48 protein-coding genes, 1 tRNA gene, 1 pseudogene and 1 riboswitch (2 of these 51 running past the window's edge) are annotated in these 57671 nt (G+C 70.6%); of the genes and pseudogenes, 24 read left to right on the forward strand and 26 right to left on the reverse strand.

Annotation, left to right across the window (positions count from 1 at the left end):
* The 3 genes from ABZ079_RS06380 to ABZ079_RS06390 all read left to right on the forward strand — a co-directional run.
* Positions 1-1146 carry the 3' portion of an aminopeptidase P family protein gene (locus ABZ079_RS06380; RefSeq protein ID WP_356938256.1) on the forward strand. The gene continues 339 nt to the left of window position 1, outside the view, so 1146 of the gene's 1485 nt are visible here — the last part of the coding sequence; the start codon falls outside the window, past its left edge; it ends in the stop codon at positions 1144-1146.
* A 92-nt stretch (positions 1147-1238) separates the two neighbouring features.
* Positions 1239-2609 carry a PLP-dependent aminotransferase family protein gene (locus tag ABZ079_RS06385; protein WP_356938257.1) on the forward strand — a complete coding sequence of 457 codons (1371 nt, stop codon included), beginning with the start codon at positions 1239-1241 and terminating at the stop codon, positions 2607-2609.
* Positions 2610-2823: 214 nt separating this feature from the next.
* Positions 2824-3372: a hypothetical protein gene (locus ABZ079_RS06390; protein ID WP_356938258.1), complete on the forward strand. Its 549-nt coding sequence runs from the start codon at positions 2824-2826 to the stop codon at positions 3370-3372.
* A gap of 92 nt (positions 3373-3464) precedes the next feature.
* Here ABZ079_RS06390 and ABZ079_RS06395 read toward each other — a convergent pair whose 3' ends face one another.
* Positions 3465-4028, reverse strand: a complete 564-nt coding sequence (locus ABZ079_RS06395; RefSeq protein ID WP_356938259.1) for a GNAT family protein — start codon at positions 4026-4028, stop codon at positions 3465-3467.
* 118 nt (positions 4029-4146) lie between these two features.
* Positions 4147-4839 carry a LuxR C-terminal-related transcriptional regulator gene (locus ABZ079_RS06400; protein ID WP_356938260.1) on the reverse strand — a complete coding sequence of 231 codons (693 nt, stop codon included), beginning with the start codon at positions 4837-4839 and terminating at the stop codon, positions 4147-4149.
* Positions 4840-5616: 777 nt separating this feature from the next.
* Between ABZ079_RS06400 and ABZ079_RS06405 the strand changes: the two genes are divergently transcribed.
* On the forward strand, positions 5617-6153 hold the full coding sequence (locus tag ABZ079_RS06405; protein ID WP_356938261.1) for a DUF6817 domain-containing protein: 537 nt from the start codon (positions 5617-5619) through the stop codon (positions 6151-6153).
* Positions 6154-6215: 62 nt separating this feature from the next.
* On the opposite strand, the gene asnB is transcribed toward ABZ079_RS06405, so the two are convergent.
* The 11 genes from asnB to ABZ079_RS06460 all read right to left on the reverse strand — a co-directional run bounded on the left by asnB (position 6216) and on the right by ABZ079_RS06460 (position 19302).
* On the reverse strand, positions 6216-8054 hold the full coding sequence (gene asnB / locus ABZ079_RS06410) for an asparagine synthase (glutamine-hydrolyzing) (protein WP_356938262.1): 1839 nt from the start codon (positions 8052-8054) through the stop codon (positions 6216-6218).
* 10 nt (positions 8055-8064) lie between these two features.
* Positions 8065-8991, reverse strand: a complete 927-nt coding sequence (locus ABZ079_RS06415; RefSeq protein WP_356938263.1) for an LLM class flavin-dependent oxidoreductase — start codon at positions 8989-8991, stop codon at positions 8065-8067.
* Positions 8988-10244 carry an MFS transporter gene (locus tag ABZ079_RS06420; protein WP_356938264.1) on the reverse strand — a complete coding sequence of 419 codons (1257 nt, stop codon included), beginning with the start codon at positions 10242-10244 and terminating at the stop codon, positions 8988-8990. Before ABZ079_RS06420 ends, ABZ079_RS06415 begins: the two co-directional genes overlap by 4 nt.
* Complete coding sequence (locus ABZ079_RS06425) at positions 10241-11284, reverse strand: GNAT family N-acetyltransferase (protein ID WP_356938265.1); 1044 nt, start codon at positions 11282-11284, stop codon at positions 10241-10243. Before ABZ079_RS06425 ends, ABZ079_RS06420 begins: the two co-directional genes overlap by 4 nt.
* 116 nt (positions 11285-11400) lie before the next feature.
* Positions 11401-12765 (reverse strand): DUF6002 family protein, encoded by a 1365-nt coding sequence (locus tag ABZ079_RS06430; protein WP_356938266.1) that lies wholly within the window; start codon positions 12763-12765, stop codon positions 11401-11403.
* A gap of 40 nt (positions 12766-12805) precedes the next feature.
* A complete protein-coding gene (locus tag ABZ079_RS06435) occupies positions 12806-14044 on the reverse strand; it encodes a cytochrome P450 (RefSeq protein WP_356938267.1) in 1239 nt (412 codons plus the stop codon).
* Positions 14041-15306: an MFS transporter gene (locus tag ABZ079_RS06440; RefSeq protein WP_356938268.1), complete on the reverse strand. Its 1266-nt coding sequence runs from the start codon at positions 15304-15306 to the stop codon at positions 14041-14043. Before ABZ079_RS06440 ends, ABZ079_RS06435 begins: the two co-directional genes overlap by 4 nt.
* Positions 15303-16307: an aspartyl/asparaginyl beta-hydroxylase domain-containing protein gene (locus ABZ079_RS06445; RefSeq protein ID WP_356938269.1), complete on the reverse strand. Its 1005-nt coding sequence runs from the start codon at positions 16305-16307 to the stop codon at positions 15303-15305. Before ABZ079_RS06445 ends, ABZ079_RS06440 begins: the two co-directional genes overlap by 4 nt.
* A complete protein-coding gene (locus ABZ079_RS06450) occupies positions 16300-17478 on the reverse strand; it encodes a cytochrome P450 (protein ID WP_356938270.1) in 1179 nt (392 codons plus the stop codon). The genes ABZ079_RS06445 and ABZ079_RS06450 overlap by 8 nt, the downstream gene beginning before the upstream one ends.
* Before the next feature lie 330 nt (positions 17479-17808).
* On the reverse strand, positions 17809-18654 hold the full coding sequence (locus ABZ079_RS06455) for a siderophore-interacting protein (protein WP_356938271.1): 846 nt from the start codon (positions 18652-18654) through the stop codon (positions 17809-17811).
* Between the two features lie 201 nt (positions 18655-18855).
* Positions 18856-19302, reverse strand: a complete 447-nt coding sequence (locus ABZ079_RS06460; protein ID WP_356938272.1) for an ATP-binding protein — start codon at positions 19300-19302, stop codon at positions 18856-18858.
* A 186-nt stretch (positions 19303-19488) separates the two neighbouring features.
* Between ABZ079_RS06460 and ABZ079_RS06465 the strand changes: the two genes are divergently transcribed.
* From ABZ079_RS06465 to ABZ079_RS06505, 9 genes are all read left to right on the forward strand, one after another.
* Positions 19489-20325 carry a hypothetical protein gene (locus ABZ079_RS06465; RefSeq protein ID WP_356938273.1) on the forward strand — a complete coding sequence of 279 codons (837 nt, stop codon included), beginning with the start codon at positions 19489-19491 and terminating at the stop codon, positions 20323-20325.
* Between the two features lie 159 nt (positions 20326-20484).
* Positions 20485-21231 carry a YcnI family protein gene (locus tag ABZ079_RS06470; protein ID WP_356938274.1) on the forward strand — a complete coding sequence of 249 codons (747 nt, stop codon included), beginning with the start codon at positions 20485-20487 and terminating at the stop codon, positions 21229-21231.
* A 90-nt stretch (positions 21232-21321) separates the two neighbouring features.
* The gene (locus ABZ079_RS06475) at positions 21322-21975 is read left to right on the forward strand and encodes an SCO family protein (protein WP_356938275.1); all 654 of its coding nucleotides are present in this window, start codon (positions 21322-21324) and stop codon (positions 21973-21975) included.
* Entirely contained in the window at positions 21972-22430 is a 459-nt protein-coding gene (locus ABZ079_RS06480) for a copper chaperone PCu(A)C (protein WP_356938276.1), read from the forward strand. The genes ABZ079_RS06475 and ABZ079_RS06480 overlap by 4 nt, the downstream gene beginning before the upstream one ends.
* Before the next feature lie 13 nt (positions 22431-22443).
* Positions 22444-24390, forward strand: a complete 1947-nt coding sequence (locus ABZ079_RS06485; protein WP_356938277.1) for a copper resistance protein CopC — start codon at positions 22444-22446, stop codon at positions 24388-24390.
* Between the two features lie 8 nt (positions 24391-24398).
* Entirely contained in the window at positions 24399-25682 is a 1284-nt protein-coding gene (efeB, locus tag ABZ079_RS06490; protein WP_356938278.1) for an iron uptake transporter deferrochelatase/peroxidase subunit, read from the forward strand.
* A 79-nt stretch (positions 25683-25761) separates the two neighbouring features.
* Positions 25762-26694 (forward strand): prephenate dehydratase, encoded by a 933-nt coding sequence (pheA, locus tag ABZ079_RS06495; protein WP_356938279.1) that lies wholly within the window; start codon positions 25762-25764, stop codon positions 26692-26694.
* A 528-nt stretch (positions 26695-27222) separates the two neighbouring features.
* The gene (gene serS / locus ABZ079_RS06500; RefSeq protein ID WP_356938280.1) at positions 27223-28500 is read left to right on the forward strand and encodes a serine--tRNA ligase; all 1278 of its coding nucleotides are present in this window, start codon (positions 27223-27225) and stop codon (positions 28498-28500) included.
* Entirely contained in the window at positions 28497-29294 is a 798-nt protein-coding gene (locus tag ABZ079_RS06505; protein WP_356938281.1) for an HAD-IIB family hydrolase, read from the forward strand. Before serS ends, ABZ079_RS06505 begins: the two co-directional genes overlap by 4 nt.
* Positions 29295-29307: 13 nt before the next feature.
* On the opposite strand, the gene ABZ079_RS06510 is transcribed toward ABZ079_RS06505, so the two are convergent.
* The 5 genes from ABZ079_RS06510 to ABZ079_RS06530 all read right to left on the reverse strand — a co-directional run bounded on the left by ABZ079_RS06510 (position 29308) and on the right by ABZ079_RS06530 (position 33174).
* A tRNA-OTHER gene (locus ABZ079_RS06510) sits at positions 29308-29411 on the reverse strand.
* Between the two features lie 264 nt (positions 29412-29675).
* Entirely contained in the window at positions 29676-30395 is a 720-nt protein-coding gene (locus ABZ079_RS06515) for an ABC transporter permease (protein ID WP_356938282.1), read from the reverse strand.
* A gap of 10 nt (positions 30396-30405) precedes the next feature.
* On the reverse strand, positions 30406-31317 hold the full coding sequence (locus ABZ079_RS06520; RefSeq protein WP_356938283.1) for an ABC transporter ATP-binding protein: 912 nt from the start codon (positions 31315-31317) through the stop codon (positions 30406-30408).
* Positions 31314-32219, reverse strand: coding sequence for an ABC transporter permease (locus ABZ079_RS06525; RefSeq protein ID WP_356938284.1), 906 nt, complete (start codon positions 32217-32219; stop codon positions 31314-31316). Before ABZ079_RS06525 ends, ABZ079_RS06520 begins: the two co-directional genes overlap by 4 nt.
* The gene (locus tag ABZ079_RS06530; RefSeq protein WP_356938582.1) at positions 32209-33174 is read right to left on the reverse strand and encodes an ABC transporter ATP-binding protein; all 966 of its coding nucleotides are present in this window, start codon (positions 33172-33174) and stop codon (positions 32209-32211) included. Before ABZ079_RS06530 ends, ABZ079_RS06525 begins: the two co-directional genes overlap by 11 nt.
* A gap of 238 nt (positions 33175-33412) precedes the next feature.
* Here ABZ079_RS06530 and ABZ079_RS06535 point away from each other — a divergent pair, with 238 nt between their 5' ends.
* From ABZ079_RS06535 to ABZ079_RS06560, 6 genes are all read left to right on the forward strand, one after another.
* Entirely contained in the window at positions 33413-34255 is an 843-nt protein-coding gene (locus ABZ079_RS06535; protein WP_356938285.1) for a M24 family metallopeptidase, read from the forward strand.
* Positions 34252-36006, forward strand: coding sequence for an SDR family oxidoreductase (locus ABZ079_RS06540; protein ID WP_356938286.1), 1755 nt, complete (start codon positions 34252-34254; stop codon positions 36004-36006). The genes ABZ079_RS06535 and ABZ079_RS06540 overlap by 4 nt, the downstream gene beginning before the upstream one ends.
* Before the next feature lie 239 nt (positions 36007-36245).
* Complete coding sequence (locus ABZ079_RS06545) at positions 36246-37193, forward strand: MerR family transcriptional regulator (RefSeq protein WP_356938287.1); 948 nt, start codon at positions 36246-36248, stop codon at positions 37191-37193.
* Positions 37194-37314: 121 nt separating this feature from the next.
* The gene (locus ABZ079_RS06550; protein ID WP_356938288.1) at positions 37315-37863 is read left to right on the forward strand and encodes an RNA 2'-phosphotransferase; all 549 of its coding nucleotides are present in this window, start codon (positions 37315-37317) and stop codon (positions 37861-37863) included.
* Between the two features lie 349 nt (positions 37864-38212).
* Positions 38213-39115 (forward strand): LLM class flavin-dependent oxidoreductase, encoded by a 903-nt coding sequence (locus ABZ079_RS06555; RefSeq protein ID WP_356938289.1) that lies wholly within the window; start codon positions 38213-38215, stop codon positions 39113-39115.
* A gap of 85 nt (positions 39116-39200) precedes the next feature.
* The gene (locus ABZ079_RS06560) at positions 39201-40088 is read left to right on the forward strand and encodes a Cof-type HAD-IIB family hydrolase (protein WP_356938290.1); all 888 of its coding nucleotides are present in this window, start codon (positions 39201-39203) and stop codon (positions 40086-40088) included.
* A 116-nt stretch (positions 40089-40204) separates the two neighbouring features.
* Here the strand turns inward: ABZ079_RS06560 and cydD are convergent, their stop codons facing one another.
* From cydD to ABZ079_RS06575, 3 genes are read right to left on the reverse strand one after another with little or no spacing between them, the layout of a single operon-like run.
* Positions 40205-43801, reverse strand: a complete 3597-nt coding sequence (cydD, locus tag ABZ079_RS06565) for a thiol reductant ABC exporter subunit CydD (protein WP_356938291.1) — start codon at positions 43799-43801, stop codon at positions 40205-40207.
* A gap of 59 nt (positions 43802-43860) precedes the next feature.
* The gene (gene cydB / locus ABZ079_RS06570) at positions 43861-44880 is read right to left on the reverse strand and encodes a cytochrome d ubiquinol oxidase subunit II (protein ID WP_356938292.1); all 1020 of its coding nucleotides are present in this window, start codon (positions 44878-44880) and stop codon (positions 43861-43863) included.
* 15 nt (positions 44881-44895) lie between these two features.
* A complete protein-coding gene (locus ABZ079_RS06575; protein WP_356938293.1) occupies positions 44896-46404 on the reverse strand; it encodes a cytochrome ubiquinol oxidase subunit I in 1509 nt (502 codons plus the stop codon).
* Positions 46405-46614: 210 nt separating this feature from the next.
* Here ABZ079_RS06575 and ABZ079_RS06580 point away from each other — a divergent pair.
* Positions 46615-47030: pseudogene (locus ABZ079_RS06580) on the forward strand (cyclophilin-like family protein).
* Positions 47031-47043: 13 nt separating this feature from the next.
* Here ABZ079_RS06580 and hisC read toward each other — a convergent pair.
* The gene (gene hisC / locus ABZ079_RS06585) at positions 47044-48123 is read right to left on the reverse strand and encodes a histidinol-phosphate transaminase (RefSeq protein ID WP_356938294.1); all 1080 of its coding nucleotides are present in this window, start codon (positions 48121-48123) and stop codon (positions 47044-47046) included.
* A 424-nt stretch (positions 48124-48547) separates the two neighbouring features.
* Between hisC and ABZ079_RS06590 the strand changes: the two genes are divergently transcribed.
* From ABZ079_RS06590 to ABZ079_RS06600, 3 genes are all read left to right on the forward strand, one after another.
* Entirely contained in the window at positions 48548-49660 is a 1113-nt protein-coding gene (locus tag ABZ079_RS06590) for a LacI family DNA-binding transcriptional regulator (RefSeq protein ID WP_356938295.1), read from the forward strand.
* A gap of 287 nt (positions 49661-49947) precedes the next feature.
* Entirely contained in the window at positions 49948-51027 is a 1080-nt protein-coding gene (locus tag ABZ079_RS06595; protein ID WP_356938296.1) for a metallophosphoesterase, read from the forward strand.
* A 181-nt stretch (positions 51028-51208) separates the two neighbouring features.
* A complete protein-coding gene (locus tag ABZ079_RS06600; RefSeq protein WP_356938297.1) occupies positions 51209-52072 on the forward strand; it encodes a hypothetical protein in 864 nt (287 codons plus the stop codon).
* A 62-nt stretch (positions 52073-52134) separates the two neighbouring features.
* Here the strand turns inward: ABZ079_RS06600 and ABZ079_RS06605 are convergent, their stop codons facing one another.
* Together ABZ079_RS06605 and thiC are read right to left on the reverse strand one after the other, a co-directional pair.
* A complete protein-coding gene (locus ABZ079_RS06605) occupies positions 52135-53238 on the reverse strand; it encodes a hypothetical protein (protein ID WP_356938298.1) in 1104 nt (367 codons plus the stop codon).
* Between the two features lie 113 nt (positions 53239-53351).
* Entirely contained in the window at positions 53352-55136 is a 1785-nt protein-coding gene (gene thiC, locus ABZ079_RS06610; RefSeq protein WP_356938299.1) for a phosphomethylpyrimidine synthase ThiC, read from the reverse strand.
* Positions 55129-55306, reverse strand: a riboswitch (TPP riboswitch). (Overlaps the previous gene by 8 nt.)
* An 80-nt stretch (positions 55307-55386) precedes the next feature.
* Between thiC and ABZ079_RS06615 the strand changes: the two genes are divergently transcribed.
* Positions 55387-56889: a YibE/F family protein gene (locus ABZ079_RS06615; RefSeq protein ID WP_356938583.1), complete on the forward strand. Its 1503-nt coding sequence runs from the start codon at positions 55387-55389 to the stop codon at positions 56887-56889.
* Positions 56890-57029: 140 nt separating this feature from the next.
* Here the strand turns inward: ABZ079_RS06615 and ABZ079_RS06620 are convergent, their stop codons facing one another.
* Together ABZ079_RS06620 and ABZ079_RS06625 are read right to left on the reverse strand one after the other, a co-directional pair.
* Entirely contained in the window at positions 57030-57467 is a 438-nt protein-coding gene (locus tag ABZ079_RS06620) for an SsgA family sporulation/cell division regulator (protein WP_356938300.1), read from the reverse strand.
* 99 nt (positions 57468-57566) lie between these two features.
* On the reverse strand, positions 57567-57671 hold the final stretch of the coding sequence (locus ABZ079_RS06625; protein WP_356938301.1) for a helix-turn-helix domain-containing protein. Its footprint extends 834 nt past the window's final position; 105 of the gene's 939 nt are visible here — the last part of the coding sequence; its start codon lies off the right edge, out of view; its stop codon occupies positions 57567-57569.

Below are 57671 nucleotides of genomic sequence, written 5' to 3' on the forward strand. Positions count from 1 at the left end.
ACCGAGGACGGCGTCCTCGTGCTGGAGCCCAAGGGCGACGGCCACCAGGCGACGATCTACCTGCTGCCCCGCTCCGACCGTGAGAACGGCGAGTTCTGGCTCTCCGGCCAGGGCGAGCTGTGGGTCGGCCGCCGGCACTCCCTCGCCGAGTCCGAGGCCCTGTACGGCATCCCGGCCGCCGACGTGCGCGAGCTGCCCGAGAAACTGCGCGAGGCCACCGGCCCGGTGCGGGTCGTGCGCGGCTACGACGCCGGCATCGAGACGGCCCTGACCGACAAGGTCACCGCGGAACGCGACGAGGAGCTGCGCGTCTTCCTCTCCGAGGCCCGGCTGATCAAGGACGAGTTCGAGGTCGGCGAGCTGCAGAAGGCCGTCGACTCGACCGTGCGCGGCTTCGAGGACGTCGTGAAGGTCCTCGACAAGGCCGAGGCGACGAGCGAGCGCTACATCGAGGGCACCTTCTTCCTCCGCGCGCGCGTGGAGGGCAACGACATCGGCTACGGCTCCATCTGCGCGGCCGGCCCGCACGCCTGCACCCTGCACTGGGTCCGCAACGACGGCCCCGTCCGCTCCGGCGACCTGCTCCTGCTCGACGCGGGCGTGGAGACGCACACGCTGTACACGGCCGACGTCACGCGGACGCTGCCGATCAACGGCACGTACAGCGAGATCCAGAAGAAGATCTACGACGCCGTGTACGAGGCCCAGGAGGCCGGTATCGCGGCCGTCAAGCCGGGCGCCAAGTACCGCGACTTCCACGACGCCGCCCAGCGCGTGCTCGCCGAGCGGCTCGTCGAGTGGGGCCTGGTCGAGGGCCCGGTCGGGCGCGTCCTGGCGCTGGGCCTGCAGCGCCGCTGGACCCTGCACGGCACCGGCCACATGCTCGGCATGGACGTCCACGACTGCGCGGCCGCGCGCGTGGAGACCTACGTCGACGGCACGCTGGAGCCGGGCATGGTGCTCACCGTCGAGCCGGGCCTGTACTTCCAGGCCGACGACCTGACGGTCCCGGAGGAGTACCGGGGCATCGGCGTCCGCATCGAGGACGACATCCTCGTCACGGAGGACGGCAACCGGAATCTCTCCGCGGGGCTGCCGCGCCGCTCCGACGAGGTCGAGGCGTGGATGGCGTCGCTGAAGGGTTGATGGACACTGATGGCCGGGCATCCGAGCGGTGTCCGGCCATCGGCGTGTCCATACGCGTGTGAAGGCTTCACGTGCCTAGGGGGAGGGTGTTCGTGGACGACTTCTGGTCCGGTGTGGGTGTGGACCTGCATCTCGAACCCGACGCGGCGGACGGCCGCCGGGTCGGGCTGGAGCGGGCTCTCAGGGACGCCGTGCGCGACGGGCGGCTGACGCCCGGCACCCGGCTGCCCGCGACCCGGCGGCTCGCGACCGAACTCGGCATCTCGCGCGGTACCGCGAAGGCGGCCTACGACCAGTTGGTCGCCGAGGGTTATCTGACGGCCCGGCAGGGTTCGGGCACCCGCGTCGCCTCGCTGCCCTCCGTCGACGCCGAGGCGCCACGGGCACACGCACACGCGCGTGCCCCGCGTTTCGATCTGCGCCCCGGCAGCCCGGACGTGGGCGCGTTCCCGGCCGCGGCCTGGCTGCGCGCACTGCGCCGCGCCATAGCGACGGCGCCCTCACTGGCGTACGACTACGGCGACCCGCGCGGCCGGCTCGAACTGCGCACCGCCCTCTCCGGTTACCTGGGGCGGGCGCGCGGGGTGCTCGCGCCCCCGGAGCGGATCGTCATCACCTCCGGGTACGTCCAGGGCCTCGCGCTGCTCACGCGCGTGCTGGACGGCGCCGCCGTCGCCATGGAGGATCCCGGGCTGCCCTTCCATCGCGAGGTGGTCCGGCGCAACGGCGGCAGCGTGCGGCCCGCGCCCGTCGACGCGCGCGGAGTACGTCCCGAGGAACTCGGCGGGGCGGCCGCCGTGGTGGTCACACCGGCCCACCAGTACCCGACCGGGGTGACCCTGCACCCCGAGCGGCGTCGCGCCCTGACCGACTGGGCACGCACGCGGGGCGCTCTGATCATCGAGGACGACTACGACGGCGAGTTCCGCTACGACCGGCAGCCCGTCGGCGCGCTGCAGGGCATGGCGCCCGGCCAGGTGGTCTACCTGGGCACCGCCTCCAAGACGCTCGGTCCGGCGCTGCGCCTGGGCTGGATGGTGCTGCCGCCGCACCTGGTCGACGCCGTCGCCGACGCCAAGCTGCACAGCGACCACCACACCGAGACCATCGGCCAGCTGGCGCTCGCCGAGCTGATCGACAGCCACGCCTACGACCGGCACGTACGCGCGTGCCGCCTGCGCTACCGGCGCCGCCGCGACCAGCTCCTCGACCGGCTCGGGACGAGCCGGGGCGTGCGCGGGATCGCGGCAGGGCTGCACGCGCTGATCGACGTGCCCGACGAGACCGAGGCGCTGGCCCGCGCGGAGGCCGAGGGCCTGGCGCTCGGCGCCCTCGGTGATCACTGGCAGGCCCCGGTACCCGGCCGGCCGCAGGGCCTGGTCGTCGGCTACGGCACCCCGCGCGAGCGGACGTACCCGGAGGCACTGGAGGCGTTGGCGAAGGTGCTGGACACGGGGCACTGACGCGTGCGGGCGGGCCGGGATCAGGCCCCTGGGACGTCGGCGGACCCGCCTTGACCGGGCCACTGAAACGGGTGCCGACTGGGTCTGGTCAGCGGTCCACCTGCCCCTGACGCCATCCGCATGGCGAACCGTCCGCAGCGTCTCCGGCCCTCGCCCAGCTCACCGACTCCGTCGGGGCCGGCGTATTACGTCACCTCGGCGCCGTACTTCACCCATGTCGTCGGGCCCGCTCCGGGCGGCTGGGGCTCGGGCTGACCCTCGCCCTAACGCCTCCGCGCAGTCGGAGCTCTCGGCGGCCCGGCAGGCACTGCTGGCGGGGCTGGTTCCGGCCGGGGAGCGGACAGGGCTGCTGGCGCGGCTGCAGTCGACGCTGAACGGCGGGCTGGCGGTGGGCGCGGCGGTCGGCGGGCTCGCGCTGAGTGCCGGGACGGCGGCGGCGTACCGGGGTGTGCTCGCGCTGGACACGGTCTGCTTCCTGGGATGCGGGCTGCTCCTGCTGCGGCTGCCCGCCGTGGCCGCCGTCGGCACGATCGGGGGCGGCCGGCGGTTCGCGGTGCCGCGCGACCGGCCGTATGCGCTGGTCGCGCTGCTCAACGCCGTCCCGCTGGTGGTGGTCTCGCTGCTGCTGGGCTGGGGGACGCCCGGCTGGCTGCTGCTGGGCGCGCTGATGCCGGTCGCGTCGTACGCGATGGGGCCGGCCGCGCGCCGGGCGGCCGGCCGCCGTACGCCCCAGGAGGTCAGGGAGCCGGTGCTCGCAAGCTGACCGGCAGCGCGTCGAGGAACCGCCCCGGGGGCTGCGCCGCCGTACCGCCCGCCTCCGGAAAACCCTGACAGGTGGTCAGAGCCACCCCGCCCTCAGAGCGCGGGATCGCGATCGTGCAGGATCCGCTGGAAGAGCCTGCAGTCCCGCCAGGCGCCGTTGATGTGCAGGTAGTTCGGGGCCGTCCCGATCGGTGCGAACCCGCACTTCGCCAGCACCCGCTGCGAACCGGCGTTGCCGAGCAGCGTGGACGCCTCGATCCGGTGCAGTCCCGCCGTGTCCCGCGCGATCCGGCACATCCGCTGTACGGCGGCACTGGCCAGCCCGCGGTTCTGCTGGTCGGCGGCCACCCAGTACCCGAGGTAGGCGCTGCAGAACGGGCCCCGGGTGATCCCCGTCAGGGTGATGGTCCCGGTGATCCGGCCGTCCGCCGCCGCGAGGACCAAGGGCAGCGCGACACCCTCGGCGAACTGGCGCAGCAGCCCGTGCACGCGCTCGGACTGGCCCGCCACGGTGAAGAAGGACTCCGGTCTGACCGGCTCCCAGGGTTCGAGGTGTCCGCGGTTCGCCACATAGGCCGCGCACAGCGCGTCCACGTCCCCGCGCGCCAGCAGCCGCAGCGTCACACCGGCCGCTATCTCCTCGGTCTCGATACGCATGCGCGCACCCTAGGCCGTGCCGGGCCCGGTGGGGACCGGCCGCACGCCGCCACGTTCGGTGCCTTTCACCGAGCCGTGGTGTTCTCCCCCGATTCAACCGAGCCGGAGGGGTCTTGGCTCACCGGCCGACCTCGCCGAGCTTCCGGCTGTGGTCGGGGCTGCCGGCCAAGGCGGCGATCTGGGCTCGGGAACAGACTCCGAGCTTGCTGAACATCCTGGCGAGGTGGGACTCGATCGTCTTGGGGCTGAGGCACAGGCACCGGGCGATCTGCTGGTTGGTGGACCCCGCGCTCACCAGCTCGGCGATCTGCCGTTCGCGGGCGGTGAGCAGGACCAGGGCCCTGTGCTCGTCCACCGGCACGACGGGCTGCTGTGCCTGCTCGGGCCGGGCGGTGGGACATCGGTCCCGGTCCCGCACCTGCGGCTGCATCCCCTCACGCGCGCCGAGCGGCACACCGGCTGACGTCTTCCGGAAAGCAGCCGTGCTGTTCATGTCCCTCAGCGCGGCGAGCGTCCGGTGCGGGGCGGACAGCTGCCTACCGCGGCCGGCCACCAGATCCTGCTCGTTCAACTTGAGCAGGATCGCCGCCAGGGCGCGCTGCCCCGGGCTGTTCACGGCCGCGCGTGACCGGAAATCCGGCAACAGTCCGGGGTCCAGGTCCGGATCATCCCAGCGCCGCCCCAGGGCGTAGGCCCATGACAACCGGTCCGCGACGGCGACCGTCGCCTGAAGATCGGTCAGGTACTCCGCCACTTGGAATATCGATATCAGAGCCAGCGAACCGAGGGTCCACCGGCGCGTCACCGGCATCCCGAGCAGCGTCAGCTCGTCACCCGAAAGTACGGCCTGGAGCCTGTCCCGGACTAGCACCGGAAACGGCTTTAGTTTACCGTTGTATTTAATCTGTACGGCGCGTACCACCTCTGCCGACGGACATGGCCATTGCATCACCAAAGACACTTCATCGCCCCCGTTCCGCGACCGTTGGCGTAACCGGTCGCACTCGTTCGCAGCTTGACGGCAATCAGGCCAGGAATCAACCAAGTTGGCGGTTCGAACGAGCTGCCTGTAGCGGCAGGGTGGCGGCCGCGAGGCGGAAAAAGCCAGGTGGTTGCCGGGACCACCGGCAGGCGGAAGAGGCTTCCAAAGACGGCGGTGGCGCTGGTCAGCCGGGGTTCGGGAGGATTCGCAAGCGGTCGGTCGCGCTGGTGGTCACATCGTCCAGAGCCACTGGCGGGTGAGAGGGGGTAGCGGCGGCCGGCCGGCGGGTCCCGGCCAGCCGGTCAGGACGTCGCCGGTGAGCTCGGCCACCGGGCGCCGTGGCGGACCTGGCACCGGATTCGACTGCTTTGCGGGCCATAGGGGCCGTACGGGCCATTGCAGCGCATCTCTGCCGACGCGCTCCGTTGCGCCCCGGGGGACGCACCGGTCGGGTCAGTCGTCGCCCGGCTTGTCAACCCCCCTTCCCTGGGGGTTTTCCCGCATCGCGCAGCCGGACCGCCGCGGGTTAGCGTCGCGGCATGCCAGGACGGCAGAACCGCCCGTACCAGCCGTCGGCGAACTGGGGGCAATCTCCTTGGAGGGGAAATGAGCAAAGCTTCGGTCGACCTTCTCAATAGTGTCGGAGCCGGGGACATCAAGCACCCCGGGGGGACACTGCTCTCCCATCTGCTGCGTGTAGAACGCAAACTCGAGGAATGGGGCGCCCGGGAAGACGTCCGCGAGGCAGGTCTCACACACGCTCTGTTCGCCCCCGACGGCTCCCCCGATCCGATGTACTCGATGCTCGACCTCTCCGAGCGCCCCCGCGTGGCGAAGGTCATCGGCGAAGCCGCCGAAGGGCTCGTGTATCTCTACGGCGCGATGGACCGCAAGTACACCTACCCGCACCTGACCGACGCGTCGGACCACTGGCGCGACCGGTTCACCGGAGAGCTGCGGACACTGACGGAGCAGGAAATCCGGGACCTGATGGAAATCAGTGTGGCGAACGAATGCGATATCGCCAGCCACAATCCGGAGTTCCACGCGAAATACGGACCCGAGTTCCTCGAACTGTTCACCCGTATGCGTCCGACCCTCAGCGACCACGCCTGGGACGAGGTCCAGCGCGTCCTGGGCTGACCTCTTCCGGCAGCGAGGCCGCCCCGCACAGTGTCGCGGGGCGGCCTCGCTGCCGTCCCGGCTCAGGACAACCGGAGGCGGTGCTCCCGCATCCAGGTGTCCGTTTCCAGCAGCGGAATCAGCAGGTGCGCGGTGCCCGCGTGCGTCATGGTGCGGCTCTCCTGCCCGGACATCTCCAGCACCCGCTCCCGGTCGAGGAGTTCGGCCAGTGGCGACGAGGGGTCGTCGAGAAGCGCCGTCACCGCCCTGCGAGTGCGGACCTCCCACGCCCGGCCGTGTACCGCCGGGTAGGCGGACTTGGGGCGTGACAGCACTCCCTCCGGCAGCAGATCCGCCGCCGCCATCCGCAGCAGACTCTTCTCCCGCCCGTCGGCGGTCTTCATAGCCCAGGGTGCGTTCCACACGTATTCGACGAGCCGGTGGTCGCAGAACGGCACCCGGACCTCGAGCCCCACCGCCATGCTCATGCGGTCCTTGCGGTCCAGCAGCATCGCGAGCGGCCCCTGGAGACTGAGGAAGAGCACTTCCCGCATACGTGCCTCGATGCCGTCTTCTCCCGCCAGCCGGGGAACCGCGGCACGCAGCATGGCGTAACGGTCCGCCTCCTGTTCGCGGGGCCGTATTTCCTTGCGCAGCGCGGGAGAGAGGTAATCCGCAAGGCGCGGCGCGTCACCGAGCCAGGGAAAGGTGTCGCGCCACACCGTGCCCGCGTCGTGGAACCAGGGATAGCCGCCGAATACCTCGTCGGCCGCCTCTCCCGACAAGGCGACCGTCGAGTGTTCGCGCATCGCCGCGAACATCGCGTACATCGAGGTGTCGAACTGCCCGAGTCCCGGCAGGTCCCGCGCCCTGCGCGTGGACGGCAGGGCCGCTTCCAGCCGGTCCGCGTCCAAGAGGACCTCCCGGTGACGGGCTCCGATGTGCGCGGCCGCCAAGGCCGCGTACGGGGCGTCACGCTCGGGTCTCAGCAGTGTCGGCCGGAAGTCCTCCTCCTCTCCCGCGAACCGGACGGAGTAGGTGGAAAGCGCCCCCTGGCCGGCGCGGTCCAGACTGCGTTGGGCCAGTGCCGCGAGGGCACTGGAGTCGAGTCCGCCCGAGAGCATGGCCGCTCGGGGTACGTCGGCGACCAACTGCTTCTCGACGATGTCCTCCAGCAACTCGCGTACATGCCCCACCGTGGCGGCGAGGTCATGGGGGTGCTCCCGGCTCACAAGACGCCAGTACGGGTACGCGTGGCATCCGCGCCGATCGACGCGTACGACATGTCCGGGCTTGACCTCGTGCAGGCCGCGCAGCGGGGTCTCACCCGGGAGCGCCAGTCTGGGGTTGAACAGAAGCGGCAGCGCTTCGGCGGAGAGGGACGCCGTGAAGTCGGGATGGGCCAGCACGCCCTTCGGCTCGGAGGCGAACAGCACTCCGTGTGGACGGGGGGCGAAGTAGAGCGGTTTCACGCCGAGCCGGTCTCGGGCGAGCACCAGTTCCTCGCGTGCGGCGTCCCACACGGCGAACGCGAACATGCCGTTCAGCCGCTCGACGCAGCCGGCGCCCCATTCCTGGTAGGCGCGCAGCAGCACCTCGGTGTCGGACCGTGTCGTGAACTCGTGGCCGAGCCCGGAGAGCTGGAGGCGCAGCTCACGGAAGTTGTAGATCTCCCCCGCGTACGTCAGGACCACGGGCGGCCCGCCGGGCCCGGCCGTGGCGGCCATCGGCTGCGCGCCGCCCGCGACGTCGATCACCGCGAGCCGGCGGTGCCCCAGTGCCGCGTACGGGCCCAGCCAGGTGCCGCGGCCGTCGGGGCCTCGGTCGGCCATGGTGTCGGTCATGGTGTCGAGCACACGCTGGTCGTCGGCCGTCTCGCGGCGGTGTCCGGCGAAGTCGAGCCATCCCACGAAACCACACATCCGATGCTCCTCACTGTTGGGCAGGGCTCAGGTGATGGCCCACGTGCAGGACGGCTCGCTCGAAGGCGCCGAGATCTCCCGAGAAGACGCCGTCGGCACGCGGTCGGGCCAGGACGACGTCGGTGAAGCCGAGTTCCGCGCATCTCCCGACGAGATCGGCCAGCCGCTCGGTCGAGGCGTACGGATCGGGCACGATCCTGCTCAGGTTGACCAGCCGGCGCGGCCGCACGGGACTTGGGCCGACGTGCCCGGCCGCCGCGCGGTCCACCTCGTCGGCCGCCTCCCGCAGGCGCTGGATCTGGCGCCGCAGGGTCGCGAAGGCCTCGGACTCCGTCTGCTCCCCGGGGCGGCCCGCGTCGCCGATGGTCACCCACATGTCCGCGCGGCGCGCCGCAAGGCGCATCCCCCGGGGGCCGGTCGCGGCCATGGCCAGCGGCAGGCGTGGCAGCCGGATGCAGCCCGGGGCCATCCGCACGTCCTCGGCCCGGTAGAACCGGCCGCGGAACGTGGTCGCCTCCTGGCGCAGCAGCAGATCGACGAGGGTGACGAACTCCTCGTAGCGCGCCCCGCGTTGTCCGGGCGACGGTGCTGGTGAACCGAGCGCGGCGGCGTCCGGTCCGGTCGCGCCTGCCCCCACACCGAGCACGAACCGCCCGTCGCTCATGCGGTCCAGCGCCATGGCCTGTTTGGCCACGAGGACGGGATGGCGGAAGTTGGGGGTCGTCACGAGCGTGCCGAGCGTCATGGTCGTGGTGTGGCAGGCGGCGACCGCGAGAGTGGTCATGGCGTCGTACCACGGCGCGTCCGCCGGGAGCCGCCAGGACAGATGGTCGAGCGTCCACGCGTGCGCGAAGCCGAGTTGCTCGGCTTCGCGCCAGACACGGGCGGCAGACCTGCCGGCATGTTCCGGCAGGACGAGGACGCCGAGAGCCGTCATACCGGCTCCGGTTCGCTGGTGACACCGGCCCCGCGGTCGTGCAGCGCCCATCGGGCGGTCGCCGCCGTGCCCAGGCCCGCGACGACGTAGACCGCCGCGAGCACGAACCAGCCGAGCCGGCCGCCCTCGACGAGCAGCACGGTCATCGCCCCGGGCGCGAGCATCATCGCGGCCGCCTGACCGGAGTTGAACATGCCCTGGTACTCACCGTGCGCGTCCTGCGGAGCGAGCCCCACGGACAGTCCGAATCCGCTGCCGACGAAGAACAGCTCGCCGACCACATGCACGACCGCGGCCAGGAACAGCACCACCAGCACATACGTCCCGGAGCCGTGATACGTGGCGGCGAAGACCCCGCACGATGCCGCGAGGAGCAGCCCGGACCACAGCCCCAGCCGCCCGGCTCCCGCCACGGTCACGCCGGCACGGCTGACCCGGTTCTGGAAGAGGACGATCACCACCGCGTTGAACCCCATCAGCAGGCCCATCACCCACAGCGGGGCCCGGGTGTGCGCCGTGATCCACAGCGGTACGCCGGAGTCGAGCATTCCCCAGTTCAGCGCCAGCAGGCCGTTGAACAGCGTGGCGGCCAGGAAAGGCCGGTCGCGCAGCACGAGCACCCCACGCCTGACCTTGCGGTCGGACAGCGAGCGTACGTGCGGGACGCGCAACAGCAGTGCCGCGGCGAGCAGATTGGCCGCGCCGTACACGACGATCAGGCTGAGATAGCCGGTGCGGCTGTCGGCGGACAGCACCAGTGCGCCGAGCAGTGCTCCGACCACGATCCCGGCCTGGGTCATCACCCGGGCCGTGGAGATGCCCTCGAGGCGCTCGTCCCCCGGCGGGGTGAGTCCTGAGATGACCGCAACCCGGATCGCGGGCGTCGACCGCTCGGCGGCGATCATGACGCAGGTGACCGCCACGATCACCCAGAAGTCACGCACCACCGCGTACGAAAGGATCGCGAAGCCCTGCACGAGGGTGAGCACGACGAGCGTCTCACGGGTACCGACGCGGTCGGCGACGTAGCCGAGCGGAGCGCCGAGCGCCAGACCCGCCACGCCGGCCAGCGTGATCCCCACGCCGAACTGGGCCTCGGTCAGGCCCACGGACTTGATGAAGAACATGGCCCAGCAGGTGAACCAGGCGCCCCGGCCCAGGGAGAGCACCAGCGCGGCCACGTGGACGGGGCCGACCGGGCGGCGCCACCACGCGAGGGTCGTCCACTCGGGCCGCGGCCGAACGCGGCTCATCCGGTGCCCCGGACCGGGGTGAGGAACTCGTCGAGGTCGACGGTGCGTGAACCGTGCACTCCCGGTGTGGCGGCGCGGATGCCGAGACGGGCGGGCCGGCTCGAGTCATGGAAGTAGACGGCCACGATCCGCTCGGCCTCGTCGACGCTCAGCATCGGCGTGGCGACGAGGAAGTCGCGCACCGCCGCGGTGTCCCGGACTGCGCGCACGTACACACGGCGGTCGCGGTAGTGGTCCTGTGGGTGTGTGATCGTCGGGTGCAGGCGGCGCTTGAACTGGAAGACGCCCTTTCCTGGGAAAGGGTCGCCGCCGGAGAGGTCGATGCACCGCACACCGTGTCGCGCGGCCCACTCCACGGTCAGGTAGTAAACCGCCTTGGCCGCCCCGCTGCGGTAGTGCGTCTCGTCGCCGTCCAGCACGCCGAAGAGCCGCATCCGGAGCGAACGGCCGTCCTCCTCGAGCCGGCAGACCACCCCGGCCACCCGTTTCCCGGCCTCGTTGACGAACAGCAGCATGCCGTGCCGGAAAAGGGAGTCCAGGGTGGTCGCCCAGTCGGCGCTGCGCGTCTCCTCCCCGTGCCGGGTCTCCATCGTCGGCAGATGCATGCGCTCGTAGAAGAACCGCAGGTCGTCGACGTCCGTCGCCGTCTCGTACGTCCACTCGTGTCTGCGGCGCAGCTGCGCGAACTGCCGGCGCTCGTTGGGAGACACCGATCCGAGCATCGCCGCCGGATCGCCCACGACGTCGATCCGCGCGTGAACGCGGAACGGGAGGATCAGCGAACGGTCACGGGGCAGCATGCGCGCACGACGGCTGGAACAGCCCACGACCAGGAGGTCGGCGTCCGCGGCACCCGCGCCGCGGCGGATCCGGCGCCAGGTGAGCGGCGAGAAGTCGGCCGACAGCGGTCCGGGGCGGCCGCTCGCCCGCTCGTCGGACGGGATGGACAGCTGGCCCCGGAGATACGGCAGCACATAGGTGAGCCCCTCCGGGAAGCCCTGATACGCCAGGGTGAGGCGTTCGCCGACGGACGTCGTCACCGTGTGCGGATACCGTCGGCCGGGAGCGCTCGCCCAGCAGCCGCGGGCGGCGGCCCACGGCCCCGTGCCCGTGTTCCATCGGAAGCGCACCGCGGTCGCGGCCCGGGGCACGGCCGTCATCCCGCCGCGCCCAGGCCGGCGGACGCGGCGTCGAGCAGCACGCTCCGCACGTCCGCCACACCGGCGACGTCGCGCACCGCCGGTCCGGAGAGCGGGACGAAGTCGTCCGCACTGTAGGAACCGGAGCCGTGGACGACGACCTCGTCCGCCTGGACGAGACCGCGGTCGATGCCGTTCAGCACCCCCGTCATCACCATGACCAGGGACCATTCGCGCAGGGCGCGCGGGTCCGCCGGCAGCGCGGTGCCGGCCCGGGCGAGCAGGGCGCGGATCTCGCCGTAGCGGCCGAGGCACTCGTGGAGCGAGACCACCACGCCGCCTCCGCCGTTGCCGCGGATGAGTCTGTTCATGGCCGCGGAGGTGGCGGGGGCCCGCGTGTAGAAGGTGGTCTCGAGGTCTTCCCCGGTGCTGAAGGTGGTGCGGGGATAGTGCGGGTCCTCGTCCTGGTGGTGGAGGCCCGTGTCCGGATCGAACCGGTAGGCGGGTGCCGGGGTGCCGTACAGGCTCTGCACCATGTCGGGCGTGGCCAGATGCTGGACGAGGAAGTACTGCGGGGGCCGGGCCCGTGCGGGCGACAGCGTGGTGCCGAAGTGGTGGCCGAGGAGCCCGAAGGCGCTGGACACGGCATGCGCGTGGACGCGTACCGCCCCGTTGTCGGCGGGTAGTACCGCGTCCTCGGCGAAGGCCCGGACGGCGTCCGCGGAACGGTAGTTGTCCAGTTCCAGGGTGTGCCACAGGCGGAAGCCGTACCGCGCGAACAGCTCCGGGGCGGACTCCTCCAGTGCCCGCAGGACGACGGTCTTCACATGGCCGGGGTGTTCGCCGTCCAGTACGCACACGGGGTTGCGGGCGGCGAGGTTCGGATCGTCGGCCAGATGGGACGCCCACAGTTTCGGTCGCGCGGCATCCGGGACCACCGTGACGATGCGCAGGCGTTCCGGGTCGGCGAGCCCGGTGCGGTAGGCCCGCAGCACCGCGTCACGCAAGGCCGTCGCCTTGTTGGCGGACGACGGCGTGAAGATCATCACCGCTTCCCCGGTGCGGTCGATGTGTTCGACGGCGCGGGCCACGATGACGTGCGAGGCGAGACTCTTGACCGTCCGGGTACCGGGGTTGCCCATGAGGTCGAGCAGATGCAGCCGGACGGGGCCGACGGTGCCGAGTCCGGCGAAGCGGAAGTCGGTCGCGGCGAAGAACTCGCTGAGCCGCTCGGACGGCTCGGGCAGGGCGAACGCCGGCGCGAAGTCCGCCGTCGGCGGCCGTCCGGCCGCGACGGCGGCCAGGGCTCGGCGAATGCCTTCGCCATGCTCCGTAAGGACATTGACCGAGGCTGTCGAAGCCTCGGCGACGCTGTGGTTCATGCCGCTCCTTGGAAGCGTAGGAGGTGGCTGTGCAGCGGAGTCAGGACCAGCTGACGGGGAACCGGTGGAGACCGAAGGTCCGCTCCTCGTAGCGGAAGGGGAGGTCCTCGGGGTCTCCCAGGACCCGCAGGTCCGGGAGGCGTTCGAAGAGCCGCCGGTACGCGATCTCCAGTTCGGCCCGGGCGAGGTTGTGTCCCAGGCACTGATGAACGCCGTAGCCGAAGGCCAGATGGTTGCGGCGGCCACGGTGGACGTCGAGGACAGCGGGGTCGGTGAAGACCCGCTCATCGTGGTTGGCCGAGGCACCCAGCACGAAGACGCCCTCGCCGGCGCGTATGGTCTGCCCACCGATGGGAATGTCCTCGGTCGCCACCCGGGCGAGGGCCACCCAGTCGACGATCGAGTGGTAGCGGAGCAGTTCCTCGACCGCCGATGGCCACAGCCCGGGGTCGGCGCGCAGTGCGGTGAGCTGCTCCGGATTGCGGAGCAGGGTGTACACCCCGAGCGGGATCATGTTGGCCGTGGTCTGATGGCCGGACACCAGCAGCAGGAAGGCGATGCCCGCCAGCTCCTCGTGGGTCGGTCCGCCGGACGTGTGCCGGTCCCTGACGAGGCGGCCGAGCAGATGGTCGCCGGGATCCCGCTCGGCCCGGTGCGCCAGCTCCCCCACGTAGCCCCGGATCTCCTTGAACGCGGCCTCGGCCTCCTCGGGGTGGGTGAGGCCCTTGGCCATCCTGCGGGTCCGTTCCTGGAAGAAGTCCCGGTCCTCGTAGGGGACGCCGAGCAGCCGGCACATCACCAGCGAGGCGACGGGCATCCCGAAGTCCTCGACCAGGTCGGCCTCGTGGCGGCCCGACAGCTCATCCAGGACCTCGTCGACCACGGCGCCGATGGCCGGGCGCATGGCGCGGACCCGTCGCATGCCGAACTCCGAGGCCAGCATGCGCCGGTAGCGGTCGTGTTCCGGGGGGTCCATGTCGATGAAGTCACCGGGGAGCGTGCCGCGCGGCGACCCGGCCGCGTCCGCGAACGGGTGTCCCGGCCGCTGCGGTTCGGAGCTCATCGCCGGATGGGTGAGCACCTGCTGCGCCTCGGCGTGCCGGGTCACCAGCCACACGGTCCGGTCGCGGAACGTCGCCCGCACGAGAGGAGCCCGGGCCCGCAGTTCCTCGTACTCGGGCGGGGGTGCGTGGGGGCAGCGCCGGGTCATCGGGAAGCCGGGCCGCAGCTCGTCGTCCACTGCGTGCTCCCGCGGCCGTGAGTCGCGTACGTGTGTCATGGCGTTCCGTCCGGTGTGTCGTTGTCCGGCAGCTCACGCATGCGGACCAGCGGGGAGAAGAGCAGGGGGAGCGTGGAGAGCACGAGCCCCGCGGCACCGGACCACACCGCCGCACGCACGCCGAACACTTCGCCGACGGCGCCGCCGAGCAACCCGCCGAGCGGCATGGCACCCCACACGAGGAAGCGCATGGTGGCGTTCATCCGGCCCAGCATGTCCTGCGCCGTGGTGGCTTGGCGGAAGCTGATCTGGCTGACGTTGTAGACCACCACCCCGACCGAGACGAGGAAGGAACCCACGACGAAGAAGACGACTCCGGCGCCCGCGGTGGTCAGCGGGATCAGCAGCGCGAACGGCTGGAAGAGCAGGGGCCCGAGCCAGATGACCCGGGCCGAGCCGACCCTCTTCGTCAGCGGTCCGACCAGGGCGCCGCCGCACAGGCCCCCCACGGCGCCCGCGGCCAGCAAGGCCCCGTAGGCTCCGGGTGACAGCCCGATCTCCTGGACGAGGAAGAGCGCCTGGACGGCGAGGAGCGCCGAGAACGCCAGGTTCGCGACGGCCGAGCGGAGCGCGATGAGCCGGAGGATGCGGTCGCCGAACACAAGACGCAGCCCCGCTCGGATGCCCTGCACCAGGCTCGGCCGGTCGGCGGGGGAATGCACCGGCTCCCGTGCGTGAATCCGGCTCAGCAGGAGCGCGGAGCCCAGGAAGCTGATCGCGTCGGCGATGACCGCGACGGGTGCCGTGAGCAACGCGACCAGCCAGCCGCCGACGCTCGGACCCACCACCTGGGCGCCGGACCGGGTGATCTCCAACTTGCCGTTGGCGTCGACCAGTCGGTCACGGCCGATCAGGGCGGGCAGATAGCTCTGGCTGGCGATCTCGAAGAAGACGGTGGCGACACCGGCACCGAGCGCCACGGCGTAGAGCTGAACGAGGGTGAGCACGTCGAACCAGGCGGCGACGGGGACGGAGAGCAGGAGCGCCGCCCGTACGAGATCCGCCGTGATCAGCACGGGTCTGCGGCGCATCCGGTCCACCCACACGCCCGCGGGCAGGCCTATCAGCGCGAAGGCCGCGGTTTGCGCGGCACCCAGCAGACCGACCTCGAAGGCGCCGGCGTGCATCGTCAGGATGGCGACCAGCGGCAGCGCCACGAGGCCGATCTGCGAGCCGGCGACGCTGATCGACTCGGCCCCGAACATCAGCCCGAAGTCTCGGTGTCTCAGCAGACTGCGCCGCGCGGCAGCCTCAGCTTTCATACCGGGCCCGCGGGCAGCGTGAGTGCCCGCACCTGGTCCGCGACCCGGGAACGGAGCGTCACGTACGGCCTGCCGTAGCAGTCCCTGGTGAACTGGATCGTCCGCTCGACCGTCCAGCCGGCGAACCGGAACTCTCCGGCGCCCACCGGGACCAGGGCGAACGCAGGTTCCCCGGAGAAGGACAGCACCAGCCGCCCCTCGTGCACGTCGACGGTGACCGTCCGGGTCCGCGGCGAGGTGAGGAAGGCTCCGTCGGGTTCGTCGAAGGCGGTGAACGAGTCCGGGATCTGGAAGGTGCAGCGGTGCTCCCTCAGCTCCTCCGGGGTGACGTGCACGTCCGGCGGCGACAGGAGCGTGTGCTCGAGCACTCTCGGCGTCCGGAACCCGGCCGGGAACAACTGCAGCAGTTCCCGGGTGGGTTCGCAGTCGATGACCAGGTGAACGCGGGTGATGTCATCGTCGTTCCGCACCAGATGCGGGCGGGTGAAGTCGGCGTACCAGAACTCCCCGGGCTGCCAGCGGTGTGTGGTCCCCTCGATGGTGAGCACGGCACCGGGTGTGGTGATCAACGGCACGTGCAGGCGCACGATCCCCCAGGGCAGGCCGTACTTGGTGTCGTTGTGCAGGGGGCTGGCCGCGCCGGGGCCCAGCGACTGGAGCCTGACGCAGCGCAGCGGAGCCGGCAGGTGCTTCAGCAGCAGGGCCATGTGCGGAGCCCTGGCGAGCAGGGGGGTGTCGGCGAAGTCGTCGAGCGCGGGCCCTCCGGGGTCGGCTCGGCCCGGGTCGCCGCCGACACTGCGCAGCGGGAGTTTGCGCCAGTCCACGTCGACGCCGGGGCGGAGTCCGTCGCCGCTGATGATCTGCGGCGACAGCCACTGGATGCTCCGCAGGGCGTCGAGGTCGGCGAGCAGCCCTTCCGTGTCGAAGTGCGGGGTGAGCATGGCCGTTGCGGGCAACTCGGCCAGGATCGGGGCCTGCGGCCACGGCTCGAGTTCACTCATGGGTGTCGTTTCTCCACGCGGTCAAAGTGATCGGAAACCGCTCCGGGTAGCGGAGGGTGGCACGGGCCTCGCGACACACCGTCCCGGCCCGGCGCACGGTTCCGGGCAGGTCCAGGAGGCTGGTGAGCAGGCCTCGCAGCACTACCTTGGCGAGCAGGGTGCCGGTGCACGCGTGGGGGCCGCGCCCGAAGGCCAGATGCTGGTTGGGTCGGCGGTCGGGTACCAGCGCGTCCGGGGTGGCGAACTGTGCGGGATCCCGGTTGGCGGAGCCGATGAGGGCCAGGACCGCCTGCCCGCGGGCGATCCGCACCCCGCCGAGGTCGAGGTCCTCCACGCATGCTCTGCTCGTGCCCTGGATCGGGCTGTCGTACCTGATGAGCTCGTCGATGCAGCTGTCGAGCAGCCCGCGGTCGCGACGCAGCCGCTCGATCAGCTGCGGCTGGTCGAGAAGAGCGAGCAGGGCATTGGCGGCGGCCGACACGGTCGTACTGAATCCGGCCAGAAACAGCACTCGCCCGGTGCTCCAGACGACGCCTTCCGGTACACCCAGGTTCTTTCTCTCACGCAATGCGTGCCCCAGCATTCCGGGTGTGGATTCGTCAACGACCCAGGATTCCACCAGAGCGTCGATCTCCCGGCGGGCGGCAATGGCCGGCGGCAGCGCCTCGGGAACGAATCCGGCATCCATACCGCGCTCCACCGCGTCAGTCAGTGCGACGAAGGAGTCGGTGTCCGGCGTGTCCACACCGAGGAATCGACCGATAGCAAGGAGAACGACCGGCCGGGCGACTTCCCCCACGAAATCGAAGGGAACGTCCGGAGAGAATTTCCGGAGGATGGCTGCTGATTCGTCCGCCACCATGGCCTCGACACCGTCGAGATCCTGGTGGTGCAGTGCGTTCATGAAGAGATGCCGGACCGGCCCGTGCTCGGGCGGATCGAGGACCTGCAGGCTCGGGTGGTCCATCTCGGGCATGTCGTAGCCCGCCCGGCGCCAGTCGCTGGCGAACGCGGCCGAGTCACGGAGAATCCGCGAACACTCCCGATACCGCGTGAACACCCATGACTCGATCCGGTCGTGCCAGAAGACCGGCTGTGTCTCACGAAGCTCCGTGTAGAAGGCGTACGGATCCTCTATCAGCTCGGGTGACAACGGATCGTATTCCAGCATTCCGCGCTCTCCTTCGTCGCCTTCTCCTCAATGAAATTGACAACGGGGCCGGCTCGGCGAGCCGGCCCCGTGAATGCCATGATGGGTTTACCAGCAGTACTTCATGTTGTCCCCCAACTCGCGGTTCGGTTTTTCAAGGCACCATCATCAAATCAATGTCCCGAGCATGGGTCAACGGAGTCGACGGTAGGTAAAACCCCCTCTTGTCGCGGCACAATGCTCCGTGGTATGCACGACGGTGCGCGGGCAGAAAAAATGCCGGACGGGCTGGTTTTCTCCAGCCCGTCCGGCATTTTTCGGACACTTCCCGGTGCCGATCGCCCGCCGGATTCAGGCAGCGGGGGCCCCGCCCTCCTGCTCGAACTCCACCTGGGTGTTCCACTCCCGCTTGGAGGACTGCCAGCCGTCCTCGTCGTGGCCGAGACGCCAGTAGCCGGAGACAGACAGCTGCTCGCGCGGGATGCCGCGCTCCACCCGGAGCAGCCGGCGCAGCTCCTTCACGAAGCCCGCCTCGCCGTGCACGAAGGCGTGCACGCGGCCGTCCGGGAACTCGAGCGCACGTACCGCCTCGACCAGGGCCGCGCCGACGGGGCGCTCTCCCCGATGCAGCCAGGTAACCTCCGCGTCACCGGCGAACTTCTGCTCCTCCTCGGGCCCCGCCACCTCCAGGAAGACCTGTGCCCGGGCGCCCGCGGGCAGCGCCTCCACCGCGGCGGCGACGGCGGGCAGGGCGCTCTCGTCGCCCGCGAGCAGGTGCCAGTCGGCACCTGCGTCGGGGGCGTAGCCGCCACCCGGGCCGGAGAAGCGCAGGATGTCACCCTCCTGAGCCCGCATCGCCCAGGGCCCGGCCACGCCCTCGTCCCCGTGCACCACGAAGTCGATGGTCAGCTCGCGGCTGACGGCGTCCCAGGAACGGACGGTGTACGTACGGGACACCGGCCACTGCTCGCGCGGCAGCTCCGCGCGGATCTGCTGCAAATCGAAGGGCTCCGGGTAGGTCACTCCGGGCGCCGGGAACAGCAGCTTCACATAGTGGTCCGTGAACTCGCCCCCGGCGAAGGCACGCAGGCCCTCGCCGCCGAGGACCACACGCTGCATGTGCGGGGTGAGGCGCCGGCTGCGCACCACTCGGCCGATGTGGAGGGGCCGGGCCCTGCGCTGCGGTCGTTCCGCCATGACAATCTCCCCCGTGTAATGGCCTGTTGAAGAACTTAGGTCTGCCTAAGCTAGCACCCGCGGCCGCCCCGGAAGGGAGACTGCCAGCGCATCGCCCTGACTGTTGCGCCGGCCGCCCGGATCACCATCCCCCGACACAGTGCAGATCGTTTCAGCAGGTCGCAGCCCCCGTCTCCCGCCTCGGAGCGCCGGCCACCAGGGCTACACGGCCATCAAGGGCGCGTCTTTCCTCCATTTGAGCGCCTTGTCGAAGCTGACCACCGTCCCGCCCCGGCCGGGCTTGGCGCCGATGTGGACGTGGTCGGCGAGTTCCCGGATGAGACAGAGCCCGCGGCCGTGCTCGGCGTCCGGGCGGGCGGGCCGGACCTCCGGGACGCGCGCCAACCCGGGTCCGGAATCGGCCACTTCGATACGGCACTTCTCGCCGTCGAGGTAGGCGGTCACCCGGTACGCCTCCGAGACGCCGCCGGATGCCCCGGGCCCGCCGTGCTCCACGGCGTTGGCGCAGGCCTCGCTCAGTGCGACGGACAGGTCGTAGGAGATCTCCGGGTCGACGCCCGCCGTCTCCATGGTGCCGATCAGCAGGCGCCTGGCGAGGGGCACGCTCGCGGCCTCGCGGCGCAGATGGAGTGACCACCAGATGCTCATGCTCCAGCCTCCTGGCCGCGGCTCGACATACCGTTACCTATTGCCGTCCGTAAGGACCCGTAAGCACTCCGTCGACGTGACGCCGCCCATACGGGCGATGCGCCCAGGGAGGAATCGGTGTATGAGGGACGCCTCCGGCGACCTGCCGGATGCCGCCGGTGAGGGCAGTGCGATGATGAGCCCGCCATGACTGCCCCCCACCCACGCACGGCGCGTCCCGGAGCCGGGCTCCGGATCCTGCGGGCCGCGGTGTTCGCCGCGGTCTGCGTCGTGCTGGCCGCGGCCGGGCACACACTGGCCTCCTGCGCGCGCGTGCCGCTGTGGACGCTCGGCGCGGGCTTCCTCGGCTCCCTGCTGCTCGTGGCACCGCTCACCGGGCGGACCCGCTCGCTGCCGGGCATCGCCGCGCTCCTCGCCCTCGGCCAGACCGCCCTGCACACGCTGTTCGGGCTGGGTCAGCACGGGGTGGCGGCCATGGCCTCCGGTGGAATGCCGAGGGGCCCGGCGGACGGGTCGCTGAGCAACGCCGCGCTCGTCGAGCGGGCCGCCCGGCTCGTGTGCGGGTCCACCCCGTCGGTGCTCACCCCCGGACAGGCCTACCGTCTCCTGCTCGACGCGCACCTCATCGACTCCTCGGGCCGGGCGGTGGGCGCCATGCCGGCCATGCATCACATGGCCGACCCCACCGGCCCCTCGGCCTCGCTGCTGCCCTCGCTGCCGATGCTGCTCGGCCACGTCCTCGCGGCCGTCGCCGCGGGCTGGCTGCTGCGCCGGGGCGACCTCGCCGTACTGCGACTGGTCGAACTGTCGGCGCACGGGGTCGCCGAGAGGGCGCTCGTACGATCCCTGCGCGGGGCGCTCGCGCTGGCGCACGCTTTGTGCGCCGGGCTGTTGCCCGCCCTCGAGCCCGGCCCGCGCGGCTGTCGTACCGCCCGGGACGAGGCACCCGCCCCGCACACCACCGCACTCCAGCACACGGTGATCCGGCGCGGCCCGCCCGCGGCCTTCCTCCTCGCCGCCTGACGCGACGCGACCTCCACCGCACGGATCCGGAAACGGAGAGCCGGACGAGAGGGACGCCGTCATGCGGCACGCGCGCGTGCGCACTCACCGAGTGCACAGCCACGCGCACGCGTATTCCTCAACATCACCGGACCTCACTCACAGTGGAGTGCACCTGCCATGCAGGCTTCTCGCATCGCTTCTCGTGTCGCCGCCGCCACCGCCGTCGCGGGCTCGGCCGTTCTCGCCCTGTCCGTCCCCGCCTTCGCGCACGTCTCCGTGCAGCCCGAGGGGACCGCGGCCAAGGGCGGCTGGGCGGTCGTCGACTTCAAGGTTCCCAACGAGCGCGACAACGCCTCGACGACCAAGCTCGAGGTGAACCTCCCGACCGACCACCCGCTGGCCTCGGTCATGCCCGAGCCGGTCCCCGGCTGGACCGCGAAGGTCACCAAGTCCAAGCTGGACAAGCCGCTGACGATGCACGGCGAGAAGATCGACGAGGCTGTCACCAAGGTCGTCTGGACCACCGACGGCAAGGGCATCCAGCCCGGCTTCTTCCAGAAGTTCCCGCTCTCCGTCGGCGCCCTGCCCGAGGACACCGACCAGCTCGTCTTCAAGGCGATCCAGACGTACTCCAACAAGGAGGTCGTGCGCTGGATCGAGGTGCCGCAGGAGGGCCGGGAGGAGCCGGAGAACCCGGCCCCGGTGCTGGAGCTGTCCGCCGCCACCGACGACCACCACGGCGCGGCGGGTGCCAAGGACGACTCCGACGAGACCGACGGCAAGACCGGGGAGACGGCCGCCGCCGAGGAGTCGGAGGGCGGCAGTGACACCACCGCACGCGTGCTCGGCGTGGTCGGCATCGTCGTCGGCGCCGCGGGCGTGGCCTACGGCGTCCTCGCGGGCCGCCGCCGGACCGCCGCCTGACCCACCGTTCCGCACGGGCGCAGGGGGTCGTGCGACGCTGTCGTACGACCCCGGCGCGCGCCGGAGTTCTCACATCTGGGACATTTCTCCATGCACAAGAAGACGTTCGCCGCGGCGGCGCTGCTCGCCGCCGCCGCTCTGCCCCTCTCCGCCTGCGGCAGCGGGAACGACGGCAGGTCACCGGTCGCCGTGGTCTCGGAGGAGTCCGACTCGGGCAAGGCCGCCACCGTCCTCGACCGGCCGTTCGAGAAGCCCGACCTCGTCCTCACCGACACGCACGGCGAGAAGTACGACCTCCGCAAGGAGACCAAGGGCCACCCGACGCTGGTCTACTTCGGCTACACGCACTGCCCCGACATCTGCCCGACGACGATGAGCAACATCGCCGTCGCCAAGAAGGCGCTGCCCAAGGCCGGGCAGAACGACCTCAGGGTCGTGTTCGTCACCACCGACCCCGGCCGTGACACCCCCGCCGAGCTGGGCAAGTGGCTCAAGGGCATCGACCCGCGGTTCATCGGCCTGACCGGCGACTTCGCCACGATCCAGGCCGGTGCCCGCTCCGTCGGCATCTCCGTGGAGCCGACGACCAAGGACAAGAAGGGCAAGCTCGTCTCGGTGCACGGCACGCAGGTCATCGCGTTCTCCCCGAAGACCGACGGCGGTTACGTCCTCTACGGCGAGGACACCACGGTCGACGACTACACCAAGGACCTGCCCAAGCTCGCCGAGGGAGCGAAGCCGTGAGGCGTGCCGTCCTGACCACGGCCGCCCTCACCGGTGCCCTCGCCCTCGCGGGCTGCTCAGGGTCCGGCTCCGGCTCCGGTAAAGCAGACCTGTCCGTCAGCTCCCCCTACATGCCCCAGCCGGTCTCCGCCGACATGGCCGCCGGCTTCCTGACGATCACCAACAAGGGCGGGGCGAAGGACGAGCTGACCTCGATCACCAGTGACGTCGCCGGCCAGGTCACCCTGCACGGCACCGTCGGCGGCGCCATGACGGAGAAGACCTCCTTCGCCATACCGGCCCACGGTCGACTCGTGTTCGAAAGCGGGGGCAACCATCTGATGTTCGAGAAGCTGAAGCACAAGCCGAAGCAGGGCCAGACGGTCACCGTGAAGCTCACTTTCGCCAGGTCCGGACCCCTCACCGTCGAGATGCCGGTGAAGTCCGCCACGTACAACCCGACGACCGGCCACTGAGGGAGGGACCACCTTGACGCGGACCATCACCCCCCGCCTGCGGACCCTGGTGCTGCTGTTCCTCGCCGTCACCGGCGCGCTGCTGGCCGGCGCCGGACCGGCCTCCGCGCACGCGGCACTGACCGGCAGCGACCCCGCGCAGGGGGTGGTGGTCACGAAGGCGCCCACCCAGGTGTCGCTCACCTTCTCCGAGAAGGTGGCGATGAGCGACGACTCCCTGCGCGTGCTCGACCCCAAGGGCAAACCGGTCCAGCGGGGCGGACCCGCCAACGTGAGCGGGACGACCTACGCCGTGCGGCTCAAGAGCGGACTGGACAAGGGCACCTATACGGTCACCTACCAGGTCGTCTCGGCCGACAGCCACCCCGTCTCCGGCGCCTACACCTTCTCCGTCGGGGCGCCCTCGCAGACCGTCGTCTCCGCTGCCGGGCCGGCCGCGGGCGGCGGAGTCGTGGGCGGGCTCTACGCGTTCGGCCGGTATGTGTCCTACGCCGGCTTCCTCGCGCTGGCGGGCGGCGCGGCCTTCGTGCTCCTCTGCTGGCAGCGCGGCGCGGGCGTACGGGCCGTGCAGCGGCTGGTCGTCGGCGGCTGGCTGGCGCTCACCGCGGCCACCCTGTGGCTGCTGGTCCTGCGCGGCTCGTACACCACCTCGGGCAAGGTCGCCGACGTCTTCGACCTCGATCTGCTCGGCCAGGTCCTCCAGACGAAGACCGGTGCCGCGCTGGTCTCCCGGCTGCTGCTGCTCGCCGCCGCCGCGCTGTTCGTCGCCGTCCTGTTCGGCGCCTACCACCGGCGCGAGGACGGCCAGGAGAAGCGTGACCTGACGTTCGGGCTCGCCATCGGCGGGTTCGTCGTCGCCGCCGGGCTCGCGTCCAGCTGGGCGATGGCCGAGCACGCCTCGGTCGGACTCCAGGCGGGCATCGCCATGCCGGTCGACGTCGTCCACCTGCTCGCCGCCGCCGCGTGGCTGGGCGGCCTCACCGCTCTCCTGGTCGCCCTGTACCGGGCACCCGCCGAGGCCCCGGTCGAGGCGACCGCCGTGCGGCGCTTCTCCCGGCTGGCCTTCGGCTCGGTCATCACGCTCGTCGCCACCGGCACCTACCAGTCCTGGCGGCAGCTCGGCTCCTGGTCGGCGTTGACCGGCACCGGGTACGGGCAGCTGCTGCTGGTCAAGATCGCCCTGGTGGCGGTGCTGGTCGGCGTCGCCTCGACATCACGGCGGTGGACGGGGCGGCTCGGCACGGCCGCGACGGCCAAGATCACAGGGGCGGAGAGGGAGCGGGTGGCCTCCGCCATGGCCAAGCAGAGCTCCGATGCGGGCCAGGGGGCGAAGGCGGCGGCCGTCGCCGGTGACGGCGAGGTGACCGGTACCGGGGGCTCCCAGCGGGCCGCCCAGCTCGCCCGGCAGCGGGCCGCGATCGACGCCGCCCGGCAGAAGCGGCTCAGGGAAGCCGACCCGGACCGCTTCGGACTGCGCCGCTCGGTGTTCGCCGAGGCCGGAGTCGCGGTCGTCCTGCTCGCCGTCACCACCGCGCTGACGCAGACCGAGCCGGGCCGCACCGAGCAGGAGGCCAGGGCCGTCACGTCCTCTTCCTCCAGCTCGTCGTCCTCCCCGTCCGGGGCGCTGACCCTGGACATGCCCTTCGACACCGGCGGCACCGACGGCAAGGGTGTCGTCAGCGTCGACCTCGACCCCGCGCGCGTGGGCGGCAACGAGATGCACGTGTACGTCCAGCGGCCCAACGGGCGGGCCTTCGACGTCCCCGAGGTGAAGGTCTCCTTCACCCTCGAGGCGAAGAAGATCGGCCCGCTTCCCGTGAACCCCGACCACCTCGCCACCGGCCACTGGTCGGCGAACGGAGTGCAGATCCCCATGGCCGGCGACTGGAAGATCGCCGTCACCGTGCGCACCTCCGACATCGACCAGGTGACCGTCTCCAAGAACGCTCAGATCGGCTGAACGACACCATGCCCGACCAGTCCATCCCGGAGGCCCGTACGCCCGAGTCCGCGGTGCGGGCGCCCGTCCCCGACAGCGGCCGCGGCGTCTCCCGGCGCGCGCTGCTCGGCACCGCGGGGGCCACCGGGCTCGTACTCGGCACGGCCGGCGGGGCAGTGGGCTATGCCGCCGCGCCCGCCCAGGCCACTCCGCTGACCTCGGTGGGCTCCGACCGGGTGACGTTTCACGGGAAACATCAGCCCGGCATCACCGAGAGACTTCAGGCCCGCGGACATCTCGTGGCCTTCGACCTGACGGCGGGCGCGGGCCGCAAGGAGGCGGCTGCCCTGCTGCGCCGCTGGTCGGCGACGGCCGAGCGGCTGATGGCGGGCGAGGCCGCCCCGCACGACGACACCGGCGTGGCCCGGGACGCGGGCCCCTCCTCGCTGACGATCACCTTCGGCTTCGGGCACAGCTTCTTCGGCAGGACCGGCCTGGAGAAGCAGCGGCCGGCCGCCCTGGACCCGCTGCCGGACTTCTCCTCCGACCACCTCGACAAGGCGCGCAGCGACGGTGATCTGTGGGTGCAGATCGGCGCGAACGACGCCCTGGTCGCCTTCCACGCCCTGCGCGCGATCCAGAAGGACGCCGGCTCGGCCGCGCGGGTGCGCTGGCAGATGAACGGCTTCAACCGCACTCCGGGCGCCACCGCCCACCCCATGACGGCCCGCAACCTCATGGGCCAGCTCGACGGCACCCGCAACCCCAAGCCGGCCGACTCCGACTTCGAGAAGCGGATCTTCGTGCCGGCCTCGGGCGGACCCGCGTGGATGGCGAACGGCTCCTACGCCGTCGTACGCCGCATCCGGATGCTCCTGGACGACTGGGAGAAGCTGTCGCTCTCCGCTCAGGAGCAGGTCATCGGACGCCGCAAGGCCGATGGAGCGCCGCTGTCCGGGGGCGACGAGACGACCGCGATGGACCTGGACAAGACCGACGCCAAGGGCGAGTACGTCGTCCCGGTCAACGCGCACGCCCGGATCACCCGGCCCGACCGGAACGGCGGCGCGGCGATGCTGCGGCGCCCGTTCTCCTACCATGACGGGATCGACGCGGACGGCACGCCCGACGCCGGTCTGCTCTTCATCTGCTGGCAGGCGGACCCGCTGCGCGGCTTCGTACCGGTGCAGCGCAAGCTCGACCGGGGCGACGCGCTGTCGCAGTACATCCGGCACGAGGCGAGCGGGCTGTTCGCCGTGCCGGGCGGAGCGGCGAACGGCGAATACGTGGGTCAGCGGCTCCTGGAGGGCTGATCCGGATGCAAACCACCCGGACGGGTGGCTGTCGTGAGATGGATACGCCGGGCCGCGGTGCCGCCATTAGGGTGAGGACATGCCAGCGAGCTATGCGTATCTCGGCCCGGAGGGCACCTTCACCGAAGTGGCCCTGCGGACACTCCCGGAAGCGGCCACCCGGGAGCTGCTCCCGTATGTGTCGGTGCAGTCCGCGCTGGACGCGGTACGGGCCGGCGAGGCCGAGGCGGCGTTCGTACCGATCGAGAACTCCGTCGAGGGCGGCATCACCACCACCCTGGACGAGCTGGTCGCGGGCGAACCACTGATGATCTACCGCGAGGTGCTGCTGTCGATCACCTTCGCGCTGCTGGTCCGGCCGGGCACGAAGCTCTCGGACATCAAGACGGTCTCCGCCCACCCGGCGGCCCAGCCGCAGGTGCGCAACTGGCTGCGCGGGCACCTCCCGGACGCCACGTGGGAGTCGGCCGCCTCCAACGCGGACGCCGCACGCCTGGTCCAGGAGGGCCGGTACGACGCCGCCTTCGCGGGCGAGTTCGCCGCCGCCCGGTACGGCCTCGAGGCCCTGGAGACCGGGATCCACGACGCGGAGAACGCGCAGACCCGGTTCGTGCTGGTCGGTCGTCCGGCCCGGCCCGCCGCGCCGACCGGCGCCGACAAGACCTCGGTGGTGCTGTGGCAGCGCGACGACCACCCCGGCGCCCTGCGCGACCTGCTCGGCGAGTTCGCCTCGCGCGGTATCAACCTCATGCTGCTGCAGTCCCGGCCGACGGGTGCCGGTATCGGCAATTACTGCTTCTGCATCGACGCCGAGGGCCACATCTCGGACCGGCGGATGGCAGAGGCGCTGATGGGGCTGAAGCGGATCTGTCTCCAGGTGCGCTTCCTCGGCTCCTACCCGCGCGCCGGCATCGCGCCGGACGAGGCCCGGCCGACGCTGCCGGGGACGTCGGACGAGGCGTTCATGGCGGCGGCGGACTGGGTGGCCCGCTGCCAGGACGGCCGTTTCTAGTCGGTCGTACCTGCGCATCCTCGTTATCCACAGACGTTATCCACAGGTGCCCTTCTCGACCTGGGGACAAGTCGACAAGGAAGCGCCATTCCGTCGACAAATCGCCGTACATCCCTCAGACGGGGCGGCCGTCACCCGAGTCACCCTTCGTCCACCCTTTTCCTTTGGTTCATCTTTTAGGGCGACCGTTTTCCACCCGAAAGTGGGCGTCGACGGGCTTTGACCGGGCAATTCTTCAGTCCGTTCGAGGCTACCGGAGTGATCCATTCCGAAATCCACAGACCTTCCACACAGCCTGTGGATAACTCTTCAGGGGGTGGGGATTCCTGTGGACAACCGGCACCCAAGTCCCGTTCCGCACAAGGGAATCCAGTCAACCGGGCGCCCGAGCCTGCCCCGCCCCAGGGAAGGTGACCCTTTCCCTTGACACGTTCGGCATATGACACATAACGGTACGTAAGCCGCGCCTCAGAACTCCCGGGAATAGCGATTCGTGAGCCGCAACCCCGCACCGGTAGCCTTGGCCCCGTGATTGACCTTCGCCTGCTCCGTGAGGACCCCGACCGTGTGCGCGCGTCCCAGCGCGCCCGTGGAGAGGACGTCGCGCTCGTCGACGCTCTCCTGTCTGCCGACGAGCGGCGCAGGTCCTCCGGCGTCCGCTTCGACGAGCTGCGTGCCGAACAGAAGCAGCTCGGCAAGCTGATCCCCAAGGCCTCCGGCGACGAGAAGGCCGACCTGCTCAAGCGGGCCGAGCAGCTGAAGGCCGACGTCAAGGCCGCCGACGCCGAGCGCGACACGGCGGACACCGAGACCCAGCAGCTGCTGCTCCAGCTCGGCAACCTCGTCCATCCCGACGTGCCCGTCGGCGGCGAGGAGGACTTCGTCACGCTGGAGACACACGGCACGATCCGCGACTTCGGTGCCGAGGGCTTCGAGCCCAAGGACCACCTGGAGCTGGGCCAGCTGCTCGGCGCGATCGACGTCGAGCGCGGCGCCAAGGTCTCCGGCTCCCGCTTCTACTTCCTCACCGGCGTCGGCGCCCTGCTGGAGCTGGCCCTGGTGAACGCGGCCATCGCCCAGGCGACCGCGGCCGGTTTCACCCCCATGCTCACCCCGGCGCTGGTGCGCCCCCAGTCCATGGCGGGCACCGGCTTCCTCGGCCAGGCGGCCCAGGACGTCTACCACCTCGACAAGGACGATCTCTACCTCGTCGGCACCTCCGAGGTCCCGCTCGCCGCGTACCACATGGACGAGATCATCGACGCGGACCGCCTCCCGCTGCGCTACGCGGGCTTCTCGCCCTGCTTCCGCCGTGAGGCCGGCTCGCACGGCAAGGACACCAAGGGCATCTTCCGCGTCCACCAGTTCGACAAGGTCGAGATGTTCTCGTACGTCACTCCCGAGGACTCCCAGGCCGAGCACCAGCGGCTGCTGGAGTGGGAGAAGCAGTGGCTGACCTCGCTGGAGCTGCCGTTCCGCGTCATCGACGTCGCCTCCGGTGACCTCGGCGCCTCGGCCGCCCGCAAGTACGACTGCGAGGCCTGGATCCCCACCCAGGGCAAGTACCGCGAGCTGACCTCGACCTCGGACTGCACCGAGTTCCAGTCCCGCCGGCTGTCCATCCGGGTCCGCGAGGGCAAGCAGGTCCGCCCGCTGGCCACGCTCAACGGCACGCTGTGCGCCGTACCGCGCACGATCGTGGCGATCCTGGAGAACCACCAGCAGGCCGACGGCTCGGTCCGCGTGCCCGAGGTCCTGCGCCCCTACCTGGGCGGCCGGGAGGTTCTGGAGCCGGTGTCCCGTTGAGCTTCCCGTACGGGCTGATCGCCACCGACCTCGACGGAACGCTCCTGCGCTCCGACGAGTCGATCTCGCAGCGCACCCGTGACGCGCTCGCCGCGGCCACCGCGGCGGGCGCCGCGCACATCGTCGTCACCGGCCGCGCGGTCCCCTGGACCCGGCACATCCTGGACGACCTCGGCTACGACGGCCTCGCCGTCTGCGGCCAGGGCGCCCAGGTCTACGACGCCGGAGCGCACCGCCTGCTGACCTCCGTGACCCTGGACCGGCAGCTGGCGGGGGTCGCCCTGGCCAAGATCGAGGCCGAGGTGGGACCGCTGTACCTGGCGGCCAGCCGCGACGGCCTCGACGGCGAGGTGCTGGTGGGGCCGGGATACGCGGTCACGGGCACCCTGCCCGCCATCCCCTTCACGGACGCGTCCGATCTCTGGACCGCGCCGCTGAACAAGATCTACCTACAGCATCCGACGCTGGGCGACGACGAGCTGGCGGAGGCCGCCCGGCAGGCGGCCGGGGGCTTCGTCACGGTGGCCATGGCGGGTGAGGGCATCGTGGAACTGCTGCCCCTCGGCCTGTCCAAGGCCACGGGGCTGTCGTTGGCGGCCCGCCGTCTCGGCCTGAAAGCGGACGACACCATCGCCTTCGGGGACATGCCCAACGACATCCCGATGTTCGCCTGGGCATCGCGGGGCGTGGCGATGGCCAACGCCCACGAGGAGCTCAGGGCGGTGGCCGACGAGGTGACGACCTCCAACGAGGAGGACGGCATCGCGGTGGTGCTGGAGCGGTTGCTGGGCTGAATCCCGGCTTCGGCGGAGGATGCACGTATCGAACGTGCGCGGGCTTTCCAGCCCGACCTTGCTTGCTTCTGATCCAACACAGCGCAAGCCAGTGCCTTACCACTCGGCCAATCCTCCGGGTGGGCGGCCCACGCGAGAGCGACCTCGCGTGCTCGAAGCGGCCGCCCCGGGCAGCTCCCATGGCTTCACGGAGGGGTAGCGATCACTCCGGAGCCGGCCTCGGGCTGCCCTGGCGGGAGCTGGGCGTACTGCCGTGCATGGGCACCGCCCACCTCCTCTCCCAGAACGCGGCGCCGGGACGATCCCGGCGGATGGGGCACAACCACTGTGCCCCGCCGCCGAGTCGGACGCCACCGAATAAGAGGGCTGCCCGCCGGCGGCCTACTCCTCGCCCGCCAGCGTCAGGGATCGCAGCTTCTGGCCGGCGTACCAGGTGGCCAGGACGGTGACCGCCACCAGCAGCACGGTGGCCGTCGGCAGGCCCACGTCGGAGGTCACCAGATCCCCGCCGGCCATCTTGTGGGCGACGGCGAGCGACCACTGCTGGACGCTCAGCGTGCGCGCGCCGGGCACCAGGGAGCCGAACAGTGCCTCCCAGACCAGCGCGTAGACGAGTCCGAAGACCACCGCGTGCCGGGAGACCGTGCCCAGTAGCAGGAACAGGGCCGAGTAGGCGATGGAGGAGACCAGCGCGGCGACCGTGTAGGCGACGGCGATCTGCTGGCCGTTGCCGTTCAGGACGAGACCCGCGATCAGGGTCGGCACCGCCGAGAAGACCATGGTCACGGCGATGGCGACGATGAGCTTGGTGAGGATGATCGTGGGCCGCTTGAGCGGCTTGGACAACAGGTAGACGACGGAGCCGTCGTCGATCTCCGGGCCGATCGCGCCCGTACCCGCGATGACGCCGATGATCGGCACCATGGTGGCGAGAGCGAAGCCGCCGAGGACGTCGGAGGCCGTCTGGTCGTCGGCTCCGGTCAGGCCGCGCACGGCCACGGAGATCACGATCAGCAGCAGGGGCAGCGCGCCGAGGATGAGGGCGCGGCGGCGGCCGAGCAGGGCTCGGTAGGTGAGCCGGGCGACGGTGGGGTCGTACATATTCGGCCTCCTACGCCGCGACCAGGTACGAGAAGACGGACTCGAGGGACTCGTCGGACGGCGAGACCGTGAGCAGCCGGATGCCGTGGTCCCTGGCGACCTTCGGCAGCAGGGCCGTGAAGCGGCCGAAGTCGACGGCCTGGATGCGCAGCGCGCCCTCGGTGACGTCGACCTCGATGCCGGATGTGGACGGGTCGGCGATCAGCGCGGCCGCGAGGGCGCGGTCGTCGCTGGAGCGCACCAGGTAGCGGTGCGGGCGGTCGGTCATCAGGCGGCGGATCCTGCGGAAGTCGCCGCTGGCCGCGTGCCGTCCGGCGACGACCACCTCGATGTGCCGTGCGAGCTGTTCGACCTCCTCGAGGATGTGCGAGGAGAACAGCACCGTGCGGCCCTCGTCGCCCATCTTCCGCAGCAGGTCCATCAGTTGCATGCGCTGGCGCGGGTCCATGCCGTTGAACGGCTCGTCGAGCAGTAGCAGCGAGGGATCGTGGACCAGCGCGGAAGCCATCTTCACACGCTGCCGCATGCCCTTGGAGTACGTGGAGATCTGCCGGTCCTGCGCATACTCCATCTCGACCGTGGCGAGGGCGCGTTGTGCCGCCTTGCCCCCGAGGCCGTGCAACTCGGCGTTGGCGACGACGAATTCGCGGCCGGTGAGGAAGTCGTACATCGCCTCGCGTTCGGGGACGATGCCGATGTGCCGGTAGATGGCCTCGTTGCGCCACACCGGCTGTCCGTCGAGGGTGACCGTGCCGGTGGAGGGGGCGAGGAAGCCGCCCATCATGTTGATCAGGGTGGACTTGCCGGCGCCGTTGGGGCCGAGCAGGCCGGTGACGCCGGGGCCGATGGTCATGGTGATGTCGTTGACGGCGACCACGTTGCCGAACCAGCGGGAGACGTGGTCGATGCTGAGCGTGGTCACAGTCCCACCTTCTGGTAGCGGCGGATCAGGAGGCCGTAGCAGGCCGCGATCAGGCCCAGGACGAAGGCGACGTACACCACGCCCTCGCCGCTGGACGGGCCGGCCCCGGGGAAGGAGGAGCTGCCGCCGAGCAGGGCGGACTGCACGCCGTCGATCAGCGTGACGGGCGAGAACAGGCCGATCCACGGCACGGTGCCGCTGCTGCCCTGGGCGTCCGCGATGGCCTGGAGGGTGGAGACCGCGCCATAGGAGATCGTCATCACGGCGATCACGGCGGCGATGCCGAAGCCGCGGCGCGGGGTGATGGCGGCGATGACCAGGCCGATGCCGGCGAAGAGCAGCGAGAGCAGAGCCACGGAGACCAGTCCCTGGGCGAATTCCTTGGTCTGGTGGGCGAAGCCCATCTTGGCGAGCAGTGAGCCCACGTACATCACCAGCAGCGGGACGCCGGTGAGCAGGAACAGGGCCGAGGCGAGCGCCGCGAACTTCGCCCGCACGTAGTCGGCCGTCTCGATGGGCCGCGAGAAGTACAGCGGTACGGTCTTGAAGCGCAGGTCGCGGGAGACGGACTGGGGTGCCTGCGCGGCGACGTACAGGCTGATCACGGCCTGCATGATGATCGCGTAACGGGTGTAGGACACCGGCAGTTCGTGCGCCTTGGTGGCGACCGCCACGGCCACCATGATGGCGGCGGGCACGCACATCACCGCGAACAGCAGCATCGGCAGCACCTTGGACTTCGCCGAGCGGCCGAGGCCGTAGGCGCCGCGCAGGGACTGCGAGTACAGGGAGCGGCGGGCGTAGGCGCGGCCGAGGCGCGGGCCGTCGTAGCCGCGGTATCCGATGTCGTGGATGCGGGTCTGGTCGCCGGTCGGCGAAGCCAGGGGATACTCAGCCGCCATGGCCGACGGCCTCCTTCCGCTGCTCGTCGCTGTTGGTGAACACCTCGGAGATGTGGTGCCGGCGCTGCTCCATGCGCACCAGCCCGAGGCCGAGGTCGGCCACCACGTCCCGGACGAGGTCGTACGTCTCCTCGCCCTCGGCGGTCAGCAGCAGGATGTGTCCGGCGCCGGGCAGTCCGCCCGCCTCGGCGTGGATGTCGACCCCGCGCGCGTGGAGCGCCTCGCGGACCGCGCGGGTGCCGTCGGGGTGGGTGTCGTTGTCGGTGACCTCGATCGCGAGGGTGGTCGTGGTCTGCGTGAAGTCGGTGGTGGAGCTGGAGCGCAGCAGCTTGCCGCCGTCGATGACGACGACGTGGTCGCAGGTGCGTTCCAGCTCGCCGAGCAGGTGGGAGGTGACCAGGACCGAGATGCCGAAGTCGGTGTGGATGCGGCGGATCAGGCCCAGCATCTCGTCGCGGCCGACGGGGTCGAGGCCGTTGGTCGGCTCGTCAAGGAAGACCAGCTGCGGGTCGTGCACCAGGGCCTGGGCCAGCTTCACCCGCTGCTTCATGCCGGTCGAGTAGCCGCCGATGGGGCGGTAGCGCTCCTCGTACAGACCGACGTGGCGCAGGGTGTCCGCGGTGCGCTCGCGCGCGGCGGTGGGCGGCAGGCCGGACATGCGCGCCATGTGGACGACGAACTCGGTGGCCGAGACGTCGGGCGGCAGGCAGTCGTGTTCCGGCATGTACCCGACACGCTCACGGATGGCGGCGCCCTTGGTGGCGACGTCGAGGCCGAGCACCTCGGCGCGTCCCTCCGTGGCGGGGGACAGACCCAGCAGGATCTTGATCAGGGTGGACTTGCCGGCGCCGTTGGCCCCGACGAGTCCGGTCACACCGGGCCCGATGTCCACGGACAGCCGGTCGAGCGCGGTCACCCGGGGGAACCGCTTGCTCAGGCTTTCGGTAGCGATCACAGTCACGTCTACGACGGTAGTGATCCGGACCACGCCGGTCGTCAGACCTCAGAGCCGTCTTCGCGTCAGACTCGAGTCGTACGGGGCCCTAAGGGATCCCCTGCCCGAGCGGTACCGGCGGCCCGCCCACCGTGCGTCCTCCACAGCCCTCACCCCCTATTGACGCCGCCTCTAACAACTGTCACATTCACCAGTGTCAAGTTACGGACACGTACCGCGGTCGACGGGACGGGGCGGCATGACGACGGCAGTGAACAGCGAATCCTCCGTTGAGCTACGGGGGTTCAGGCGGGTGCAGCGCCTCGCCTATGAATGCGCGGAGGCGGTCGCGGCGCGGCTGGAGCCGGGCGTGACCGAGCGCGAGGCGGCGCGGATGCAGCGGGAGTGGCTGCGCGAGCGCGGCGTGCGGGACTGGTTCCATCTGCCCTTCGCCTGGTTCGGGGACCGTACGGCGTTCGTGAACTTCCGCGTCCCGCTGCAGTTCTTCCCCACCGACCGCGCGCTGGCGCCCGGGATGCCGTTCATCCTGGACATGGCCCCGGTGTACGAGGGTTACACGGCGGACATCGGCTATTCGGGCTCGCTCGGCGCCAACCCGGTACAGGACCGGCTGATGGCCGACCTGGAGGCGCACCGGGAGCTGATCGTGCGCGAGGTGCGCGAGCGGCGCCCGCTGCGGGAGATCTACGAGGACGTGGACCGGCTCATGGTCAGCCAGGGCTACGCCAACCGGCACCGCGCCTACCCCTTCGGCGTGATCGCCCACAAGGTCGACCGGGTGAAGCAGCGCCGCTGGTCGCCCCGCCTCTTCGGATTCGGCGCACAGTCCCTGAAGGGCCTGGCCGCGGACGCGCTGCGCGGCCACCGCGAGGGCTGGTCACCGCTGTGGTCGCCGTACCGCTTCTCCGACCACCCGCCGCGGCCGGGCCTGTGGGCCGTCGAACCGCACCTCGGCTTCCGGGGTACGGGCGCGAAGTTCGAGGAGATCCTCGTGGTCACCGACTCCCGGGACCCCGAGGAGAGCGCGTTCTGGCTGGACGACGATCTGCCGCACGTGCGGCGCTGGGCGGAGGACAAGTGACACTGCGAGACGCGCGGGAGCGCTGGGTACGGACCGGCGGGGTCGAGCTGTGCGTGGCGGAGCTGGGCGACCCGGACCAGCCGACGGTGGTACTGGTGCACGGCTACCCGGACAGCAAGGAGGTGTGGTCGGAGGTCGCCGCCCGCCTGGCGGACCGCTTCCACGTGGTCCTCTACGACGTCCGGGGCCACGGCCGCTCCACGGCACCCCGGCCACTGCGCGGTGGCTTCACGCTCGCCAAGCTCACCGATGACTTCCTGGCGGTCGTGGACGAGGTCAGCCCGGACCGGCCGGTGCACCTCGTCGGACACGACTGGGGCTCGGTGCAGTCCTGGGAGTTCGTCACCATCGGCCGCACCGAGGGCCGTATCGCCTCCTTCACCTCCATGTCCGGGCCCTCGCTGGACCACTTCGGGCACTGGATCAACGCGCGCGTGAAGCGTCCGACGCCCCGCCGGATCGGGCAGCTCCTCGGGCAGGGAGCCAAGTCCTGGTACGTCTACCTGCTGCACACGCCCGTTCTGCCGGAGCTGGCCTGGCGCGGGCCGCTCGGCAAGCGCTGGCCGAAGATCCTGGAGCGGGTCGAGCGGGTCCCCGGCGGCGACTACCCGACGACCTCCCTGCCCACCGACGCGGCGCACGGCGCCTGGCTGTACCGGGACAACGTCCGGGCCCGGCTGCGCAGGCCGCGTCCGGACGCGTACGCCCACGCGCCCGTACAGCTCATCACGCCCCAGGGAGACGCGTTTCTCTCGGAGCGGCTCTACGACGACCTGGGGCAGTGGGTGCCGCGGCTGACCCGCCGCACGCTCCCGGCGAAGCACTGGATCCCGCGCACCCGCCCCGACCAGCTGTCGGCCTGGATCGGGGAATTCGTCATGTCCGTGGAAGGCGGCCGTCCCGCGCCGAAGGCCACCGGCCGCCATGCCGACCGGTTCGGCGGGCAGCTGGTCCTGGTCAACGGTGCGGGCAGCGGCATCGGACGGGCGACGGCGTTCGCGTTCGCGGAGGCCGGTGCGCGCGTGGTGGCCGTCGACCGCGATGCCGGGGCCGCGGCCCGCACCGCCGAGCTGTCCCGGCTGATCGGCGCCCCCCAGGCCTGGGCCGAGACGGCCGACGTCTCCGACGAGCAGGCCATGGAGAAGCTCGCGGAGAAGGTCCACCGCGAGTACGGCGTGCTGGATGTGCTGGTCAACAACGCGGGCATCGGCCTGTCGGGCTCCTTCTTCGCCACGACGACCGAAGACTGGCGCAAGGTCCTCGACGTGAATCTCTGGGGCGTGATCCACGGCTGCCGGCTCTTCGGAGCCCGCATGGCCGAGCGCGGGCAGGGGGGCCACATCGTCAACATCGCTTCGGCGGCGGCGTACCAGCCCTCCCGTGCCCTTCCGGCCTACAGCACCTCCAAGGCGGCCGTGCTGATGCTCTCCGAGTGTCTGCGCGCCGAACTCGCCGGCCAGGACATCGGGGTCAGCGCGATCTGCCCCGGCTTCGTCAACACCAACATCACCTCCACGGCCCGCTTCGCCGGTGTCGACGCGGCCGAGGAACGACGCCGGCAGAAGAGCTCGGCCCGCCTGTACGGCATGCGCAACTACCCACCGGAGAAGGTGGCCGAGGCGATCCTGGACGCGGTGACCCGCAACAAGGCGGTGGTACCGGTGACCCCCGAGGCCCGCGGCGCCCACCTCCTGTCCCGCTTCCTGCCGGGGACCCTGCGGCGGATAGCGCGGGTGGAACCGAGGTTGTGAGCGCGAGGGGACCTGCGCCGTCGTCCGTGGGGCCGTCTCCCCGCCAGCAGGGCCGGGGAGGCATGTCGCGCCGTTCCCCGCACCCTGGGAGCTTCGGCGAACGAGCGCAGCGGCGGCACCGCACCTGCGGTGGCTGCGGGCGGTCGTACCGCTGGGGCGGCGCCCGTCCCCAGGCAAAGCAGGCGCGGGCAAGCGGCCCGCCTCCCGCCCCCCTCGCCCACCAGCCAAGGACACCGAGCATGCCCGACCCCCCGGCCCGGAACACCTACCGCATCGAAGACCTGGCCCACCGCACCCGCACCACCGTAAGGACCATCCGCGCCTACCAGGACCGCGGCCTCCTCCCCCGCCCCGAACGCCAAGGCCGGGCCAACCTCTACTCACAGGCCCACGTCACCCGGCTCCAGCAGATCGCCCACCTCCTCGACCGCGGCTACACGCTCGCCTCGATCAAGGAACTGCTGGACGCCTGGGACACCGGCCGCGGCCTGGGCGGTGTCCTCGGCCTGGTCACCGAGGTGGAGGGCCCCTGGACGGACGAGCAGCCCGACCGCCTCACCCGCGCCGAACTGAACGCCCGCTTCGGTGGCGTGCCCGACGAGGACGCCGTGGCGGAGGCGATCGAACTCGGTGTACTGGAGAGGGTCGACGGCGACCCCGACACCTTCCTCGTACCGAGTCCCCAAGAACTGTCCGTGGCCGCCGAGTTGCACGCCGCAGGGGTTCCACTGACCGCGATCTCGAGTCACCTGCGGGAGTTGAGAGGACAGGTCGAGCACATCGCCGCCCGTTTCCTGGAGTTCACCACCGAGTACGTCTTCGCCCACTACCTGGACGCTCCCGAGCACCGCACGGACGCACACGCGGCAGAAGCCGCCTCGCTCGTACGTCGGCTGCGCCCTCTCGCCCAGCACGCCGTGGACGCCGAACTGGCGCGCGCCATGCGCGTGTTCGCCACACGCCACCTCCGGGCCCATCTGGGCTCCGGGAAGCCCACGCAAGCGCGCCCGGACGCCCGAGTCGTCCCCCTCCCCGCGGAAACGATCGACGCCGTGGAGAGGCTCGTCGGCCGGGAGCACGCTGCCGAGTTCATCGCGCTGGCGGCCGAACGTGAACTACGGGCACGGCGATTGGACCATCTGGCCGCACCCGGCGTCACTACAGTCAGAGTTGACGAAGCACCGTGAAACGAGGCCTGGTTGTCCACACATTCGTCAAGTCGCCTGTGGATAACCGCACTTGTTTGTGGATCAAACCTACGAACGAAAACAACCTGCGTGATCCACGTCTCTGCCGCACGCTGGACCCATGGATGAAAGACGTACCGTCAGGGTGTCGAAGTACCTCTCCAGACACCTGCGCCACCAACCGGAGCGCATCGGCCTCACGCCGGACCAGGGCGGCTGGGTGGAGATCGACACGCTGATCGCCGCGGCCAGCGCCCACGGATTCCGGTTCACCCGCGAGGAACTGGACCACGTGGTGGCCGCCAACGACAAGCAGCGCTTCGTGATCGAGGGCACCAGAATTCGTGCCAGTCAGGGCCACAGCATCGAGGTCGACCTCGGCCTGCCCCCCGCGACCCCGCCTCCGTACCTCTACCACGGAACCGTCGCCCGCAACCTGGACGTGATCCGGGCCGAGGGCCTCAAGCCCATGAACCGGCACGCCGTCCACCTCTCGGCCGACCGGGAGACCGCCACCCGTGTAGGTGCCCGCCGTGGCCGACCCGTGGTGCTCACCGTCGACGCCGGCGCCATGCACCGCGACGGCCACGTGTTCCACATCAGCGCCAACGGAGTCTGGCTGACCCAGGCCGTACCGCCGTGCTACCTGCGGTTCCCTGGTCCCCGTTGACATCGGGCGCGGACCTGCGGGTCGTGATCGCCGGTATGGACCACGTGCCCGCGCACCTGCCGGCCGTCCAGGCCGCCGTCACCGCCCGCGCGACGCGCTGATCACGGTCGAGGACGTCGAATGCCCCGGTATCCCGCGCCGACACCCCCGCCTTCCTCCGCTCCGTCTTCGAGGGCCCCGCCACGTCACGATGCGCCGCCTCCCGCCCGGTTACCGTCTGGCCGTCCCGCTGCCGGCGACCGCGCGCACACAAGGAGCACATCCCGAGGATCCCGATCAGCCCGTGGCCGAGCAACCGCAAACGGTGACCGTTTCGCTCGCCGTCGGTGGGCCGCTTACGCTCGGGCGCATGAGTCTGCGTCTGAGCACCGTGATCCTCCCGTACCGCCGCTGGAGCGAAGGCGGCCGTTCGGCCTGGATGCGGGCCGAGGAGCTCGGCTTCCACACCGCGTACAGCTACGACCACCTGTCCTGGCGCAGCTTCCGTGACGGCCCGTGGTTCGGTGCGATCCCGACCCTGACCGCCGCCGCGGCCGTCACCGACCGGCTGCGCCTCGGCACGCTGGTGACCTCGCCCAACTTCCGGCACCCGGTGACCCTCGCCAAGGAGCTGATCTCCCTCGACGACATCTCCGGCGGCCGGGTCACCCTGGGCATCGGCGCCGGCGGCACCGGATTCGACGCGACCGCCCTCGGCCAGGAGCCGTGGAGCCCACGAGAGCGCGCCGACCGGTTCGCCGAGTTCGTGCCGCTGCTCGACCGGCTGCTCACCGAGGACGCGGTGTCGCACGAGGGCCGGTTCTACTCGGCGCACGAGGCGCGGAACATCCCGGGCTGCGTGCAGCGGCCCCGGCTGCCGTTCGCGGTGGCGGCCACCGGCCCGCGCGGCCTCGAGCTCGCCGCGCGGTACGGCCAGGCGTGGGTGACCACCGGCGACCCGAAGCTGTACGAGACCGGTACGCCGGAGCAGTCCGTCGAGGCCCTGCGCGGGCAGGTCGGCAAGCTGTCCGAGGCGTGCGCGGCCGCCGGGCGGGACGTCGCGGACCTGCACAAGATCCTGCTCACCGGCTTCACCCCGGACCGCAGCCGACCGCTTGACTCACTGGACGCCTTCGTGGACTTCGCCGGCCGGCACCAGGAGCTGGGCTTCACCGAGATCGTGATCCACTGGCCCATCCCGGACTCCGACTTCGCCGCGGACCACAAGGTCTTCGAACAGATCGCCATGGAGACCACCGCACAGCTGGGCTGACACACAAGGGAGTCAGCCATTTCCCGGTGCAAGGAGCGTCATCTGTGTCTCATCTGGGCGGAGTGCCGCACGGCCGTTCGGGCATATGCGCGAGAATGACCGGGTGACCTCAGCGACCAGACAGCCCGGGACCCCTGCCGCCGCCACACCCGCGCGGCTGATCGCCACCGACCTCGACGGCACTTTGCTGCGTGACGACAAGTCGGTCTCCCCCCGGACGGTCGCCGCACTGGCCGCCGCCGAGGAGGCGGGCATCGAGGTCTTCTTCGTCACCGGCCGCCCGGCCCGCTGGATGGACGTCGTCAGCGATCACGTCCACGGCCACGGCCTGGCCATCTGCGGCAACGGCGCCGCCGTGGTCGACCTGCACGGCGGCCCGGGTGCCCACCGCTTCGTCAAGGTGCGCGAGCTGGCCCGGGAGAACGCCCTGGACGCCGTACGGCTGCTGCGCGATGCGGCACCCGGCACGGTGTTCGCGGTCGAGCAGACGTACGGCTTCCACCAGGAGCCGGACTATCCCAAGCTGCACATGGAGATACCCGACAATCTCCTGCCCGCCGAGAAACTCCTCGCGCCCGACGGCCCGGCCGCCGACCAGCCCGTGCTCAAGATCCTCGCCTACCACCCCACCCTCGACCCCGACGCCTTCCTCACCCTCGCCCGTCTGGCGATCGGCGACCACGCCAACGTCACCCGCTCCAGCCCCAGCGCCCTGCTGGAGATCAGCGGCCCCGGCGTCTCCAAGGCCAGCACCCTCGCCCTGTGCTGCGCCGAACGCGGCATCTCGCACGAGGAGGTCGTGGCCTTCGGTGACATGCCCAACGACGTCGAGATGCTGACCTGGGCCGGCCGGTCGTACGCGATGGGCAACGCCCACCCGGACGTCATCGCCGCCGCATCGGGCTGTACGGTCGCGAACAACGAGGACGGCGTGGCGGTCGTGATCGAGCACCTACTCGCGGCCCGCGGCTAGACCACCGCGGTTTCCGGTACGGCTGAGACTGATCAGTCCTTTCTGTCCGGGAAAACCGAGCGCCCGCGGAACCTCCCGTGCCCGGGTGGGCCTGGGCGGCCGTCACCCAGGCGGCGTCACCGCACCCCCACGAGCGACTCCGCCTCCGCCTCACGCCGCGCCATCGCCCGCAGCGGCCCGTCCACCGCGACCAGCTCGGCGTAGGGACCCCGCTGGACCACCCGGCCGGCATCGAGCACGAGCACCTCGTCGACGGCGTCCAGACCGGCCAGCCGATGGGTGATGAGCAGCGTCGTACGCCCCTGCGTGGCAGCCAGCAGATCGGCGGTCAGCGCGTCGGCCGTCGCCAGGTCCAGGTGCTCGGCGGGCTCGTCGAGCACCAGGACCGGAAAGTCGGCCAGCAGTGCTCGGGCCAACGCCAGCCGCTGCCGCTGTCCACCGGACAGCCGGGCACCGTGCTCGCCCACGAGCGTGTCCAGCCCGTCGGGCAGTCCCTCCACCCAGTCCAGCAGCCGAGCCCGGGCCAGCGCCCCGCGCAGATCGGCCTCGGTGGCTTCCTTGCGGGCCAGCAACAGGTTCTCGCGCACGGAACTGTCGAAGAGGTGCGCGTCCTGCGCACAGAGCCCGACGAGCCGCCGTACGTCGTCACCGGCCAACGCGCACGCGTCCGCACCGGCGAGCGTGTACGAGCCCGTCTGGGGGTCGAGGAGGCGCAGCAGCACCTGGGCCAGGGTCGTTTTGCCGGCACCGGACGCCCCGACCACGGCGACCCGGCGCCCCTGCTGCAAGGTGAGGTCGAAGCCGGCCAGAGCCGCGCGTCGCTGCCCCTCGTACCGCGCGGTCAGCTGCTTGACCACCAGCGGGAACGGCGAGCCGGGCGCCTGCCCGGGCCGCTCGGGCTCGCGTACGGGATCCGGGGCGTCCAGGACCTCGTGCACGCGCTCCGCACTCTGCCGCACCCGCTGGCGGTATCGGACGGCCAGCGGCAGCCCCAGTACGGCCTCGAAGGCGGCCAGCGGGGTCAGGACGACCACCGCCATCGCCACGCCGCCGAGCCGGCCGGCCGCCACCGCCTGGGCGCCGAGCAGTGCGCTGGCCGTGACGGTGAGGCCGGAGACCAGTGCGGTGAGCCCGTCGCCGAGCGCGGTGACGGCTGCGGCGCGCGAGGCGATGCGGGTGAGGGTGCCGTCGACCCGCCGGGCCGCGTCCGCGCGGGCGGTCAGTGCACCGGCGACGGTCAGTTCGGCGGTGCCGGTGAGCAGGTCGGTCACCCGGGTCGCGAGTGCTCCTCGGGCGGGTGCCAGGCGCCGCTCGGCCCGCCGGGCCGCGGTCGCGGTCACCAGCGGCACGCCGGCGCCGGCCGCCAGGAGGCCGGCCGCCAGAGCGGCACCGGCCTCGGGCAGCAGCCAGGCCGTGAAGCCGACCGAGCCGGCGGAGACGGCCACGGCGACACCGGCGGGCAGCAGCCAGCGCAGCCAGTAGTCCTGCAACGCGTCCACGTCCGCGACCAGCCGGGTGAGCAGATCCCCGCGGCGGGCGGTACGCAGTCCGGCGGGTGCGAGGCGTTCCAGGCGGCGGTAGACCGCGACCCGGGTGTCGGCCAGCATGCGCAGCACGGCGTCGTGCGACACCAGCCGTTCGGCGTACCGGAAGACGGCCCGCCCGATCCCGAAGGCCCGCGTCGCCGTCACGGCCACCATCAGATACAGCACCGGCGGCTGCTGCGAGGCCCGCGAGATGAGCCAGCCGGAGGTGGCCATCAGGCCGACGGCACTGCCGAGCGCCAGACAGCCGAGCAACAGCGCGAGGACGAGCCGCCCGCGCCGGGGGCCGGCAAGCGTCCGGACCCGAGCGAGCACACTCCGGCACCCCACCGGGCCCTGCCCTGCCCTCCCCGGCTGACCGGCTCCCACCCCCTGCGGCTCCTGCCCCGGCCGGCCGCCCGCAACGCCCTCCGGCTCACTTCCCGGCCGACCAGCCCCAACCCCCTCCGACCCGCCTTCCGTCCGACCGGGTCGGGTGGCGGGTGGGCGGGGGCGGAGACCCCTGGCAGGCCGAGCATCCCCCGGGTGCCCCACCGACTCCGCGCTCTCCAGGCGCACCACCCGGTCCGCCACCTCCAGCAGAGCGGGCCGATGCACCACCAGCAGCACCGTACGACCCACCGCGAGCCGCCGCACCGCCGCTACGACCTCTGCCTCCGTCGCCCCGTCCAGCGCGGCCGTCGGCTCGTCGAGCAGCAGCACCGGCCGGTCCGCGAGAAAGGCGCGGGCGAGGGCGAGCCGCTGCCGCTGTCCGGCCGACAGACCGGCCCCGTCCTCCCCGAGCATCGTGTCGGCCCCGTCGGGCAGTAGGTCCACGAACTCCAGCGCGCCCGCATCCCGCAGTGCCCGGCGGACGGCACTCCCGTCCGCGTCGGGCCGGGCCAGCCGCACGTTCTCCGCGATGGTTCCGGCGTACAGGTGTGGCCGCTGCGGTACCCACGCGATCCGGGACCGCCACTCCACCAGGTCGAGGCCGGCGAGATCGGTTCCCCCGACCCGCACCCGGCCCTCGGCGGGCCGTACGAACCCCAGCAGCACGTCCAGCAGCGTCGACTTGCCCACCCCGCTCGGCCCGACCAGCGCCACGGTCTCGCCCGGCGCGACACTGAAGGACACATCGGTCACCGCGTCCGCCGAGCGGCCGGGGTAGCGGACGGTGACTCCTTCGAAGGCCACCGCACCCGCGGGTACCGCGCCGGTGCCTGAGGCCGGGACCGGCGTCTCCAGCACGGTGAAGATCTCCTCCGCGGCGGCGAGCCCCTCGGCCGCCGCGTGGTACTGCGCGCCCACCTGCCGCAGCGGCAGATAGGCCTCGGGCGCCAGCACCAGGATCACGAGGCCGATGGTGAGGTCCATGTCGCCGTGGACGAGCCGCATGCCGATCGACACGGCGACCAGCGCGACCGACAGCGTGGCGAGCAGTTCAAGCGCGAAGGAGGAGAGGAAGGCGATCCGCAAGGTGCGCAGGGTGGCCTGGCGGTACTCATCGGTGACCCGGCGGATGGACTCGGCCTGCGCCTTGGCCCTGCCGAACACCTTCAGCGTGGGCAGGCCCGCGACGACATCCAGGAAGTGGCCGGACAGCCGCGACAGCAACCGCCACTGACGGTCCATCCGGGACTGGGTCGCCCAGCCGATCAGCATCATGAAGAGCGGGATGAGCGGCAGGGTGCCGACGATGATCGCCGCCGACACCCAGTCCTCGGTGACGATCCGCGCCAGCACCGCCACCGGGACGACCACCGCAAGCCCCAACTGCGGCAGATAACGCGAGAAGTAGTCGTCCAGTGTGTCCACGCCGCGTGTAGCCAGGGTGACCAGCGAGCCGGTCCGCTGCCCGCTCAACCATCCGGGCCCAAGCGCAGCCGCACGGTCGAGGAGCCGCCCCCGCAGCTCCGATTTCACCGCCGCGCTCGCCCGGTGGGCGGCGAGTTCGGTGAGCCATGCGACAACCGATCGTCCCACGGCCACGGCAGCCAACAGCAGCAGTGGGGTGCGCAGTTCGGCGACCGGCTGCCCCTGCTGGAACGCGCCGACGACGACCTCGGCGATGAGCATCGCCTGGGCGATGACGAGCCCAGCGCCGGCGGCACCCAGACCGATGACCGCCATGAGAAAGAGGCGGGTGGCCCGGGCGTACCGCAGAAGGCGTGGATCGATTGGTTTCACGGGAAACGTGCCCTTCGGTCCAGAGGGTGTGTTTCACGTGAAACACACCCTCGGCGGACTCAGTGCGCGGCGCCGGCAGCAGCGTCAGGCGCGATGTGCTGCGTGCCGATCCGCTTGCGGAACACCCAGTAGGTCCAGCCCTGGTAGAGCAGGACGATCGGTGTGGCGATCGCCGCACACCAGGTCATGATCTTCAGGGTGTAGGGGCTCGACGAGGCGTTGGTGACCGTCAGGCTCCAGTCCCCGTTGAGCGTGGACGGCATGACGTTCGGGAAGAGCGACAGGAAGAGCATCGCCACGGCCGCCACGATGGTGACACCGGACAGCGCGAACGCCCATCCCTCACGCCCGAGCTGGTTGGCGACGAGAGCGGCCCCCAGGGCGGCGACCGCCACGATCAGGGCCACCAGACTCTTTCCGTCACCGCTGTGGGCCTGCGTCCACAGCAGGAAGGCGAGCGCCACGACGGCCGCGACGAGGCCGACCCCCAGGGCCAGCCTCCGGGCCCGGGCCCGGATGTCCCCGACGGTCTTGAGGGCGGTGAACACCGCTCCGTGGAAGGTGAACAACGTGAGCGTCACCAGGCCGCCGAGCAGGGCGTAGGGGTTGAGCAGGTCCCAGACGTCGCCGACGTACTCGAAGCGCTGGTCGATCTTCACGCCCCACACGATGTTCCCGAAGGCCACGCCCCACAGGAACGCCGGGAGCAGCGAAGTCCAGAAGATCGCCGTCTCCCAGTTGCGCTGCCAGTTCTCCTCCGGCCTCTTCGCCCGGTACTCGAAGGCGACACCGCGGACGATCAGGCAGACCAGGATGAGTAGCAGGGGCAGGTAGAAGCCGGAGAAGAGCGTGGCGTACCACTCCGGGAAGGCGGCGAAGGTCGCGCCGCCCGCCGTGAGCAGCCACACTTCATTGCCGTCCCAGACGGGCCCGATGGTGTTGATCAGCACCCGGCGCTCGGGCCGGTTGCGGGCCAGCAGCTTGGTGAGGATGCCGACCCCGAAGTCGAAGCCCTCCAGGAAGAAGTAGCCGGTCCACAGGACGGCGATCAGGACGAACCAGACGTCGTGAAGTTCCATGACTGTTCCCTCGGCCTAGTACGAGAAGGCCATCGGCTTGTCGGCGTCACGGGTGTCGCCGCCGATCTTCGTGGGCGGGTTGAGGTCGGCCTCGGTCAGCTCGGGCGGGCCGGCCTTGACGTACTTCGCGAGCAGCCTGACCTCGACCACGGCGAGGATCGCGTACAGCGCGGTGAAGACGATCATCGAGATGAGGACCTCGCCCTGGGAGACACCGGGGGAGACCGCGTCCCGGGTCTGCAGCACGCCGTAGACGACCCACGGCTGGCGGCCCATCTCGGTGAAGATCCAGCCCCAGGAGTTGGCGATCAGCGGGAAGGCCAGGGTCCAGACCGCGATACGCCAGTACCAGGTGGTGAGCTCAGGGCTGAGCGCCTTGTTCTTGAACAGCACCAGGTGCGGCACCTCGTCGTCGCCGACCCGCAGATGCTGCGGCAGCATGAACTTCTTGCGGGTCAGCCAGAGTCCGGCCAGGCCGATCGCGAAGGAGGCCATGCCGAAGCCGATCATCCAGCGGAAGCCCCAGAAGGCGACCGGAATGTTGGGCCGGTAGTCGCCCGGGCCGAACTTCTGCTGCTCGGCCTTGTTCACGTCGTTGATGCCGGGGACATACGAGGTGAAGTTGTCGTCGGCGAGGAAGGACAGCAGCCCCGGGATCTCGATCGCGACGCTGTTGTGGCCCTTCTCCACGTCACCGTAGGCGAAGATCGAGAACGGCGCCGGCTGCTGACCGTCCCACAGCGCCTCGGCGGCCGCCATCTTCATCGGCTGCTGCTTGAACATCACCTTGCCGAGCACGTCGCCGCTGACGGCGGTGAACAGACCGGCGATGACGACGGTGATCAGACCGAGCCGCAGCGAGGTCTTCATCTCCCGGATGTGCTTCTTGCGGGCCAGGTGGAAGGCGGCGATGCCCACCATGAAGGCACCGCCGGTCAGGAAGGCCGCCGAAAGGGTGTGGAAGGCCTGGCTGAGCGCGGTGTTCTGGGTCAGCACGGCCCAGAAGTCGGTCAGCTCGGCACGCCCCTTCGCCTTGTCGATCTGATAGCCGACCGGGTGCTGCATCCAGGAGTTGGCCGCGAGGATGAAGTAGGCCGACAGGATCGTGCCGATCGACACCATCCAGATGCAGGCCAGGTGGATCTTCTTGGGCAGCTTGTCCCAGCCGAAGATCCACAGGCCGATGAAGGTGGACTCGAAGAAGAACGCGATCAGGGCCTCGAAGGCGAGCGGGGCACCGAAGATGTCCCCGACGAAGCGCGAGTAGTCGGACCAGTTCATGCCGAACTGGAACTCCTGCACGATGCCGGTGACGACGCCCATCGCGATGTTGATCAGGAAGAGCTTGCCCCAGAACTTCGTCGCCCTGAGGCACTTCTCCTTCTCCGTGCGCACCCAGGCCGTCTGCAGCCCGGCCGTGAGGGCGGCCAGGGAGATCGTCAGCGGAACGAACAGGAAGTGGTAGACGGTGGTGATGCCGAACTGCCAGCGCGCCAGCGTCTCCGGCGCCAGAGCCAGGTCCACGTAGTCACTCTCCTTACTGCGCCGTGCCACAGCGGCGGTTTGCCCCTTTTGCTGCACGCATACAGGAGCAACCGGGCCCACGCTTGTGAACGCGTTCACATTCACAAGCCATTATGACGCACTGATTTTCGACAATCGAAGGGGGGTCCCGCCTTGGTCCTCGCGACAAGACCTTGGCAGCGACTTCAACGTCTTGTTGAATCGCGCGCCCTGCAGATACGTGTTTCATGGCCCGTGGGGACGTCACCGCGACCCTCGACGGGGACACACCGAACCCCGCCACGGTCTTGGGGCTCAGGCCGTCACCAAGGCACTGCCGCTCACCTCCACCGCGCGCAAGGGGCGAGGAGGGTATTTCGACACAGGAGTCTGTGTTTCACGTGAAACGGACGCCCGGCAGGTTGTGGAGCCGGGCACGGTGGTCTTCTGGACCGGACGGCGACGCGCTCGCCCTCCCCTACAACCCCACCCCGATCTCTTGGGGCTGGGGGCGCCGAACAAGGTTTGGGGGAGAATGGCGCCTCGCGAGCCCGTGCAACATCCTCGGAAGCCTGGATGGGGACGCCGGCATCCTGGCGACCGCCCGAGACGGCGACCCCATCCGTGTGGAACTGATCGACGACTAGCGCTACCGCCGGACTAGAACTCCTTGCGGAACGCCTCCGCCACCTTCAGGAAGATGTCGTTCGCCTCGGTCTCCCCGACTGTCACCCGCACACCCTCGCCCGGGAACGGCCGGACCACCACACCGTGTTCCTCACAGGCCTGCGCGAACGCGACCGTACGCTCTCCCAGCCGCAGCCACACGAAATTGGCCTGTGTCTCCGGCACCGTCCAGCCCTGCGCACGCAGCGCGTCGGCCACGCGCGTGCGCTCGCACACCAAAGAGCCGACCCGGCCCAGCAGCTCGTCCTCGGCCCGCAGCGAGGCGACCGCCGCGTCCTGCGCGAGCTGGCTCACCCCGAACGGCACCACCGTCTTGCGCAGCGCCGCCGCCACCGGCTCATGGGCGATCGCGAAACCGACGCGCAGCCCCGCGAGCCCGTACGCCTTGGAGAAGGTCCGCAGCACACAGACATTGGGCCGCTCCCGGTACAGCTCGACGCCGTCGGGCACCTCGAGGTCGCGGATGAACTCCCGATAGGCCTCATCCAGCACCACCAGTACGTCACTGGGCACCCGGTCGAGGAACCGCTCCAGCTCGGCCCGCCGCACCACCGTGCCGGTCGGGTTGTTGGGGTTGCAGACGAAGATCAGACGTGTCCGGTCGGTGATCGCGTCCGCCATCGCGTCCAGGTCGTGCACATCGCCCGGCGTGAGCGGAACCTGCACCGACCGGGCACCGCTGATCTGCGTGATGATCGGGTACGCCTCGAAGGACCGCCAGGCGTAGATCACCTCGTCACCGGGTCCGCTGGTGGCCTGGATCAGCTGCTGCGCGACACCCACCGAGCCGGTTCCGGTGGCCAGGTGGGAGAGCGGTACGCCGAAACGCTCGGACAGCTCCTCCATCAGTCCGCTGCAGGCCATGTCCGGGTAGCGGTTGAAGTTACAGGCCGCCGCGGTCACGGTCTCCATCACACCGGGCAGCGGCGGATACGGGTTCTCGTTGGAGGACAGCTTGTAGGCGACCGGCCCGCCGGCTGCGGCGGGCTTGCCCGGCTTGTAGGTGGGGATACCCTCCAGCTCGGCGCGCAGCTTGGGGCTCGTCTCGCTCACCGCAGTCCTCCTCGCGACCACCGGCGGACCGTCTGCGCCGCCGGCTTCCAATACTCCTCACCTTATGAGGATTCGGCGCCGCTGCGTACAGGTGCGGGACGGACGAAAACCTCGTCCATCCCACTGGCATCAAGGGCATCACAGTACGAAGGCGCACCTTTCGGGGGCGCGCCGTACATATATCTATGCGCCGGTAGCTTGCGCCGTGGCGCGCATCCCCCGTGAAGGTGAGTTGAGACCTCTTCGAGACATCGGGCACTTGGCAGGTCCATACGCGTCGACAAGTCAGGTCCCAGCGTTGAAGTGTTCAACTTCCTTATTTTCTAAGGCAGTTGGCGCCGTATGATCATGCAGAAACGTGCCTGTCAGGGCGTGCATATGCGTCCGCACTACCCCACCGCATGAGCCCTACTATCGGCTCGCCATGACAGCAGCAGGGAAGCACCAGGTGAGCCGCGCGGAAACCTCACGTCGAGGCAGCCGGCCGGGCCGGGCGGGCATCAGAGACGTGGCCGCCGCCGCCGGAGTCTCCATCACGACCGTCTCCGACGCCCTCAACGGCAAGGGCCGGCTCCCGGATGCCACCCGGCGCCATGTCCGCGAGGTCGCCGACCGGCTGGGGTACCGCCCCTCGGCCGCCGCCCGCACCCTCCGTACCGGCAAGTCGGGGCTGATCGGCCTGACCGTGACGACGTACGGGGATGAACCTTTCACCTTCACGGAGTTCGCGTACTTCGCCGAGATGGCCCGGGCCGCCACCTCGGCCGCGCTCGCCCGCGGCTACGCCCTCGTCATCCTGCCCGCGACATCCCGCCACGACGTGTGGTCCAACGTCGCCCTGGACGGCACGGTCGTCATCGACCCCTCCGACCAGGACCCGGTCGTCAGCGAGCTCGTCCGGCAGGGTCTGCCGGTCGTCTCCGACGGCCGCCCGGCCGGCTCGCTCCCGGTCACCGCCTGGGTCGACAACGACCACGAAGCCGCCGTACTCGGCATCCTCGACCATCTCGCCGCCGCCGGCGCCCGCCGCATCGGTCTGCTCACCGGCACGACGACGGACACGTACACACACCTGTCGACCACCGCCTATCTGCGCTGGTGCGAGCGCGTCGGCCAGGACCCGGTCTACGAGGCCTACCCGGCGCACGACCCGTGCGCGGGCGCCGTCGCCGCCGACCGGCTGCTCGCCCGCCCCGACCGGCCCGACGCCGTCTACGGCCTGTTCGACCCGAACGGCACCGACCTGCTCGCCGCCGCCCGCCGCTACGGACTCCGCGTCCCCGACGACCTGCTGCTGGTGTGCTGCAGCGAGTCCACGGTGTACGCCAGCACCGAGCCGCCCATCACCACGCTCTCCCTGAAGCCGCGCCGCATCGGCACCGCCGTAGTGCAGCTGCTCATCGACGCCATCGAGGGCGTCGAGTCGGACCAGCCGGTCGAGCAGGTGATACCGACCGAGCTGATCGTGCGCACCTCCTCGCAGCGGCGCCCCCCGCGCACGACGGTCAGTCCGCCGCGGACACCGGACGAGAAGTGACGTCCGAGGGGTAGTGCTCCGCGGGTGTGCTCAGGAAGCGAACCGGTGTCCGGCGGCGGGGCCGGGACCCGGGGGCCGGCAAACACCCTGCGATCGGCCGACAGCGGACCGAACACCTGCCCAAACGGGGCGAAAGCCGCGAGGAACCGGAGTCTTGTTCCGATTCACCACCCCTGGGTCATCACACGGCGCGACGCGCATTCCTATGATGGGCCCACGACACCGCGGACCGCTGCGACCAGGCAGTCCGAAGCGGTGCAGATGCGGCGCGATGGTGGAGGGGTCTGATGACTCAGGGGGCCGGTCAGGGACCCGAGGTGGAGCGGACGGCGACACTGCGCGACTTCCGGGTGCCTGCGTACGTCCATGAGACCGGTCCGTACGTTCGTGGCGTCCACCCGGGCGACACCGTCCCGCCCGACGACGAGGCGTACCCCGAGGGCTACACGCCCACCCAGCGCGACCTGCCCGTCATCAACCGCGGCGACACCCTCCAGGTCCCTGTCGAACCGGCCCCCGCCGCCCCGGCGCCGCAGCCGACGACCGGGCCAGGACCGCTGTACGTCGTCGGCGACGTCCACGGCTACCTCGACGAACTGATGGCCGCCCTGCGGGAGCAGGGGCTGATCGACACCTCGGGCCAGTGGTGCGCCGGAACCGCCCGGCTGTGGTTCCTCGGCGACTTCACCGACCGCGGCCCGGACGGCATCGGGGTCATCGACCTGGTGATGCGGCTGTCCGCCGAGGCGGCCGCGGCCGGCGGCTACTGCAAGGCCCTCATGGGCAACCACGAGCTGCTGCTGCTCGGCGCCAAGCGGTTCGGCGACACCCCCGTCAACTCCGGCGCGGGCACCGCCACCTTCCAGGCGGCCTGGCTGCTCAATGGCGGCCAGAAGACCGACATGGACCGCCTCCAGGACCACCACCTGCAGTGGATGGCCCGCCTGGACGCCGTCGAGGAGGTCGACGGCTATCTGCTCCTCCACTCCGACACCACCGCCTACCTCGACTACGGCGACTCGATCGAGGCGGTCAACGACACCGTCCGCGAGGCCCTGACCCGCAACGACGCCGACGAGGTCTGGGATCTGTTCCGCAAGTTCACCAAGCGGTTCTCCTTCCGCGACGAGGGCGGCGCCGACGCCGTACGCTCCCTCCTCGATACGTACGGCGGTACCCGGGTCGTTCACGGCCACAGCCCCATCCCCTATCTCCTGGGCGAGGTCGGCTCCGAGGACGGCGAGGAGAGCGGCGGCCCGGTCGTCGAGGGCCCGCACGTCTACGCCGACGGGCTCGCCATCGCCATGGACGGCGGCGTGACCATGGACGGGAAACTGCTGGTCCAGCAACTGCCCCTGGACAACTGACCGTTCCGCGGGCGGACGCGCCCCGGCGACGTACACGCAGACCGGAACGCAATTTCCGGCAATCCCCTGTCACCGTGTGCCGCCACGGCTCTACCATCGGCTTATCCGTAGCAGGCTCCCCTCCGTTTCTGCCCGACGGCTCGCCGGCGTGCGAGCCCCAAGCCCTACGGAGCATCGGGGGATGCACATGAACAGCGTTCCGCAGTACCTGCAGAGCGAGGACCGCCAGGAATTCGAGCGGCTCCTCGATGAGGCGCTGCGCTCCGCGCCACACCGACCGGAACTGGCCGCTGTCGGACAGCGGCTCAACCCCGAGCAACTGCGCACCATGGCGCTCAACGCCACCGCCCTGATCACCGCGGCCGCGGCGGCCGAGTACCAGCACTACGTGCAGGTCCGCCAGGATTTGCGCCACCCGGCGCTGTCCGCGCCTTCGGCCACCGGCGACTCCGCCACCACGGACCCTGCCTCGGCCACGGCGGGACTCGCCGCAACCCTCGGCGAGGCCGCCGAGACCACCGGAGCGGGCGCCATCGCGGTCATCGCCGTGCTGGCTCCCCTCCTGTCCGGAACCGCGGCGATGATCTTCCTGCTCGTCGGCTACATCCTGAAGATGCTCAACCCCGAACAGGCCTTCGCCCGGACCCTGCTCACCACCGGCTGGGTGTTCGGCGCCATGACCGCTGCCGCGATCCTCATCGCCGCCGTCGGGCTGCTGCTCACCGCTCTGCGCAACAGCAACTCGGCGGAAGCCCAGGCACAGGACGCGGCGCACGAACAGCTGACGAGAGCCAGGGAGGCCTGGCGGGACGCCCTGCTGGAGCGAGGCATCCTGCCGTTCCTGCGGGAGGCCCTCGCCGACCCCGGGCCGACGGCACTGCACCGCACGACCCCGCCCGCCCCGACCGGCCGCATGCCGCGCCTGGGCTACGACCGCCCCGGCTTCAGCAGCCCCGACGACGGCCCCGTCTCCGGCCGCCCGAGCTTCAGCAGCCCCGACTACACAAGCCCGGACTTCGGCGGCCCCGAACACCAGCCGGAGTGAGAACACCCGCCTCGACCGGGGTCCGCCCGCGGCGGCACCCGGTCGCGAGCGGCGCGGCTCACTTACAGCCGCCGGACCGCCTGCGCTTCGACACGCTCCACGGACGTGCGGCTGTACACGTGCACCAACGCAAGGTGGAACAACGCCGGTGCCAGCGGCGCCCAGCGGTGGACGCGGTCGTCCCGCAGCAGGTATCTGACCACCGAAGCGGGGCGGAAGGGCACATAGTCGATCGTCTGGTGCTCCCAGCGGTCCGCCACGCCCCTGCTCATCCTCGCCTGGATGTCCGTACTGCGCAGTTCCTTCAGCCGGGCGAAGTAGTGGCCGCTCCAGTGGCGTCTGTCGACGTCCAGGACGAAGGCCAGGAGCTCGAGGGTGTACTCGTGGGGCTCCAGGGCCAGTTCTTCCCGCATGCCCCGGCGGCACACCGCATGGAGGTCCGGTGCGCTCCTGCCCGACGAATCGATGTGCCGGGACAGCCCCTCGTTCACCGAGGAGTTCCACACCCCGGGCGCCATCCGCACCCGCTCGCTGCGACGGCTCACCACGAGCATGTCGTCGGCGGTGACCACGGCGACGTTGACGGCGAAGCTGCACTGCAGGAACGCCGGCGCCACAAGGGGCTGTTCGGGATCCAGGTAGCGCGACCGGGGGGTCGTACCGTCAGGCAGCCGACGGTCGAGTTGCTGGGCGGCCAGGAAGGTGTAGTAGTCGGTCGGCCGCAGCCGCAGATGCACCTCCGGGGTCTCGTCGAGCGCGGTGCGGGAGATGTCGAACGACTCGACCGCGTAGCGCGGTCCGTTCCACAAGGGCGTGCGCCCCTCGGCGCGCAGCCGTTCACTCTCGACCGCTATCTCCTCCCGCCACGGTTCCATGCCCGCCGGCAGCCGCACCTCGTCGTCGAGTACGTGGACGAAGACTCTCTCCGGCGGGATCGTGGTCTCACCGTCGCCCTCCACGATCAGCGCAGATGTGTGCAGGGGGCCCAGCGAGAACGTGCGCCAGGCCGGTCCCGACTCCTCCCGGCGGCCCAGGCCGCGCAGAGCACTGGCCGATCGTCTGCGCAGCCGGAACCACGCATCCTGTAAAGGCTGCTGGAACAGCACCGCGAACAGCATGCCGATGACGGCGCCCGCCACTCCGTTGGCAACATCGATCCCACCCACACGGCAGACCCTATGAATCTCGTCCGCGCACGGACGCCGTCGTGCTCCTTCCGTTACCGGCTTCCGGGACCCGGGGGGGGACGGACACCTCGGCCTGTCCCCCTCGTCGCCTCTCAGTCGGCCATCGGCAGATACACCCGGTTGCCCGCGGCCGCGAACTCCTTCGACTTCTGGGCCATGCCCTCCTCGATCTCGGCCTGGCTGCCGCCGTGTTCCCGGCGGATGTCCTGCGAGATCTTCATGCTGCAGAACTTGGGCCCGCACATGGAGCAGAAGTGGGCCGTCTTGGCGGGCTCCGCCGGGAGGGTCTCGTCGTGGAACTCCCGTGCCGTGTCCGGGTCCAGCGCGAGGTTGAACTGGTCTTCCCACCGGAACTCGAAGCGCGCGTCGGACAGCGCGTCGTCCCACTCCTGAGCGCCCGGATGCCCCTTGGCGAGGTCGGCCGCGTGCGCGGCGATCTTGTAGGTGATGACACCCGTCTTGACGTCGTCCCGGTTGGGCAGCCCCAGGTGCTCCTTGGGCGTGACATAGCAGAGCATCGCCGTGCCCCACCAGGCGATCATCGCCGCCCCGATGCCGGAGGTGATGTGGTCGTACGCCGGCGCGACGTCCGTGGTCAGCGGGCCGAGCGTATAGAACGGAGCTTCATCGCAGATCTCCTGCTGAAGGTCGATGTTCTCCTTGATCTTGTGCATCGGGACATGTCCCGGGCCCTCGATCATGGTCTGTACGTTGAAACGCTTGGCGATCCGGTTGAGTTCCCCGAGCGTGCGCAACTCCGCGAACTGCGCCTCGTCGTTGGCGTCCGCGATCGAGCCCGGCCGCAGGCCATCGCCCAGCGAGTACGTGACGTCGTAGGCGGCGAGGATCTCGCACAGCTCCTCGAAGTTCTCGTACAGGAACGACTCCTTGTGGTGTGCCAGGCACCACGCGGCCATGATCGATCCGCCGCGGGAGACGATGCCGGTCTTGCGGTGGGCCGTCAGCGGAACATACGCGAGGCGCACGCCGGCGTGAACGGTCATGTAGTCCACGCCCTGCTCGGCCTGCTCGATGACGGTGTCCTTGTAGATCTCCCAGGTGAGTTCCTCGGCCTTGCCGTCGACCTTCTCCAGGGCCTGGTAGAGCGGCACCGTGCCGATGGGTACGGGGGAGTTGCGCAGTACCCACTCGCGGGTGGTGTGGATGTTCCGGCCGGTGGAGAGATCCATGACCGTGTCGGCGCCCCAGCGGGTCGCCCAGGTCATCTTCTCGACCTCCTCCTCGATGGAGGAGGTCACCGCGGAGTTGCCGATGTTGGCGTTCACCTTCACCAGGAACCGCTTGCCGATGATCATCGGCTCGATCTCCGGGTGGTTGACGTTGGCCGGCAGCACCGCCCGACCCGCCGCGATCTCCTCGCGGACCACTTCCGGCGACACGTTCTCCCGGATGGCCACGTACTCCATCTCCGGCGTGATGTCGCCCCGGCGCGCGTATGCGAGCTGTGTCACCGCCTCGCCGCCGCGACCCCGCCGCGGCTGGCGCGGGCGTCCGGGGAAGACCGCGTCCAGGTTCCGCAGCCCGCCGCGCGGCGCTGTGTGCTTGATCCCGTCGTCCTCGGGACGGACAGGACGGCCCGCGTACTCCTCGGTGTCACCGCGGGCGATGATCCAGTTCTCCCGCAGCGGTGGCAGGCCCCTGCGGACGTCCGTGTCGACGAGTGGATCGGTGTACGGGCCTGAGGTGTCGTACAGCGTGACCGACTGCCCGTTGGTGAGGTGCACCTGACGGACCGGCACGCGCAGGTCAGGGCGCGAGCCCTCGACGTACGCCTTGTGCCAGCCGATGGACTTCCCGGCCTCCTGGGACTTCTCGTCCTGGACGGAGGCAGGCGTGCGTGCGTCCTTGTTGGTCATGAGACCTACTCCCTACGCCGGCATTACCCGGTAACAGGTTCGGCGGTCGACGCAGCGATTCCCGTCTGCCGACGTTCCCTGTGGAACAGCGCTCGTTCCACGTGAAACATCGCGTATACGGAGGTCAGCGCCCTCTCAGCCCGGTGCTCCGAGCTCCCGCGTGTGCAAAGGTGCCTCCACGCTAGCGTCATTTGTGGCGCGGTGAACAGTGGGCCTCTGCCGTTCTTGCGATGATCGGGCGGTGACCAGGATGGAGCAGTACCCGTACCAGGCGCCCGACCCGGGCCGCCGAGACGCTTCAGGGCCAGGCGGCGGACAGGGCGGTGAACGCGCCCACGACGGCCGTGCGCCGGGCGCCGGACACGGCCAGGGGAACGGCTCCGGCGGGGGCAGCGCACCCGGCCCGACGGGATCCGGCGGAGACGACGGGCACGGGCACGGGCACGGGCACGGGCACTCGCACGGTCACAGCCACGGTCCCGCCGCGCCCGTCTCCCAGCACCTGCGGAAGGTCATCGCGGCGATCCTGGTCCCGTTCACCGCGGCGGTCCTGGTCGGTCTGGTGGTGCTCTGGCCCGGGGGTGCCCCCTCGCACAAGCGCACCGGCGTCGGCTTCGACCGGCAGACTCAGCAGGCCACGGTCACCAGGGTCGTCGAGGTGAGCTGCAAGTCGGTGAACGCCTCCGGCGGGACTCCGACCAGTGACACCTCCACCGCCGAGGGCAACTCGGCGGTGCAGGAAGCGGGGGGTACCTGCAAGAAGGCGACCATCCGGGTCGAGACCGGCAAGGACAAGGGCCGTACGTTCACCGAGATCGTGCAGCCGGACCAGTCACGGCAGTTGCACCAGGGTGAGAAGGTCGTGGTCGCCTACGAGCCCTCGGCGCCCAAGGACCTGCAGTACTCGGTGACCGATGTGAACCGGAAGTTCCCCATGGCGCTGCTCGCGGGAATCTTCGCGCTCGCGGTCGTCGTGGTGGGCCGGCTGCGCGGGGTCATGGCGCTGATCGCGCTGGCCGTGAGCTTCCTGGTGCTGACGCTGTTCATCCTGCCCGCGATCCTGCAGGGTTCGAATCCGCTGCTGGTAGCCGTCGTCGGGTCGAGTGCGATCATGCTCATCGCGCTCTACATGTGCCATGGGCTGTCGGCCCGTACGTCCGTCGCGGTGCTCGGCACGTTGGTCTCCCTCCTGCTGATCGGCATCCTCGGCTCGGAGTTCATCGACTGGGCCGCCCTCACCGGAAACACGGACGACAACACCGGTCTGATCCACGGCCTGTATCCGTCGATCGACATGAGTGGTCTGCTGCTGGCCGGTGTCATCATCGGTTCGCTCGGTGTCCTGGACGATGTGACGGTGACGCAGACGTCGGCCGTCTGGGAGCTGCACGAGGCCAATCCGTCGATGGGCTGGCGCGGGCTGTACCGGGCGGGCATACGCATCGGCCGTGACCACATCGCGTCAGTCGTCAACACGCTCGTCCTCGCTTACGCCGGTGCCGCACTGCCGTTGCTGCTCCTGTTCTCGATCGCGCAGAGCAGCGTGGGGACCGTGGCCAACAGTGAGCTGGTGGCCGAGGAGATCGTACGCACGCTGGTGGGATCGATCGGTCTGGTCGCCGCGGTCCCGGTCACCACCGCGCTCGCCGCGCTGGTGGTGTCGGCCGACCGGCCCGGACCGGGTGCCCCGGCAGCCACCGGAGTACAGCGCCTTCCGGCCCGCGCCGGCCGGGGCCGCCGCCGCAAGCGGTGAGCCGGCACGGCCGGCCGTGTCCTGCGGACCGGGCAAGGCCGACCGTTATATGGAGTCCGCGCCATGCAGATTTGCGCAGAAGCGTTCCTGCGCGTTGCACACGCCACAGCGAAGTGCCCGGCGTCCCCTGCCGTGATGCTTCAGCCGGCGCTCTGTTCCTCGGCCAGGATGCGGTCCAGGGCCTCGTCGAGATGGGCGTCGAAATCGGCCAACGCGCCCTCCTGACCGAGCGGCACGAGCTTGTCCGTGCGGTCCAGAAAGGCCACGAGCGGCGGGGCCGACGAGCGGAACAGAGCCTGGTCACCGCCGACCTGAAGCCGGATCAGCACCTCGCCCAGCACCTCCGTATCGGCGGGTGCGATGTGCACATCCCCCTCTCCGCACGGCCGGCCGACCCCGTCGACCAGCAGCTCCCGCCCGAAGGCCCAGGTCACCGGGGCGTCGCCGGGCAGATGGAAGGTGAGTCGCACCGCATAGGGATCACTGGTCTCGTAGCGCAACTCCACCGGAATGCGGAAGGAGAGCTCCTCCGACACGAGAAAGCTCATCATGACTTCTGCCTGTACGGACTCACGCATCGTCTACCCCGTCATATGACATCGGCTGGCCGGGATCGATCCCTCTGACCGTGGTCAAATCTTGCTGAACGTGCACGGGAGATCACAAGGAGTAATTTTTCAGATGCTGATAGAGAGCGTGAGGGACCCGAGATGGCGCCCGATCTCCGTCTGCAACCGGTGGGCGGCGGGCAGCAGCCGGTCGGCGTGACGGGCGGGCAGGGA

This window comes from Streptomyces sp. NPDC006314, assembly GCF_040613075.1.
Classification (GTDB): Bacteria; Actinomycetota; Actinomycetes; order Streptomycetales; family Streptomycetaceae; genus Streptomyces.

Bases quoted from the DNA above. Each gene is read 5' to 3' on its own strand.
- efeB (WP_356938278.1), top strand. From the start codon at position 24,399: ATGCCCGACCAGTCCATCCCGGAGGCCCGTACGCCCGAGTCCGCGGTG.
- ABZ079_RS06450 (WP_356938270.1), bottom strand. From the start codon at position 17,478: ATGCTGGAATACGATCCGTTGTCACCCGAGCTGATAGAGGATCCGTAC.
- ABZ079_RS06560 (WP_356938290.1), top strand. From the start codon at position 39,201: ATGCGCGAGAATGACCGGGTGACCTCAGCGACCAGACAGCCCGGGACC.
- ABZ079_RS06555 (WP_356938289.1), top strand. From the start codon at position 38,213: ATGAGTCTGCGTCTGAGCACCGTGATCCTCCCGTACCGCCGCTGGAGC.
- ABZ079_RS06465 (WP_356938273.1), top strand. From the start codon at position 19,489: ATGACTGCCCCCCACCCACGCACGGCGCGTCCCGGAGCCGGGCTCCGG.
- ABZ079_RS06430 (WP_356938266.1), bottom strand. From the start codon at position 12,765: ATGAACCACAGCGTCGCCGAGGCTTCGACAGCCTCGGTCAATGTCCTT.
- ABZ079_RS06590 (WP_356938295.1), top strand. From the start codon at position 48,548: ATGACAGCAGCAGGGAAGCACCAGGTGAGCCGCGCGGAAACCTCACGT.
- ABZ079_RS06445 (WP_356938269.1), bottom strand. From the start codon at position 16,307: ATGAGTGAACTCGAGCCGTGGCCGCAGGCCCCGATCCTGGCCGAGTTG.
- thiC (WP_356938299.1), bottom strand. From the start codon at position 55,136: ATGACCAACAAGGACGCACGCACGCCTGCCTCCGTCCAGGACGAGAAG.
- cydB (WP_356938292.1), bottom strand. From the start codon at position 44,880: ATGGAACTTCACGACGTCTGGTTCGTCCTGATCGCCGTCCTGTGGACC.
- ABZ079_RS06460 (WP_356938272.1), bottom strand. From the start codon at position 19,302: ATGAGCATCTGGTGGTCACTCCATCTGCGCCGCGAGGCCGCGAGCGTG.
- ABZ079_RS06400 (WP_356938260.1), bottom strand. From the start codon at position 4,839: ATGCCGGTGACGCGCCGGTGGACCCTCGGTTCGCTGGCTCTGATATCG.
- ABZ079_RS06470 (WP_356938274.1), top strand. From the start codon at position 20,485: ATGCAGGCTTCTCGCATCGCTTCTCGTGTCGCCGCCGCCACCGCCGTC.
- ABZ079_RS06420 (WP_356938264.1), bottom strand. From the start codon at position 10,244: ATGAGCCGCGTTCGGCCGCGGCCCGAGTGGACGACCCTCGCGTGGTGG.
- ABZ079_RS06600 (WP_356938297.1), top strand. From the start codon at position 51,209: ATGCACATGAACAGCGTTCCGCAGTACCTGCAGAGCGAGGACCGCCAG.
- asnB (WP_356938262.1), bottom strand. From the start codon at position 8,054: ATGTGTGGTTTCGTGGGATGGCTCGACTTCGCCGGACACCGCCGCGAG.
- ABZ079_RS06545 (WP_356938287.1), top strand. From the start codon at position 36,246: ATGCCCGACCCCCCGGCCCGGAACACCTACCGCATCGAAGACCTGGCC.
- ABZ079_RS06525 (WP_356938284.1), bottom strand. From the start codon at position 32,219: ATGGCGGCTGAGTATCCCCTGGCTTCGCCGACCGGCGACCAGACCCGC.
- ABZ079_RS06455 (WP_356938271.1), bottom strand. From the start codon at position 18,654: ATGGCGGAACGACCGCAGCGCAGGGCCCGGCCCCTCCACATCGGCCGA.
- ABZ079_RS06390 (WP_356938258.1), top strand. From the start codon at position 2,824: ATGTCGTCGGGCCCGCTCCGGGCGGCTGGGGCTCGGGCTGACCCTCGC.
- ABZ079_RS06515 (WP_356938282.1), bottom strand. From the start codon at position 30,395: ATGTACGACCCCACCGTCGCCCGGCTCACCTACCGAGCCCTGCTCGGC.
- ABZ079_RS06395 (WP_356938259.1), bottom strand. From the start codon at position 4,028: ATGCGTATCGAGACCGAGGAGATAGCGGCCGGTGTGACGCTGCGGCTG.
- ABZ079_RS06440 (WP_356938268.1), bottom strand. From the start codon at position 15,306: ATGAAAGCTGAGGCTGCCGCGCGGCGCAGTCTGCTGAGACACCGAGAC.
- ABZ079_RS06475 (WP_356938275.1), top strand. From the start codon at position 21,322: ATGCACAAGAAGACGTTCGCCGCGGCGGCGCTGCTCGCCGCCGCCGCT.
- ABZ079_RS06595 (WP_356938296.1), top strand. From the start codon at position 49,948: ATGACTCAGGGGGCCGGTCAGGGACCCGAGGTGGAGCGGACGGCGACA.
- ABZ079_RS06415 (WP_356938263.1), bottom strand. From the start codon at position 8,991: ATGACGGCTCTCGGCGTCCTCGTCCTGCCGGAACATGCCGGCAGGTCT.
- ABZ079_RS06550 (WP_356938288.1), top strand. From the start codon at position 37,315: ATGGATGAAAGACGTACCGTCAGGGTGTCGAAGTACCTCTCCAGACAC.
- ABZ079_RS06405 (WP_356938261.1), top strand. From the start codon at position 5,617: ATGAGCAAAGCTTCGGTCGACCTTCTCAATAGTGTCGGAGCCGGGGAC.
- ABZ079_RS06435 (WP_356938267.1), bottom strand. From the start codon at position 14,044: ATGACACACGTACGCGACTCACGGCCGCGGGAGCACGCAGTGGACGAC.
- ABZ079_RS06620 (WP_356938300.1), bottom strand. From the start codon at position 57,467: ATGCGTGAGTCCGTACAGGCAGAAGTCATGATGAGCTTTCTCGTGTCG.
- ABZ079_RS06615 (WP_356938583.1), top strand. From the start codon at position 55,387: ATGGAGCAGTACCCGTACCAGGCGCCCGACCCGGGCCGCCGAGACGCT.
- ABZ079_RS06535 (WP_356938285.1), top strand. From the start codon at position 33,413: ATGACGACGGCAGTGAACAGCGAATCCTCCGTTGAGCTACGGGGGTTC.
- pheA (WP_356938279.1), top strand. From the start codon at position 25,762: ATGCCAGCGAGCTATGCGTATCTCGGCCCGGAGGGCACCTTCACCGAA.